The organism is Pseudomonas sp. TMW 2.1634 (assembly GCF_001703595.1).
Classification (GTDB): Bacteria; Pseudomonadota; Gammaproteobacteria; order Pseudomonadales; family Pseudomonadaceae; genus Aquipseudomonas; species Aquipseudomonas fragi.
Genome location: NZ_CP016849.1, coordinates 3488874 through 3546544, shown reverse-complemented (window position 1 = coordinate 3546544; position 57671 = coordinate 3488874). Strand labels below are relative to the sequence as shown.

The window sequence follows — 57671 nt, the reverse complement described above, 5'->3', positions numbered from 1 at the left end:
GTATTCAACAATGGTGTTGAGTGGCGGCACGCTAGAGGAATACCCCATGAAAGCCGATATCCATCCAGCGTACGAAACAATCCTGGTAACTTGCAGCTGCGGCAACAAGTTCGAAACTCGTTCGAACCTGTGCAAGCCACTGGGCACCGACGTATGCAACGAGTGCCACCCGTTCTACACCGGTAAGCAGAAAACTCTGGACGTTGGCGGTCGTGTTGATCGCTTCAAAACTCGTTTCGGTGCTTTCGGCGCTACGAAAAAAGCCGCCGAGTAAGGCGCATGACCTTGGGCAGGCTTTTGGGTCTGGCCAGGTTATTGAAAAAGGCGTCCCTTGCGGGCGCCTTTTTTGTGCCTGCGATTTGGCTGGGCAGTGCTTGGGCCGCGCCGCTGTGCCCGGCACCGGGCGCAGTGACCTACGCCACGGTGGAGCGGGTGACCGATGGCGACACCCTGCGCCTTAAAGATGGCCGCAGCGTGCGCATGATCGGCCTCAATGCCCCGGAAATCGGTAAGCAGGGCCAGTCTGCCGAACCCTTTGCCGACGCGGCGCGCAAGCGCCTGCAAACGCTGGTGGCGCAGAGCAATGGTCGTGTCGGGTTGCTGGCGGGCAAACAGTCCAGGGACCGTTATGGCCGCACGCTGGCCCATGTGTTTGGTGCCGATGGCAGCAACCTTGAGGCCCGCTTGCTGGCTGAAGGCCTGGGGTATCAGGTGGCAATCGCGCCGAATGTGGCGCTGCTTGGCTGTCAGCAGGCTGCTGAGCGCAGTGCGCGCAAGGCTCGCCTGGGGCTTTGGCGACAGTCGCCGGTGCTGGCGCCACAACAGATACGCCGCTCGGGTTTTGCCCTGGTGGGGGATAAGGTCAGTCAGGTCCGGCGCAATCAGGGCGGGCTTTGGATCGATCTGCAGGGCGGCCTGGTTCTGCATATTGGTCCCAGGCAACTGGCCAGCTTCAACCAAAAGCAACTTGCCAGTCTGCAAGGCGCCAAAATCGAGGCCAGAGGCTGGGTGCTGGACCGTTCCCGGCGCGCAGGCGCGAAGGCAGGGCAGGCGCGCTGGATGTTGCCTTTGACTCATCCGGGGATGCTGAAAGTCATTGCGCGCTAAAAATTGTAGACAATTTTAAATGTAGATTGTGGACACTCTAGCCCTTGTGGGGCGCGGCTCTTGGGCCAAAGTCGTAAGGTAAAGGCCTTGACACTGCTGACTGGTCAGTCTTGTCGGGACTTTGCGACACGCGTATGCTCGGCGATTCGTCTGTCCAACAGCAAAAAAAGCGGAATGCCCACATGTCTGATTTGAAAACTGCCGCTCTCGAATACCATGCCCAGCCACGTCCAGGCAAACTGAGTGTCGAGCTTACCAAACCTACCGCTACTGCCCGCGATCTAGCGCTGGCATACAGCCCGGGTGTAGCCGAACCAGTGCGCGAAATCGCCCGCGACCCTGAACTGGCCTACAAGTACACCGGCAAGGGCAACCTGGTAGCCGTGATCTCTGATGGCACCGCTATTCTGGGCCTGGGTAACCTCGGCCCATTGGCCTCCAAACCTGTTATGGAAGGCAAGGGCGTGTTGTTCAAGCGCTTTGCCGGTATCGATGTATTCGACATCGAAGTTGATTCCGAGAGCCCACAGGCTTTCATCGACACCGTAAAACGCATCTCCATCACCTTCGGCGGCATCAACCTCGAAGACATCAAGGCACCCGAGTGCTTTGAGATCGAACGTGCTCTGATCGAGCAGTGCGATATCCCTGTATTCCACGATGACCAGCACGGCACCGCTATCGTGACCGCGGCCGGCATGATCAACGCCCTGGAAATCGCTGGCAAAACCCTGGCTGACGCCAAGATCGTTTGCCTGGGCGCCGGTGCTGCCGCCATCTCCTGCATGAAATTGCTGGTGAGCATGGGCGCAACCATCGAAAACATCTACATGATCGACCGCACCGGTGTGATCCACTCCGGCCGTGACGACCTGAACCAGTACAAGTCGGCATTCGCCCACGCCACCGAGAAGCGCACCCTGGCTGACGCTATGGACGGCGCAGACGTGTTTGTCGGCCTGTCGGGTCCAAACCTGCTGAGCGCTGAAGACCTGCTGCGCATGGCGCCTAACCCGATCGTGTTCGCGTGCTCGAACCCGGACCCGGAAATCTCCCCGGAACTGGCTCACGCCACCCGTAACGACGTGATCATGGCCACTGGCCGTTCGGACTACCCGAACCAGGTCAACAACGTACTGGGCTTCCCGTTCATCTTCCGTGGTGCCCTGGACGTTCGCGCCAAGCGCATCAACGAAGAAATGAAGATCGCTGCAGCCAACGCACTGCGTGAACTGGCCAAGCTGCCAGTGCCACAGGAAGTGTGTGACGCTTACGGCGGCATCAAGCTGGAATTCGGTCGTGAATACATCATCCCGAAACCAATGGATGCACGCCTGATCACCCTGATCTCCGATGCAGTGGCCAAGGCTGCCATCGAGACCGGTGTGGCAACCCTGCCGTACCCGAAAAACTACCCGCTCAAAAGCGTGGATGACGTCTTCAACGGCTAAGTCCGTATAGCGTCACACTAAAACCCCGATGCTGTTGAGGCATCGGGGTTTTTGCTTTTCTGGCAGTGAACCTGAAATCAAGATAAGTCCATTAGCGTAATAGGAATCGTCCTACATTTATTCGGTCAGCCATCCGTTAGCTTCAGTCCTTTGTCCTGGGGGAGACTTTGTTCAGAAGTGTGCCCTCTTTATTTAGGAAGCATGGATGTTCAAACCCTGGCGCCCACACCCTTGTCGCGACACCCGCTTTCAACTGATTGATGAGCATGGCGCAGGCGCGCCCTATGCAGGGTTGGCCTATGAGCTGGTCGACCGGTACGGGCAAGTACACCACGGCTATCTGGATGCCAACGGGGCAGGCAAGGCTGGCAAGCAGATTGCCGAGCCTGTTGCCATTAGGTTTACGCAGGCCCACGACCGCAGTCGTGCAGTGTATTCGCGGTTGATGGACCGCCCGCATTACCCGCTTCACATCACCGAACTTCAGGTCAGGGCCGAACAGACCCGCTGGCTCAACACGGCCGGCGAACGCTCGCAGACCAGGCCGGCATCTGTCGACACTGATGCCGACTACTTTCAGGTTGAAGTCCGGCATCTGGTTGAGCATGTTTCGCACTTGCCCCCTGTGGTCGATAGCGCGTACCTGCCGCGCTGCTGGGCGCCAGGCGTCACCCTGGCCTGTGGCCGTTTAACCGTGCTGGAGGTTCGCCCTTTGCGAGCCTTGTGCCCGTTGCTGTCAACCGACTCGCAGTTCTGTGCGCTTAACCTCTACCAATTGGCGTTGATGGCCACGTTGAGTGATTGCCCCTTTGGTGATTCAAAAGGCAGGCCGCGTAGCTGGGGCTTCGATGAGGAGCGGAGCATGGGGGACTGGCAGGTCAGCCCCGAGCAGGCAAAATCGTATTACCCCTTGTATGACAATGTGGCGTATTCAAGGCGTCTGGAAATTGTGCCCTTCGACCCTGTGCTGTACCCGGCCAATGACCCGCATTCGCAAGCGGCTCAGGAGACTGCGGCCACGGTCCATTTCCGGGATGACATACGCTTGGGGCCAGCAGGCCCTGATGTCCAGGCCTTCGTCACCCATAACCATGACCTTATGCTGGTTGTTGTGCGCGGCACCTGTGCATGGTCGGACTTCGTACGCGATGTTGATGCGCTGCAAGTGCCGTTTGCAGAAGGCGAGGGCAAGGTGCATCGCGGCTTTTACGACGCGGCCAGGCAGGCGTGTACGCTGGTTGAGGCCTATATGGATAAATTCCATGCCGGGCAGCCAGTGCTGATTTGTGGCCATAGCCTGGGCGGTGCCGTTGCCTTGATCCTGGCGCAAATGCTGCGCCTGCGGCGCTCGTGCGAAGTGCAGCTGTATTCCTACGGCGCACCGCGGGCAGCCGACGCGACGTTTGTCAGCGCCGCCCGGGGGCTGGTGCATCAGCGTATGGTCAACCATAACGACCCGGTGCCCAGTGTGCCGGGGAGCTGGATGAGCACGCGGCTGTCTATTTACGGTGCCGGGGCGCTGATGACGTTTACTGGCGTGCCTGCAGGGTTTGGCGTGTTTGTGGCCGGCCTGAGCCGTTTGCTCGGTGAGCCGTACCAGCACCACGGCACCTTGCGTCACTTCATGCCTGTAGAGTTTGCTCAAGGCCAGGTGTCCCATGTGCTGTGGCAGCCGTTAAGCGATACCGTCACCCAGCATGCCTTGAGCCAGGCGGTGCTTGAACAAAAAAGCGCGCTGCCAGAGGTTGACGGGCTTCTTGAGCAACGGGTCGAGATTGGCCAGCAGTTTATGCTCGACAGTTATATCCCCAGCTGTTGGGCGGTCTTGCGCCGCAGCCAGCAAGCACAGCAGGCCCGGCGCTCGCTGGTGACAGAACGCGAAGTGCTGTTTGTGGATCAGGCCCTTGAGCATCTGGCGCAACAGCTACGGGTTAAATACCGTGAGGAAATGGCGCGTACGCGCAGCAGCTTTGAGGCGCAGGTGCACACCATGAACCTGCTGATGCGCGAGATGGGCAATGTCCATCAGACCCGCAAGCAGTTGTACACGCTCAGATTTAAAGTGCCCAGCCAGGCGGATGTGTTTGGCCGGTTTGCGCTGCATCCCGAGGCCCTGGCGCAAAGCCTGGTGCGCTGGGAGGCTCACAGCGAAAGTACGCGTATTGACCCGTTGGCCCTGGCGCCTGTTGATGAGTTGCTCGAAGACAGGTTGCCCCAGGGGCATATGCTTGCTTGAGGTGGCAAGCGGCAAGCTTTTAAGGGCTTGCCGCTCTGTTTATCAGAACAGATCTATTGGAGCTCCATCATCCGCCGGCAGCGGACTGCCCGGTGCCGGGTTGTTGCCCAGTTCACTGTTGGTCGGCGGTGTGTCTTCGCTCTTGAACAGTTCAAAGTAGGCGCCCGGGGTGCCTGGCGAGGCAATACGCCCGCTCGACGGGTCGATGCGCAAGCTGAGGATGCCTTCGGGCTCTGGCTGCGTGTGGGCAGGCTTGCCCTTGAGCGCGCCACCCATGTAAGTCATCCAGATCGGCAAGGCGACGGTGCCCCCGTATTCGCGACGGCCCAGGCTCTCGGGCTGGTCGAAACCGGTCCACACAGTGGTGACGTAATCGGCGTTGTAACCGGAGAACCAGGCATCCTTGGATTCGTTGGTGGTACCGGTTTTACCCGCCAGGTCTGTGCGGCCCAGCGCCAGGGCGCGGCGGCCGGTGCCGAGCTTGATCACGTCCTGCAGCATGCTGGTGAGGATGTAAGTGGTGCGCCCGTCGACAATCCGTTCGGCTACCGCTTGTGTTTCCACTGTTGGCAGGCCGGGAGCGGCATTGATGGTGTCGACGGTCAGCGCTGCAGCTTCGGGCGGTACGTCCTTGCTGGCGTCTTTGGGCACGCTTGGCGGGTTGGCCACAAACAGGGTCTCGCCGTTGCGGCTTTCGATCTTGTCGATCAGGTACGGCGTGATCTTGTAGCCACCGTTGGCGAATGTGCTCCAGCCAGTGGCGATCTCCATTGGCGTCAGGGTTGCAGTCCCCAGCGCCAGCGACAGGTTGCGCGGCAAGTCCTGTTTGTTGAAGCCGAACTTGCTGATGTAGTCGACGGTGCGGTCCACGCCCAGGCTTTGCAGCAGGCGGATCGAGACCAGGTTGCGCGATTTGTACAGTGCTTCACGCACGCGGATCGGGCCGAGGAAGGTGTTGGTGTCGTTCTTCGGGCGCCAGACCTTGTCCAGGTATTCATCGACAAACACGATCGGTGCGTCGTTGACCAGGGTGGCGGCGGTGTAGCCGTTATCCAGGGCGGCGCTGTAAATGAACGGCTTGAAGCTCGAACCTGGTTGACGCTTGGCCTGCATCGCCCGGTTGTAGTTGCTTTGCTCGAAGGCGAAGCCGCCCACCAGTGCGCGAATGGCGCCGTTATCCGGGTCCAGCGATACCAGCGCGCCTTGTACGGTAGGCACCTGGCTGAATTTGTAGCTGCCGTCGGCCTGGGGTTGAACGCGAATCAGGTCACCGACCTGAGCCACATCCGAAGGCTGCTTGGGCATCGGCCCCATGCTGTTGGTATTGAGGAACTTGCGCGCCCATTTCATGGTGTTCCATGAGACGTGGGCTTCACCGGTGCGGGTCAGTACTTGGATGCCGTCCTTGTCGACCTGGGTCACGATGGCCGGCTCAAGGCCGCTGATCGGGCGCTGCTTGGCCAGTTCCTGGGTCCATGCGGCCAGGGTCTTGCCCGGCAGGCGCGATTCGGGGCCGCGGTAGCCGTGGCGCTGGTCATAGGCAATCAGGCCTTCATGCACGGCTGTGTTGGCCAGTTCCTGAAGGTCGCTTGGCACCGTGGTGGTTACGCGGAAACCTTCGGTGTAGGCGTCGCTGCCATAGCGACCGACCATTTCGGCACGGGCCATTTCAGCGATATAGGGCGCGCTCACTTCCGGGGTTGGCACATGGTAGCTGGCGTTTACCGGCTCGGCGATGGCCGCTTCATAGCTGGCCTGATCGATTTTACCCAGCTTGTACATGCGCCCCAGGATCCAGTCGCGGCGCTCTTTGCTGCGCACCGGGTTGGCCAGCGGGTTAAACCGCGAAGGGGCCTTGGGCAGGCCGGCGATCATCGCCATTTGCGCCAGGCTCAGGTCACGGATCGACTTGCCGTAGTAAACCTGGGCCGCGGATTCGATACCGTAGGCGCGGTTGCCCAGGTAAATCTTGTTGACGTACAGCTCAAGGATCTCGTCCTTGGTCAGCTCGCGTTCGATTTCCAGGGCCAGCAGGATTTCGTTGGTCTTGCGCGAAAAGCTGCGCTCGCTGGAGAGGAAATAGTTCTTCGCCACCTGCATGGTGATGGTGCTGCCACCTGATTGTATGTGTCCGCTTTTTACCAACTGCGTGGCGGCACGCATCAGGCTGCTGGGGTCTACCCCGTAGTGATTGGCGAAATTGTCATCTTCTGCAGAAAGCAGGGCGTTGATGAAATTGGGCGGAATGTCGGCGAACTTGATCGGTGAGCGGCGCATTTCGCCAAACTCTGCGATCAACTTTCCGTCGCTGGTGTAGACCCGCAAAGGAATCTGCAACTGGATGCTTCTCAACGACTCTACGGACGGCAAGCCAGGACTAAGATAGAGAAACGCGCCGCTCAACACGAGCAATAGCCCGCAGAACACGGCAACGAAAGACCACCCGAAAAACTTCAGCAGACGAATCAAGGCTTTTGGATTTCCAGATCAAGAAATGGGTTTGCACGTCAGGGTAGTGCGCAGTTGCGCCGGGTCGACGATACGGAAAAAACGCCCGGCATTATAAGCATTTTTCGCTCATGAACGTCATGAGCCGCATGTCAGAACAGGTTTTGCACGGATCTCATTTTTTACCCTCCGTAAGTGACGGATTGCATTAGGGAAAACAAAGGTGCCCGGATTATTTGCTCAAGCACGCCAGTGCTGCATCGGCGTAGATATCAGCCAGCAAGCGATCAAAATCGTCGAGCTGAGCCGTTCACAGGGCCGGTTCAAGCTCCAGGGCTATGCAATGGAGCCCTTGCCAGCCGGGCTTATGGATGATCTGACCGGCGCCGAAGCCAAAAGTGTCGTGCCAGTGCTTGTCAGGGTGCTGGAACAGGCAGCAGTGATGGCCCGTGATGCCATTATCGCGGTGCCTGACGGGCAGGTTATCTGCAAAACCCTGGAGGTGGAGGCAGGCTTGAGCGAGGTCGAGCTTGAGCTGCATGTGCGCCTTGAGGCAGAGCAGCACATCCCTTGTGCGCTGGATGACATGGCGCTGGATTTCGAGGTGCTGGAGCACTTGTCGAGCCAGCCCGGGCGGGTCAACGTACTGATGGGCGCATGTCGCCAGGAGGCGCTGGAGTGGCACCGTTCGGTCTTGACCGGTGCCGGACTGATCCCGCGCGTGGTCGCTGTGCAGAGCCATGCCCTGGGGCGGGGCGTTGGCGCCATGACCGCAGGCCTGGCCCGGGACGTAGCCGTGGCGGTGGTCGACGGTGCAGCCCGTGCGGGCGTATTGAGTATTGTGCAGCAGGGGCGGGTCATCTACTCCCGGGAGCTGGCAGGGGCGCATGCCTTCGAAGTCACACTGGTTGAGCATCTGCAGCACGAACTTGAGCTGTTTGGGCCTGTGGGCCTGATCGTATTGGCCGGCGAGGCGGCCGTGGTTCCGGGGCTGGCACGGCGGGTCGAGTCTCGCCTGGGTACGCCAACCCGCATCGCCAACCCGTTTATACAGATGGACCATACCCCCACACTTACCCCTGAAGCCTTGCTTTGCGATGCACCGCTGTTGTTGACTGCCTGCGGCCTGGCCTTGAGGGGGTTCGATTAATGGCGAGAATCAATTTGTTGCCCTGGCGCGCGTTGTTGCGTGAACAGCGGCGCAGGCGTTTTTTGGTGGTGCTGGGGGTTTTGTCTGTATTGGCCGTGGCGGGGCTGTTTGCTGCCGATCACTTTATTGACACGTTGGTAGAACGCCAGCTGGAGCGCAATGATCTGATCCGCAGTGCCACGTTCCAGCTCGATGGCCGTGCGCAGCAGATCGACCAGTTGAAGGTGCGCCGGGAGCAATTGCTTGAGCGCATGCAAACAATAGGGGCGCTGCAGGCCAGCCGCTCGAGCAGCGGGATCATTCTGGAACAATTGGCGCGCAGCTTGCCGGAGGGGGTGTATTTCACCGACGTAAAAATGACCGAGGGCACCATCGTCATCACGGGGGTTGCCCAGACCAACACCCTTGTCGCCCAGCTGATGCGCAATCTCGATGCTTCGCACTGGCTGGAAACACCGCAACTCAATGACGTCAAGGCAGACCCTGCCCAGGCGGGGGGGCAGGAACGACTGTTCCAGATGACCGTGCGTGAAGCCCGGCATGCCCCTGCCGGGGGCGCGCTGTGATGCCTGCGCATTGGCTCGACAGCCTGCGCAGTATCGACCTGCGGGAACTGGACCCCGCCAACGCGGGAACCTGGTCGCCAGCGCGCAAGGCAAGCGTGGCCCTGGCGTGGCTGGGCCTGCTGCTGATATCGGGCTATGCACTGCTGCTTCAAGTGTCGGTGGCACGCTTGCACCAGCTGCATGAGGCACAAGCCACGCTGAAGGCGACGTTTGAGTCCAGGGCCGCACAGGTGGCCGGCCTGGAGGCCTATGAGCTGCAAGTACACAGGCTGCAAGCCGGGTTCGACGGGTTGCACGCTCAGTTGCCCGCTCAGGCACAAGTACCCGAATTGCTGGATGAGGTTTCGCGGTTGGGCCAGGGCAATGGTCTGCTGGTCGAGCACATTCAGTGGCTCCCCGAAGTCCTGCAAACGTTCTATGCCGAGCTGCCACTGCACATGACCCTTGTGGGTGGCTATCACGAGCTTGGGCTTTTCGTCAGTGCCTTGGCCAGCCTGCCGCGCATTGTCACCGTGCATGACCTCAGCCTTGCGCCGAGCAGCGGTACAGGCGACGGTCAGCTGCGCATGACGCTGCTGGCAAGAGCCTACCGCAGCCATGACCAGGGGCTGACCCCGTGAGTGTGGGTTGGCGGGTGTTTGGCGCCGGATTGCTGGCAGGCCTGGCGGGGTGCGACAGCTCCCAGAGTGCCGCCGAGCTGCACCGCTATTTGCAGGACACGCCGGGGCATGCCAGCGCAACCATTGAGCCGCTCCCCATGATCACGGCTGCGCCTGCGTTTACCTACGATGCAATGGCTTTGCGCAATCCGTTCCAGGCCATCGCGGGGCAAGGGGGCGGCAGTTGGCAGGTCAGCCTGGCTGGCGATGAGCTTGATGCGGACCGGCCCCGGCAGCTTCTGGAAGGCTTTGATCTGGAGCAGTTTGAAATGGTTGGCGTGCTGTCCAGTGAGTCGCAGGCCAGCGCCTTGCTGCGGGTCAATGGGGGTATTCACCGCGTGAAAGTGGGCGATTACCTGGGGCGCAACAATGGTCAGATTGCCTTGATCCAGGCGCAGCAGATTGAAGTATTTGAACTGATTCCCGATGGTCGGGGCGGCTGGCTGGAAAGGTCCCTGACGATCCCTTTAAAACAACAGTCTTAACGGATAAACACATGAAAAGGATTTCACCGGTCTGCGTACTGGCGCTATGGAGTGCGCTGAATTCGCAGGCAACACTGGCGGCCGTGCAGGCCGCGCCTTCATCCGTCGCGAGCTATGTGGGCGAACCCATGTCCCTGAACGTGCAGAACCTTGAAGTACGCACGGTGCTGCAATCGCTGGCGGATTTTAACGGGTTCAACCTGATGGTCAGCGACACCGTGAAAGGCAGTATCACCCTCAGTTTGCAGGACGTGCCCTGGGATCAGGCGCTGGCTCTGGTGCTTGGCAGCAAGGGCCTGGGCAAGCGCCTTGAGGGTAATGTGCTGTGGGTCGCGCCCCTGGACGAGATCGCCGCCCGCGAGCGGCCAGAGCCTGCGCCTTTGCGTCGGGAGCTGGTGCAGGTCAATTACGCCAGGGCGGCAGATATTGTCATGCTGTTTCAGTCAGTGACCGGCGGTCAGGCCGGTCTCGAGGGGCAGGGCACGATCACGGTGGACGAGCGCACCAATAACATCATTGCCTTCGAATCCAGTGAACGGCTGGATGAGCTGCGGCGCATCGTGGCCCAACTGGACGTGCCGGTGCGCCAGGTGATGATTGAGGCCTGGATTGTCGAGGCGGGAGTGGACTTCGAAAAAAGCCTGGGTGTTCGCTGGGGTGGGGCGTCAAGCAACAGCGGCCTGTGGAGTGCCAGCGGCATCACCCAGCCACTGGAGTCAGGGGCTGCGCCCGGCAACGCCAGCGCGCCTTTTGTCGACCTGGGGGTTTCGCGCAACTCATCGGGGTTGGGCATCGCCTTTGTGACCAACAATGTGCTGCTGGACCTGGAGCTGACGGCCATGGAAAAAACCGGTAATGGCGAAATTATCTCGCAGCCCAAAGTGGTTACCGCAGACAAGGAAACCGCCAAAATCCTCAAAGGCACGCAAATTCCCTATCAACAGGCCAGCAAAACCGGCGCTACATCGGTTTCGTTCAAGGAGGCCTCGCTGTCGCTGGAGGTGACGCCGCAAATCACCCCGGACAACAGCGTCATCATGGCCGTCGTGGTGACCAAGGATGAGCCTGATTACATGAGCCGGTTGCAGGATGTACCGCCCATCAAGAAGAACGAGGTCAGGGCCAAGGTGTTGGTCAAGGATGGTGAAACCATCGTGATTGGGGGGTGTTCTCAAAAACTCAAAGCAAAGTGGTAGATAAAGTGCCATTTTTGGGCGATCTGCCGTATGTTGGCCGACTTTTCCATAGAGACGTTGTCCTGGAAAAAAAATCCGAACTGCTGGTGTTCCTGACTCCGCGTATCATGAACAACCAGGCGATTGCTGTGAGTCATTGATTCTGTGCGAAATTTGATTCTTGTTGGGCCAATGGGGGCTGGAAAAAGCACCATCGGACGTTTGCTGGCCAAAGAGCTGCACCTGCCGTTCAAAGATTCCGATAAGGAAATTGAAGTGCGCACGGGTGCCAATATCCCGTGGATCTTCGATAAAGAAGGCGAGCCGGGCTTTCGCGATCGTGAAACAGCCATGATTGTCGAGCTGTGCCATGAGAACGGCATTGTTCTGGCCACCGGTGGTGGCGCGGTCATGCGCCCGGAAAATCGGCAGGCGCTGCGCAATGGCGGGCGTGTGGTGTATTTGCACGCCTCCATCGAACAGCAGGTGGCGCGTACCTCCCGTGACCGCAACCGGCCATTGCTGCGCAATGCCAACCCGGAAAAAATCCTGCGCGACCTGTTGGCCGTGCGCGACCCGCTTTATCGGGAAATCGCCGACCTGGTGGTTGAAACCGATGAACGGCCACCGCGCATGGTGGTGCTCGACATTCTTGAGCGTCTGGCCCAGCTGCCTCCCCGCTAGCACCTGGCGAGGCGAGGGGCGGCGAAGCGCTCGCAAGACCATTAAAGTGCGATACGAAATGCGCTATTCTCGGCGCCGAGCATGCCTTTTTACGGCGTGCCATCACTTGATAATTGCGAAGCAGGGCGCTGGCGCCGTGCTTCAACGCGGGGTTTCATGCAGACAGTGAAGGTTGATCTAGGCGAGCGTAGCTACCCGATTCATATTGGCGAAGGTTTGTTGGATCAGCCGCAGTTGCTGGCTCCGCACATCGCCGGTCGCCAGGTGGCAATTGTGACCAACACCACGGTCGCGCCACTCTATCTTGAACGCTTGACCCGTAGCCTTGCGCAGTTCTCGGTATTGCCGATCATCCTGCCCGATGGCGAGTCGTTCAAAAACTGGGAAACCCTGCAGCTGATTTTCGATGGCCTGCTCACTGCCCGTCATGACCGACGCACTACCGTGATTGCCTTGGGCGGCGGCGTTGTCGGCGATATGGCCGGTTTTGCAGCGGCTTGTTACCAGCGTGGTGTCGACTTTATCCAGGTGCCGACCACTTTGCTGTCCCAGGTCGATTCGTCGGTGGGCGGCAAAACCGGCATCAACCATCCGCTGGGCAAGAACATGATCGGTGCGTTCTACCAGCCCAACCTGGTGCTGATCGACACCCAGACCCTCAACACCCTGCCGGCCCGCGAACTGTCCGCAGGGCTGGCTGAAGTCATCAAGTACGGCCTGATTTGCGACGAGCCGTTCCTGACCTGGCTAGAAGACAACATGGATGCCTTGCGTTCTCTGGACCAGGCTGCCCTGACGGCCGCGATCCAGCGTTCGTGTGCGGCCAAGGCCGAAGTGGTCGGCGCCGATGAGCGCGAGTCGGGCGTGCGTGCCACGCTCAACCTGGGGCATACCTTTGGCCATGCCATCGAGACCCATATGGGCTATGGCGTGTGGCTGCATGGTGAGGCCGTCGCTGCGGGCACCGTGATGGCGCTGGAAATGTCCGCCCGTCTGGGCTGGATCAGCCATGCGGAGCGTGATCGCGGCATCCGTATTTTTCAGCGCGCCGGCCTGCCAGTAGTGCCGCCCAGCGAAATGACCCCGGCCGACTTCATGCAACACATGGCAGTAGATAAAAAAGTGATCGACGGTCGTATGCGGCTGGTGCTGTTGCGCCGCATGGGCGAAGCCACAGTGACTGACGATTATCCACAAGAGGTTCTACAAGCCACGCTGGGTGCGGATTACCGCGCGCTGGCTCAGCTTAAAGGTTAATAAGATCCCGATGACTAGTTTGCATGCCGACGAGGCGTTCCTCGGTCACTTCCAGCTCAACCACGACCCCTTTGCCCCACGGGTTCCGGGTTTCAAGTTTTTCCCGGCCCAGCGCAAGCCGGTGCTGGGGCAGTTGCATCACCTTGCCCGCTACAGCCAGCTGCTGCTGGTGGTCACGGGGCCTGAGGGCAGCGGTAAAACCTTGCTGCGCCAGGCATTGGTGGCGAGCACCAACAAGCAGTCGGTGCAAAGTGTGGTGGTTTCGGCGCGCGGGGCCGGCAATGCTGCTGGCATCCTGCAGCAAGTGGCGCAAACCCTGAACGTTGCCCGTGCAGATGTAGGCTCCATCCTGGCGCAAGTGGTGCAACTGGCTCTGACCGGGCAGGAAGTCTACCTGCTGGTCGATGATGCCGAGCAGCTCGACGAGTCTGCGCTGCAAGCCTTGCTGGCGCTGGCTGCAGGCACGCCGGAAGGCCGTCCGCATGTGTTCCTGTTCGGTGAGCCGTCGATGATTGCCGGTCTTGAGGAACTGAGCGCTGATGAAGAGCGCTTCCATGTCATCGACCTGCAGCCCTATGACCTCGAGGAAACCCGCGAGTACCTGGCCCAGCGTCTTGAAGGTGCCGGGCGCGGGATCGAACTCTTTAGCGCGCAGCAGATCTCAGATATACACGAGAGCTCCGAAGGCTGGCCCGGGATTATCAACCAGGTCGCCCGCGATGCAATGATCGAAGCCATGATTGCCAGCCGCTCAGCGGTCAAGCGTCCAAGTATGGGGTTCAAGATGCCGAAGAAACACGTATTGGCCATTGGTGCAGTAGTGGTAGTGGCCGTCGCTGCTGCCGTTCTGATTCCGGGTCGCAGCAAGGCGCCAACGGCGCCGGGTACTGAACAGACACAATTGGGTCAGGCCGCGCCGAACAGCGGTGCCCAGCCGTCGGTTGATTTCGCCGGCTCTTCGCAGCCGATGCCGTTGCCGCTGGTTGGGCAATCGCAGCCGGTCATGCGTGGCCCGCTGGCTGAAGCCGCCGGTGGTATCGCTGAGGGCGACGACGGCGGTGTGCCTGCGGTCGACGGCGGTGTTGCTTCGCCACCGACCGTCACCACCACTGCGCCACCGGTCGGCGTACCTGCCGGCCCGGCGCCTGTAGCCACGCCGCGCCCGACACCGGCGCCGACCGTAGCTACGGCCAAACCTGCTCCAGCACCAGTTGCCAAGCCTGCTCCAGCCCCGGCAGCCAAGCCTGTGGCCAAGCCGGCCGAGAAACCGGTCACCCTGGCCAAGGCCGCACCGGGTGGCAGTTGGTACAGCAGCCAGCCTGCCAACAACTATGTCGTGCAGATCGTCGGCACCAGCTCTGAAGCGTCTGCGCAAAATGTCGCCAAAGAACTGGGCGGCGACGCTCGTTACTTCAAGAAAACCTTGAATGGCAAGCCGTTGTACGTCGTCACCTATGGCAACTTCCCAAGCCATGCTGCGGCCACTGCAGCAATCAAGAACTTGCCAGCGAAGACGCAGGCTGGTAAACCTTGGCCTCGCACTGTCGCCAGCGTCCAAAAAGAGCTGGCTACAGCTCGCTGATGATCCGGCGACCTTACCCAGGTCGCCGTTCTAGCACATCAAATCCCTGCTTGTGCATACGTGCTTTCCAAGACGTGTGCCTTGTGGTGTCTGCGCCGCGCTGCAGTCGACATCAAAAATGTTTTGACTAGCACGAGCAATCGCTTTAAACCTTTCATAAATGCGACACGAACTTACGGTTAATCGCCGCTAAATTTGTGGGTCTTTATGACGGTGTGTAGAATGACCACCCTTTTGCCCCTGCCAAGCTGGCGTACGTTCAGCGCGGGAAGCAAGTGGTTGAATTAAAAGAAATTTGCCCCTTTTTGGGGCAGCCTGGTGAGAAAGTGTCTATGAAAGCAGGTCTGTACCACCCCGATGAATTCAAGGATAACTGTGGTTTCGGCCTGATTGCCCATATGCAGGGCGAGCCCAGTCATACTCTTCTGCAAACCGCCATTGAAGCCCTGACCTGCATGACCCACCGCGGTGGGATCAACGCAGACGGCAAGACCGGTGACGGTTGTGGCCTGCTGATTCAAAAGCCTGACCTGTTCCTGCGTGCAACCGCCAAGGAACAGTTCGGTACCGATTTGCCCAAGCAATACGCGGTCGGCATGGTGTTTTTCAACCAGGACCCGATCAAGGCCGAAGCGGCCCGCAGCAACATGAATCGCGAAATCCTCGCCGCCGGCCTGCAACTGGTGGGCTGGCGCAAGGTGCCGATCGATACCAGCGTGCTGGGTCGCCTGGCGCTGGAGCGTTTGCCGCAGATCGAGCAAGTGTTTATCGCCGGTGACGGCCTGAGCGATCAGGACATGGCGATCAAGTTGTTCAGCGCCCGCCGCCGCTCGTCGGTGAGCAACGCCGCTGACAGCGATCACTACATCTGCAGCTTTTCCCACAAGACCATCATTTATAAAGGCCTGATGATGCCGGCGGACCTCACCGCCTTCTATCCGGACCTGAGTGATGAGCGCCTGCAAACCGCGATCTGCGTGTTCCACCAGCGCTTCTCGACCAATACCCTGCCGAAATGGCCGCTGGCCCAGCCATTTCGCTTTCTCGCCCACAACGGCGAGATCAACACCATTACCGGCAACCGCAACTGGGCCCAGGCCCGTCGTACCAAGTTTGCCAACGATCTGATCGGCGACCTCGACGAACTCGGCCCGCTGGTCAACCGCGTGGGTTCCGACTCCTCCAGCATGGACAACATGCTCGAGCTGATGGTCACCGGTGGCATCGACCTGTTCCGTGGCGTGCGCATGCTGATTCCACCGGCATGGCAAAACGTTGAAACAATGGACCCCGACCTGCGGGCGTTCTATGAGTACAACTCCATGCACATGGAGCCGTGGGACGGCCCGGCGGGCGTGGTCATGACCGACGGTCGCTACGCGGTCTGCCTGCTCGACCGCAACGGCCTGCGCCCGGCGCGCTGGGTCACGACCACCAACGGCTATATCACCATTGCCTCGGAAATCGGCGTATGGGACTACAAGCCTGAGGACGTGATCGCCAAAGGCCGTGTCGGCCCGGGTCAGATCCTGGCCGTGGACACCGAAACCGGCCAGGTGCTGGACACCGACTCCATCGACAACCGCCTCAAGTCGCGCCATCCGTACAAACAGTGGCTGCGCAAGAATGCCCTGCGCATTCAGGCGACGATGGAAGACAACGACCACGGTTCGGCGTTTTACGACGTCGATCAGCTCAAGCAATACATGAAGATGTACCAGGTCACGTTCGAAGAGCGCGACCAGGTGCTGCGCCCGTTGGGCGAGCAAGGCTACGAAGCCGTAGGTTCGATGGGTGATGACACGCCAATGGCCGTGCTGTCGCAACGTGTTCGCACGCCATACGACTACTTCCGCCAGCAGTTCGCGCAGGTCACCAACCCGCCGATCGACCCGCTGCGTGAAGCCATCGTCATGTCCCTGGAAATCTGCCTCGGTGCCGAGCGCAACATCTTCCAGGAATCCCCTGAGCACGCTTCCCGTGTGATCCTCAGTTCGCCGGTGATTTCGCCTGCCAAGTGGCGTTCGCTGATGAACCTCGACCTGCCGGGCTTTGAGCGTCAGATCATCGACCTCAACTACGACGAGAGCGTCGGCCTGGAGGCGGCCGTGCGCAATATCGCCGATCAGGCCGAAGAAGCCGCACGCGCCGGTCGCACCCAGATCGTGCTGAGCGACCGTCATATCGCGCCGGGCAAGTTGCCGGTTCACGCCTCGTTGGCTGTGGGCGCCGTGCATCACCGCCTGACCGAAAAAGGCCTGCGTTGCGACAGCAACATCCTGGTCGAAACCGCGACTGCCCGTGACCCGCATCACTTTGCGGTGCTGATCGGCTTCGGTGCCTCGGCGGTCTACCCGTTCCTGGCCTACGAAGTGCTGGGCGACCTGATCCGTACCGGTGAAGTACTGGGCGACCTCTATGAGGTGTTCAAGAACTACCGCAAAGGCATCACCAAGGGCCTGCTCAAGATCCTCTCGAAAATGGGTATCTCGACCATCGCTTCGTACCGTGGTGCGCAGCTGTTCGAAGCCATCGGCTTGTCCGAAGAAATTTGTGAACTGAGCTTCCGTGGCGTGCCAAGCCGCATCAAGGGCGCGCGTTTCGTCGACCTTGAAGCCGAGCAAAAGCTGCTGGCAGCCGAAGCCTGGAGTGCGCGCAAGCCGATTCAGCAAGGCGGCCTGCTCAAGTACGTACACGGTGGCGAGTATCACGCCTACAACCCGGATGTAGTGGCCACCCTGCAAGCCGCCGTGCAACAGGGCGACTACAGCAAGTTCAAGGAATACACCGCGCTGGTGGACAAGCGCCCGGTATCGATGATCCGCGACCTGTTCAAGGTCAAGACCCTCGACACGCCGCTGTCGATCGACGATATCGAACCGCTGGACTCGATCCTCAAGCGTTTTGACTCGGCCGGTATTTCCCTGGGTGCCTTGTCGCCCGAGGCTCACGAAGCCCTGGCCGAAGCCATGAACCGCTTGGGCGCACGCTCCAACTCCGGTGAGGGCGGTGAAGACCCGGCGCGCTACGGCACTATCCGCAGCTCGAAGATCAAGCAAGTGGCCACGGGCCGTTTCGGTGTGACACCGGAATACCTGGTCAACGCCGAAGTGCTGCAAATCAAGGTTGCGCAAGGCGCCAAGCCGGGCGAGGGCGGGCAACTGCCGGGCGGCAAGGTCAACGGCCTGATCGCCAAACTGCGCTACGCCGTGCCGGGTGTGACCCTGATTTCGCCACCGCCGCACCACGACATCTATTCCATCGAAGACTTGTCGCAGCTGATCTTTGACCTGAAACAAGTCAACCCGAAAGCGCTGGTATCGGTGAAGCTGGTAGCAGAAGCGGGCGTAGGCACCATTGCCGCAGGCGTGGCCAAGGCCTATGCCGACCTGATCACCATCTCCGGCTATGACGGCGGCACCGGTGCATCACCGTTGACCTCCATCAAGTACGCGGGCGCACCCTGGGAGCTGGGCCTGGCTGAAACCCACCAGACCCTGCGCGGCAATGACCTGCGTGGCAAAGTGCGGGTGCAAACCGACGGTGGCCTGAAAACCGGCCTCGACGTGATCAAGGCGGCGATCCTGGGCGCTGAAAGCTTCGGCTTCGGCACCGCGCCAATGATCGCCCTGGGCTGCAAATACCTGCGTATTTGCCACCTCAACAACTGCGCCACCGGCGTTGCGACGCAAAACGAATCGCTGCGTAAAAACCATTACATCGGCACTGTCGACATGGTGGTCAACTTCTTCACCTATGTGGCCGAAGAAACCCGTGAATGGCTGGCCAAGCTGGGCGTGCGCACCCTGGAAGAGCTGATCGGGCGTACCGACCTGCTGGAAATCCTCCAGGGCGAAACCGCCAAGCAGCACCACCTGGACCTGACGCCACTGCTGGGCAGCGACCATATCCCGGCCGACAAGCCGCAATTCTGCCAGGTCGACCGCAACCCGCCGTTCGACAAGGGCCTGCTGGCCGAGCAGATGCTCGACATGGCGCGCCCGGCGATCAACGACATGAGCGGTGCCGAGTTCGACCTCGACATCTGCAACTGCGACCGTTCGATCGGTGCCCGTATCTCGGGTGAAATCGCCCGTACCCACGGTAACCAGGGCATGGCCAAGGCACCGATCACCTTCCGCTTCAAAGGCACTGCCGGTCAGAGCTTTGGTGTGTGGAACGCCGGTGGTTTGCACATGTACCTGCAAGGCGACGCCAACGATTACGTAGGCAAAGGCATGACCGGCGGCAAGCTGGTGATTGTTCCGCCTGCAGGCAGCGTCTACAAAACCCAGGACAGCGCGATTGTCGGCAACACCTGCCTGTATGGCGCCACCGGCGGCAAGCTGTTCGCAGCGGGCACGGCGGGCGAGCGTTTCGCCGTGCGTAACTCCGGTGCCCACACCGTGGTGGAAGGCACAGGCGATCACTGCTGCGAATATATGACAGGCGGTTTTGTCTGCGTGCTGGGTAAAACCGGTTACAACTTCGGCTCAGGCATGACCGGCGGTTTCGCCTACGTGCTGGATCAGGACAACACGTTCGTCGACAAGGTTAACCACGAGCTGGTGGAAATCCAGCGGATCAGTGGCGAAGCGATGGAGGCTTACCGTAATCACCTGCAACACGTGCTGGACGAATACGTTGAGGAAACCAACAGCGAGTGGGGTCGCAACCTCTCGGAAAACCTCGATGATTACCTGCGTCGTTTCTGGATGGTCAAGCCCAAGGCTGCCAGCTTGAAATCGTTGCTCTCCAGCATCCGTGCCAACCCGCAGTGATATGCGCCTGAAAAGTTTGATGAGGTTTTAACCATGGCTGAACGTCTGAGTAACGACTTCCAGTTCATCGATGTCGGGCGCAAAGATCCGAAGAAGAAACTGTTACGTCAACGCAAAAAAGAGTTCGTGGAAATCTACGAACCCTTCAAACCCCAGCAGTCGGCCGAGCAGGCCCACCGCTGCCTGGGTTGCGGCAACCCGTACTGTGAATGGAAATGCCCTGTGCATAACTTCATTCCCAACTGGCTCAAGCTGGTGGCCGAGGGCAACATCCTCGCCGCCGCCGAGCTGTCGCACCAGACCAACACCCTGCCTGAGGTATGCGGGCGGGTGTGCCCGCAAGACCGCCTGTGCGAGGGTGCCTGCACCCTCAACGACGGTTTTGGCGCAGTGACCATCGGTTCGGTGGAGAAGTACATCACCGACACGGCGTTCGCGATGGGCTGGCGCCCGGACATGTCCAAGGTCGTGCCCACCGGCAAGCGCGTGGCCATTATCGGTGCCGGGCCTGCGGGCCTGGGTTGTGCCGATGTGCTGGTGCGTGGCGGTGTGACCCCGGTGGTGTTCGACAAGAACCCGGAAATCGGCGGTCTGCTGACCTTCGGCATCCCCGAGTTCAAGCTGGAAAAAACCGTACTGAGCCACCGTCGCGAAGTGTTTACCGGCATGGGTATCGAGTTCCGCCTCAATACCGAAATCGGCAAGGACATCAGCATGGAACAGCTGCTGGCCGAATACGACGCCGTGTTCATGGGCATGGGCACCTACACCTACATGAAAGGTGGTTTTGCCGGTGAAGACCTGCCGGGCGTACACGACGCCCTGGATTTCCTGATCGCCAACGTCAACCGCAACCTGGGCTTTGAAAAGTCGCCGGAAGACTTCGTCGACATGAAAGGCAAGAAAGTCGTGGTACTGGGCGGTGGCGACACGGCGATGGACTGCAACCGTACCTCGATTCGCCAGGGCGCCAAGTCGGTGACCTGTGCCTATCGTCGTGACGAGGCCAACATGCCGGGTTCGCGCAAAGAGGTGAAGAACGCCAAGGAAGAAGGCGTGAAATTCCTCTACAACCGTCAGCCGATTGCCATTGTCGGTGAAGGCAAGGTTGAGGGCGTGAAAGTGGTCGAGACCCGTCTTGGCGAACCGGATGCCCGTGGCCGCCGTAGCCCCGAGCCGATTCCGGGTTCAGAAGAGATCATCCCGGCAGACGCCGTGATCATCGCCTTTGGTTTCCGTCCAAGCCCGGCGTCGTGGTTCGAGCAGTTTGAGATCCAGACTGACAGCCAGGGCCGTGTGATTGCCCCCGAGCAATCGCAGTACAAGCACCAGACCAGCCATCCGAAGATTTTTGCCGGTGGTGACATGGTGCGCGGTTCTGACCTGGTAGTGACCGCGATCTTCGAAGGCCGCACAGCGGCGGAAGGGATCATGGATTACCTGGGCGTCTGATCACTTTCCCGAATGGGAATGAGATCAAAATGTGGGAGCGGGCTTGCTCGCGATAGCGACAGATCATCCAGTGCAGATGCTGAATGTGAAGCCCTTATCGCGAGCAAGCCCGCTCCCACAGTTGTTTCGTGGTGTTGCCAAATAAGCCGTTAAACCGCTGCAAATCGACCCGATAGATAAAAGGCACGGCACTTGCCGTGCCTTTTGCGTCCGTCTCTGAGAAAATGCCCCCACTTTTTTTCCGGATGCTGACATGACTGTTCTCAAGAATGACCGTTTCCTTCGCGCTTTGCTCAAGCAACCTGTAGACGTAACGCCTGTGTGGATGATGCGTCAGGCCGGTCGCTACCTGCCGGAATACCGCGCCAGCCGTGCCAAGGCCGGCGATTTCATGAGCCTGTGCAAGAACGCCGAATTCGCATGTGAAGTCACCATGCAGCCTCTGGACCGCTTCCCGCAGCTGGATGCGGCGATCCTGTTTTCCGATATCCTGACCATCCCCGATGCGATGGGCCAGGGCCTGTATTTCGAAACCGGTGAAGGCCCCCGTTTCAAAAAGGTTGTCAGCACCCTGGCCGACATCGAAGCGTTGCCGATTCCCGATCCGCAAAAAGACCTCGGCTACGTGATGAATGCTGTCAGCACCATCCGCAAGGAGCTAAATGGCCGCGTGCCATTGATCGGCTTCTCCGGCAGCCCGTGGACGCTGGCCACTTATATGGTTGAAGGCGGCTCGTCCAAGGACTTCCGCAAAACCAAGGCCATGCTCTACGACACCCCGCAGGCCATGCACCTGCTGCTCGACAAGCTGGCGCAGTCGGTCACTTCTTACCTCAACGGGCAGATCCTGGCCGGTGCGCAAGCTGTGCAGATCTTCGACACCTGGGGTGGCAACCTGTCGGCTGCGGCGTATCAGGAGTTTTCCCTGGCCTATATGCGCAAAATCGTTAGCGGCCTGATCCGCGAACATGAAGGCCGCAAGGTACCGGTCATCCTGTTCACCAAAAATGGTGGCCTGTGGCTGGAAAGCATCGCCGATGCTGGCGCAGACGCACTGGGCCTGGACTGGACCTGCGACCTGGGCGAAGCCCGTCGCCGTGTCGGCAGCAAGGTTGCGCTGCAAGGCAACATGGACCCGACGGTGCTGTACGCCAACCCGGAGGCCATCCGCACTGAGGTCAAGCGCATCCTGGCCAGCTACGGCAACGGTTCGGGCCATGTGTTCAACCTGGGTCACGGCATTACCCCGGAAGTGAAACCGGAGCACGCCGGCGCCTTTATCAGCGCGGTGCACGAGTTCTCGGGGCAGTATCACCAGTAACCTTGCCGCATTAAAAAAGCCCGGTTCTCTCACGAGTACCGGGCTTTTTTGTGCCTGTTACAGGGCTCAGGCGTTTTTCGCATTCCCCGGCAGCACCGGCAAGCGGGCCAGGTGCAACGCCACCAACAGGGCAATCACCAGCATGGCGGTGATAAACCCGCCGATACCGTTCCAGCCCGCCAGATGCCAGAACACGCCACCCAGGGTGCCGGCCACGCTCGACCCGGCGTAGTAACTGAACAGGTACAGCGATGACGCCTGCCCCTTGGCCCTGGTGGCCCGGCGGCCGATCCAGCTGCTGGCCACCGAGTGCGCGCCGAAGAAGCCGAACGTAAACATCAGCATGCCGATCATCACAAACGCGATGGGCGTGAGCAGGGTCAGCGCGATCCCGGCCAGCATCAGCACAATGACGGCCCACAACACGCGACGACGGCCCAGCTTGTCGGCCAGCGCGCCAATCTGCGCCGAGCTGTAGATACCCGACAGATAAACAATCGACAGCAAGCCCACCACGGCCTGATTCATGTTGTACGGGTCAGCCAGCAGGCGATAACCGATGTAGTTGAACAGGGTGACAAAGCTGCCCATCAGCAGGAAGGCTTCCAGGAACAACCACGGCAAACCGGCATCGCGAAAGTGCATGGTGAACCCGTCGAGCAGGCTGCGCGGGTTCATGGCGCGCGGGCGGAAGTTGCGCGATTCAGGCAGGATTTTCACAAACACCACTGCGGCCACCAGCGCCAGCACGCCAATTACCAGCATGGCGGTGTGCCAACTGACAAAGTCGATCAATACACCGCTGATCAAGCGCCCGCTCATGCCGCCAATGGCGTTGCCGCCGATATACAGGCCCATCGCCAGGCCAATGTGCTGCGGATGGATTTCTTCACTCAAATAGGTCATGGCTACTGCAGCCAGTCCGCTCAGGGACAAGCCCACCAGCGCGCGGGTTACCAGCACGCCTTCCCAGGTAGGCATCAGGGCGCTGAGCACGGTAAACAGCGCCGCAGAAAACAGCGCAAACACCATCACCGGCTTGCGCCCGAAAGCATCGGAAATGGGCCCGGTAATCAGTAGACCAATGGCTAGCATTGCCGTGGCTACGGACAAAATCAGACTGCTTTGCGCGGCATTGATCCCGTACTCATGGCTCAATACCGGCATCATCGGCTGCACGCAATACAACAGGGCGAAGGTCGCGAACCCACCCGAGAACAGGGCCAGCACCGTGCGCATAAACATCGGCGTGCCTTTCTCGATAAACACATCATTGAGTTGGGAGACAACATCATCCAGCGCGGACGGCGGGATTTCGTGGGCCAGGGGTGCAGCGGCAGTTTTCACGGGGACCTCAAAGTGCGGTAAAGCCGAACGGCAATGGCAAAAGAATATAGGCGGCTAACGATTCTTTCCAATATATTATTCGACCTGTTTAAGAGGTTTTACGACTTAATGGAGGTTGTATGGAACTGCGCCATTTGCGCTATTTCATTGCCGTGGCCGAAGAGCTGCATTTTGGCCGGGCGGCGCAGGTGCTGGGCATTTCCCAGCCACCGCTGAGCCAGCAGATCCAGGCGCTGGAGCAGGAGTTGGGGGCGCGCCTGTTCGAGCGCACCAATCGTCGGGTAGCGCTTAGCGAAGCCGGGCGGCTATTCCTGGAAGAAGCGCGCAGGGTGCTGGCCCAGGTCGACAAGGCTGCCGACGTGGCCCGGCGGGCGCAGTTGGGTGAGCTGGGCGAACTGAAGATTGGCTTCACCTCGTCGGCGCCGTTCAATTCCAGCATCCCCCAGGCCATTTTTGCCTTTCGCCAGGCATTCCCGGCGGTGCATCTGGACCTCAAGGAAATGAGCAGCCGCGAGGTGGCCGAGGGGCTGGTGGATGAGTCCATTGAAGTCGGCATCATGCGCCCGCTGGCGCTGCCGGAGTCGCTGCTGGCCGTGGAGCTGTTTCGCGAGCCGCTGGTGGCCGTGATCCGCGCCGACCACCCCCTGGCCGAAGGCAGTGAGGACGGTTTGCAACTGGCGGCGTTGGCGGACGAGCCGTTTGTGTTCTTCCCGCGCAGCTACGGCAGCGGCTTGTACGCACAATTGCTCAGCCTGGCGCGGGTAGCGGGGTTCAGCCCGCATATCTCCCAGGAAGCGGGGGAGGCCATGACCATCATTGGCCTGGTGTCGGCGGGGTTGGGGGTGTCGGTGCTGCCGGCATCGTTCCAGCATATGCGCATCAAGGGTGTGGTCTATCGGCCGCTGCTGGACCCGGACGCCAATACCGCCGTGTGGCTGGTGCAGCGCAAGGGCAACAACTCGCCGATGGCGAATGCGTTTGCGCAGTTGCTGACGCGCAAGACCGTGCACCCTTGAACCTCTCCCTCAGGAGGCAAAAAAGCAGGACATTCGCAGTCATATAACAGGCTTGGAATCTTCCAAATAAAGCTGCGCAAAATTGCTTTTTTTGTTCCGGGCCCGACGAATGTCTCTCCTTTATCAACCGAAAGAAGGCAGCGTGCTTATTTGTGATTTCAGGGGCTATGAAGTACCTGAAATGATCAAGGTGCGCCCCGTTGTGGTTGTGCGCAAACACCGAACCAATAAACAGTTGGTGACGGTCATTCCTTTGAGCACGACAGAGCCGCAGTCCTTGCTGGGTCATCATCTTGAACTGCAGAGCCACCTACAGGGAGCACGTCCGCTGTGTTGGGCCAAATGTGACATGTTGGCGACGGTCAGTCTTGCCAGGCTCGATCGAATAAAGACCCGGGACAGGCAAGGCCGGCGTATTTATGTGGTTTCACAACTTGAAACAGAAGAGTTTATCGCCATCAAAGCTGCAGTGCGCTGCGCTTTGGGGCTGTAAGGCACTTGCATGAGGTGACGGACGGGCAAGGGCGGGGTTGCCTTAATTTGGAGTGAGCGTAATACTCACTCCGTTCCCGAAAGGGGCTTGCGAGACTCTGAGGATCCTGGGCAACCAGCCATCGCAGAGCCGAACAGACACCGTGCGATGACAAGCCCGTCTGTTTGTGAATAAGGCGCCGAAAGGCGCCTTTGTCATGTCTGGGGTCAAGCCATTACTGCGGCTTTCAATTCACCTTCGACAAATCGCCCTTCAAGGCAACACCTGCGATCACGGCACCCGCGTGGCACTCGTAGGTTTTCGGGTCTTTGCGTTCGTTGCGCTTGTAGAAGCTGGCGATATCGGTCACCGCATTGGCGCCGACTTTTTTGGCCGCTTCATGCAGGGTAATCAACGCCGATTGCAGCGCCCAGGAACAGGCCTGGTAATCGGTCTTGTTAAACGCATTGGTTTTCTTGTTGGTCACGGCACCGGGGCTGAGCACCGTGACTTTACCGCCCGGGGTGTTGCCCGCCAGGTAGAACTTGACGCTGCCATCGATCTTGCCGGAACTGATGGCTTCGTTCACGACCTGTTCAAACGGCAGGTACAACGCGCTGTCGCGGGCCTGACTTACGGCGGGCAGGGCGCAGAGCAGCATCGCGGTGGCAGCAGCCAGGGTTTTGAAGTGCATCGGGGTAGTCTCCTTGACGATTAAAAATGCAGGGTTACAACGGTTTTACCAGCGCTGACTCCGACAATTGCCTGGCCGTGCGCTCGTTCTGGTTGTCCTTGAGATCGCGCACGATGTCGCGATCGAGCAGGCGCACCCAGCGAATATAGTTTTTGTGGATCTTGCCGTCCTTGTAGTCCAGGCCGCTGCTGTTGCGGTACTGGATGCGGTAGTGGTCGGCGCTGTAGGGGATGTCGATTTCGGCGTGGTATTGCTCGCGCACGGTGATCTGCGCCTGCACCCGCTGCGGGGTGATTTCTTGCACAGTCCAGCCGCGCCCGACCAGCGCCTTGACGATGGCTTGTTGCATCTGCGCCCGGTCACTGTGGATCGAGGCATGCAACGTGCGGTCCGGGGTGAGCATGCGTTTGCTGGTGCAGGACACGGTGGTCAGCAGGGCCAGGGCAATCAGGGTGATGCGCAGCAGGTAAGTCATTGCGTGGGTTCCAGAAATATCAGGACCAACGACGGAAGATCAACGATGTGTTGACCCCGCCAAAGGCAAAGTTGTTGTTCATGACGTAGTCGTTATGCATGACGCGAAACTCGCCGCGCAGGTAATCCAGTTCGCCGCAGCGGGGGTCGACTTCATCGAGGTTGAGCGTGGGGACATAGCGGTCGCGGTTCATCATCTCGATGCTGAACCAGGATTCCAGCGCCCCGCAGGCACCCAGGGTGTGGCCCAGGAAACTCTTCTGCGAGCTGATCGGCATGTGCTTGCCGAACAACTCGCTGGTGGCCAGGGTCTCGGCAATGTCGCCCTGTTCGGTGGCGGTGCCGTGGCCGTTTACATAGCCGATGGCATCCGCGCCAATGCCTGCATCTTCCAGTGCCAGCTCCATCGCCCGGCGCATGGTGCCGACTTCCGGGCGGGTGGTGTGCTGGCCGTCGGCATTGCTGCCAAAACCAACGATCTCCGCATGGATATGGGCGCCACGGGCCAGGGCGTGCTCCAGTTCTTCAAGCACCAGCATGCCGCCGCCTTCACCTATCACCAGCCCGTCACGACCGCTGTCGTAGGGCCGGGGGCTGGTGTGCGGGGCGTCGTTTTTCAGGCTGGTGGCGTACAGCGCGTCGAACACCATCGCTTCGGTGGGGCACAGCTCCTCGGCGCCACCTGCAAGCATCAGCGGCAGGCGCCCGAACTTGATCGATTCATAGGCATAGCCGATGCCCTGGCTGCCGCTGGTGCAGGCGCTGGAGGTGGGGATCAGGCGCCCGGTCAGGCCAAAGAAGATGCTGATATTGGCCGCCGTGGTGTGCGGCATCATGCGCACATAACTGTTGGCGTTGAGGCCGTCTGCCACGGAGTTGAGCAGCATGTTGCCGAATGCCTTGATCTCGTCGGTGCTGCCGGTGGACGAGCCGCAGGCCACGCCCATGCGGCCATCGCGGATGATCGGGTTGCCGAGCAGGCCGGCGTCCTGCAAGGCCTGTTCTGCAGCGCCGACGGCCAGGCGCGAGACGCGGCCCATGCTGCGCAGTTGTTTGCGGGTCCAGTGGGCGGGCACTGCAAAATCATCGACAGGGCCAGCCAGACGGGTGTTGAGTTCGGTAAACCGGTCCCACTCGTCCATGCGCCGGATGCCGCTGCGTCCAGCCACAAAATTGGCCTCGATGCTGGCCCAGTCACTGCCCAGTGAAGTAATGCCGGCCATGCCGGTGACGACAACGCGCTTCATCAGCACAACCCTCCGTTGACGGCCAGCACCTGGCGGGTGATATAGCCTGCTTCGGCCGACATCAGGAAGTTGACCGCCCCCGCGACTTCTTCCGGGGTACCCATGCGTTGGGCGGGGATCATTTTCATCAGTTCTTCTACCGGTACGTTTTCGTCGAGCATGGCGGTGTCGATCAGACCCGGCGCGACGCAGTTGACGGTGATTTTGCGTTTGCCCAGCTCGATGGCCAGGGCCTTGGCTGCGCCGATAAGGCCGGCCTTGGAGGCGCTGTAGTTGACCTGCCCGCGATTGCCGATCAGCCCCGAAACCGACGTGATGCACACGATGCGCCCGGCCGCGCGGCGGCGGATCATCGGCATCATCACCGGGTGCAGCACGTTGTAAAAACCGTCGAGGTTGGTACGCATGACCACGTCCCAGTCGTCTTCGCTCAGCGCCGGGAAGGCACCGTCACGGGTCAGGCCGGCGTTGAGCACGACGCCGTAATAGGCCCCGTGCGTTTCAACGTCGGCTTCCAGGATGGCCTTGCATTGGGCGCGCTCCGATACGTCGAATTGCAACACCCGGGCATTGCGGCCCAAGGCGTGGACCTCGGCCATGACGGCATCGGCTTCGCTGCGGCCGCTACGGCAATGCAGCACCAGATCAAAACCGGCCTGGGCCAGGCGCAAGGCAATGGCGCGGCCAATGCCACGGCTGGAACCTGTGACCAAAATAGACTCAGTCATGGCGGGTCTCCTGGGGTGTCTGGGCAAGGTAGTTTTCGGCCCGGGGCGGGCGGAACACGTTCAGGCGGGCGCTGGCATGGATGCCGGGGCCGGTGAGGTGGCACTCGAACACGCCCATGCCGTTGTCGTCTTCCAGCGAGCGCAGGGCGTGGATGTGCAGCTCGGTGCCCGCAGGGAAGTGTTCGACGTTGCATTCAAATTTACGCGTGCCGAGCAAAAAACCCAGGGCCACGGGGTTGCCCTGCACGCGGGCGCGGCAGCCGGCGTAGGCGGCGACGCTTTGCGCCATCAACTCAACGCCCACCCAGGCGGGCAGGCTGCCGTCTTCGCGGTTGAACAAACCGCCGGCGCGCACGGTGAGGCGGGTTTGAATCTGTTCTTCGTCGAACGCCAGCACCTGATCGATGAGGATCATGTCGCCAGCGTGGGGCAGCAGTTCGGCGAGCGGCCAATCGATCATGGGGCGTCTCCGATAATCAGGCTGACGTTATTGCCGCCGAAGGCAAACGAGTTGCTCATCAGGCAGCGTTGTGGGGTCGGGACGAGGGCCTGGCCGGGGGTTACCCAGTTCAGCGCGGGCAGCGCCGGGTCGCCGTGGCCGTCCCAGACGTGGGGCGCCAAGGCACCGTCGTGGTTCAGGCTCAGCCAGCAGAAGGCGGCTTCCAGTGCTCCAGCCGCGCCCAGGGTGTGGCCGGTCATGGGTTTGGTCGACGAGCACGGTACCCCTTCGGGGAATACCTGGGCCACGGCGTGGCTTTCCATCGCATCGTTGTGCTGGGTGGCGGTGCCGTGCAGGTTCAGATAGCCGATGTGGTCCGCCTGCAGGCCCGCGCGCTTCAAGGCTTGTTGCATGGCTTGAACGGCGCCGCGCCCGCCAGGCTCAGGGGCGGAAATATGGTGCGCATCACTGCTGGCCCCCGCGCCGAGCAAGGCGATGGCGTGGTCGGCGGCAGGTTGCCGGCTCATTACAAAGAGCACCGCTGCTTCGCCGATATTGATGCCGTGGCGGTTTACCGAAAACGGATTGCAGCGCTCATCCGACACGGCTTCCAGTGCCGAAAAGCCGTTGAGCGTCAATTTGCACAGTGTGTCGACGCCGCCGCACAGCACCGCGTCGCACAGGTTCATGTCCAGCAGCCGCTGTGCGCTCATCAGGGCGCGGGCGCTGGAGGTGCAAGCGGTGGAAATCACATAGGCCGGGCCGCTGATGCCCAGCCAGTCAGCCAGGAAGGTGGCCGGCGCGCTCAGCTCCTGTTGCTGATAGGTGTAGTCAGCGGGGAACTGCTGGTTTTGCAGGTAGTGGGCAATGCCCTGGCTGGCTTCATCAATGCCCGAGGTGCTGGTGCCCAGCACAATGGCGATGCGCTCGCGGCCGAAGGTTGCGATGGCCTGGTCGATAGCGTCGCGGATCTGCAAGGCGGCTTCGAGCAGCAACTGGTTGTTGCGGCTGTTTTGCGCCTGGAGTTCGGCCGGGATTGCCGCCAGCTCACCGTTCACCGCACCGATGGTCAGCGCGCTCTCGGGCACCCAGCCGCTGGCGCGCTGCATGCCCGAGCAGTCACCGGCAAACAGCTTGCCTGCCACTTCATCGGCGCCACGGCCAAGGGCGCAGACCACGCCCAGAGCATTGAGGTAAGCCGTCATGGGGCGGTCTCCAGGGGGCTTACGGTGTAATGCAGATCGCCCTTCATGTCGATGCGAAACACCTCGGGTTGCGGGTAGTGCACTTGCCAGCGTTGTTCGATGAAGCGCAGGTCAGGCGCCGTTTTGGCCTGTGGATAATTATCCGCAAGCTGCGTTGCTGGTGTGAGTGCAAACAGCAGCGCGGCAAACAGCTCGCGGGCTTCGGGGTTGGGCGGCAGCAACCCGTCGGCGTGCCAGCTGCCGTCTTGCAGCAGTTGGCGCGCCAGTGGAATGCCCAGCGGGTCCATCAGTGACCAGCGCAGCGCGGTACCTTGTTGCTGGATGACCAGCAACCAGTCCTGACGCTGATCGGCCTGCTGGCGCTGGATATGCAATTGCATGGGCAAGGCCAGGGTTGGCGTGTGCCGTGGCAGTGGCAGGCTGGTGCAGGCGCTGAGCAAAAGGCATGTGATCAGCCATGCCCACAACCTTGTGGGAGCGGGCTTGCTCGCGATGCAGGCGCTGCGGTTTGACAGGTTCACGGTGTGCATACCTTCGCGGGCAAGCCCGCTCCCACAGGAGTCAGGGGCTTGCGTGCCACCACGTTGACCAGGGTTTCTTCACGCTGGCCCACCGGCTTTGGCTTAAGCAAACCAACCCGCTCCAGCAGGCCGAAGTCTTTCGAGCGGCTCCACCACAGGTAGGGGTAAGAGACGTTTTGCGCCTCGAATTCAAAGCCCTGGTCGCGGATCATCTCCAGGTACTGCGCCGCGCTTTTCTGCACATGCATGGGGTGACGGAACAGCCAGCGGATTACCCAGGTGTCGATATAGGCTTCGGTAGACTCGGCAAACAGCAAGTAACCGCCGGGCTTGAGCACCCGGTAAAACTCGGCCAGCGCACGGTCCTGTTGCACCAGATGGTGGAAGGTCTGGTGGCAGAACAGGATGTCGACGCTGGCGTCGGGCACGTCCAGTTCGGCGCAGTCGCTGCCGATCAGTTCCACATCAAAGCCCTGGCGCTGTGCTTCTTCGCCGCTCAGCTGCAGGCTCAGTGGGTCGGCATCCAGGCCGATCAGGCGCTGGGGGGCGAAGGTCTTGTACAGGTACTGGAACGATTTGCCCTGGCCGCAGCCTGCATCGAGGATGACCGGCGCGGCGGGCAGCGGTTCGCTGAACAGGCTGCGCAGGTCGTTGATGGCCACCCGCAGCACATGGTGCTGCCAGGTGTGGCTGCGCAAGAACCAGAACCCGATACGGGTTTCTTCAACGTAGGTATCGCTTAGAGGTTTCATGCGGGCTCCGTGGCGCAGATATCCGACAGCATGCGCAATCGGCGCTTGGGTTCGCTGACAAACGGGTTGGTTTCATCCCAGGCATAGCCGGCCAGGATCGAACTGATCATGCGGCGGATGTGCGGCGAGCTCTCGGGGTGGTAGATCACGTCCTGGAAGGTGCCGGCGTACCAGCCTTCGACGTAGCAACGGAAGGTGTCGACCCCGCGCTTGAGCGGTTCGGCAAATTCGCTTTGCCAGTCCACCGCTTCGCCTTGCAACTGGCGGTGCAGTACACCGGCGGCCATGCTCGCCGAACGCATGGCAATGGTCACGCCCGAGGAGAACACCGGGTCAAGGAACTCGGCGGCGTTGCCCAACAGTGCAAAGCCCGGGCCGTGCAAGGTTTTGACGTTGGCCGAGTAACCGCCCAGGGTGCGCGCCGGGGTGTCCCATACGGCATTGGCCAGCACCTGTTGCAGGCTTGGGGTTTCATCGATAAAGCTGCGCAGGCATTCGTCGAGGTTTTCACTGCGCCCTTTGAAATGTTCTGCTGCGGCCACCACGCCCACCGACGTACGGCCATTGCTGAACGGGATGCTCCAGAACCAGATATCCCGTTGGGTAGGGTGGGTGGTGATGAGGATTTTGTCGCGATCGAAACCCGGGTGGTCGATGCGGTCTTCAATGTGGGTGAACACCGCCTGACGCAGCGGGAAGTTCGACGGTGCTTCAAGGTCGAGCAAGCGTGGCAGGACACGGCCGTAGCCGCTGGCGTCGAGAATGAAATCGGCTTCGAGCTGATAGCAGCTGCCATCTTCGCGTTCAACCTGCAGCAGCGGTTTTTCCCGTTCAACGTCAACCGCCATCACGGTTTCGCCGTAGCGGATTTCAACGCCCTGCAAGGCGGCCTGATCGGCCAGCAGCTTGTCGAAATCGGCGCGCTGCACCTGAAAGGTAGTGGGTTTGCCGTTGCTGAAGGTGTCGCCAAAATCGAAGGCACTGTAGTGCTCGCCCCAGGCGAAGGCCGCGCCGTTTTTCAGCTGGAAGCCGGCGGCTTGCACGGCCTCCAGCATGCCTGCCTCCTCGATAAAGTCGATGCAGTGGGACAGCAGGCTCTCGCCAATGGAAAAGCGCGGGAAGTGCTGGCGCTCGATGATCAGCACATCGTGGCCCTTGCGTTTGAGCAACGCCGAGGCGATGGCCCCGGAAGGCCCGGCACCAATGACCACAACCTGACGACGTTCCATTTCTACTACTGACACAGAGGCTCCTTGCCGGGGACTACAGCCGACTTCAAAGGGGGTTTGTTCATGCCCGCCAGCGCCGGTAACAGCGTGGCGATCAGGCCCATCAGCATCAGCGCAAAGTACAGCGCCGGGCTGATAAGCTGTTGTTGCAGCAGCAGGTTGAGAAACACGATCTCACTCAACCCGCGAATATTGAGTAACAGGCTTTCACGCCATTTGCTGGCGCCGGCAAACGACGGCGTGGCCCAGCTCAAACCGAGCCAGTTGCCCAGCACTTTGCTGAGCATGGGCAACAGCAACAGAGCCGCCAATTGCAGCATGTTGATGTCGCTCAGGGCACTGTGCACATCGATCTGCACAATCCCGAAGGCCAGGATCAACGGCACCGCTAGGTGGCTTTGCAAGCGCCCAAGCCACAGGGTGTTTAGCGGCATCACCCACGCGACCTTGAGCCACGCCATGCACAGCAGGTAGCCGACACCGAAAATCAGCGCATTGAGGCGGTAATGCTCGGCCACCACCAGCAGGGCGAAAAAACTCAGGCTGTAGCACAGCGGCTGGCGAATCCGCAGGGCGCGCAACAGTAATGGCAGCAAGGCTGCGGCGATGGGCAGCAGCAGGCTGTTGAAATCCAGGCTGCCCTGGGCCAGGCCAAACAGGCTCCAGCAGGTCAGGTCGATGAGGATCGCGCTTTGCACCAGGCGCCGGGTTGCCGCAGGCGGGTAGTGGATATGGCGCAAGTACAGGTACAACACCGGGATCGCGGTGATGGCAAACACCAGCCCGATGGCCAGTGAGCTAAGCCAGGGTTGTTCCGGCAGCAGCCAGACTGCGCAGGCCAGCCCGCAGGCAAACGGCACGGCGAAACTGGGCAGGGCGATTTTCAGGCTCTGGCGATCAAGGCGCAGGTCGATCACATCACTCAAAATGGTCCCCAGCAACAGGGCAAAACCCAGGCTGTACAGGCTTTTTAGCCAGACCGGCGCGACCAGTTGTGCGCCACTGAGCTGCCAGTGCGGTTCGATCCACAGCAGCATCAGCAACGGCAGGCCGATGGATGCCAGCAGCAACTGGCTGACGATCGGGATCACGCCAAAGTGGCGGCCCACGCGGGTCGCCACGGCAAACAGGGCCAGGGCCAGCAGCCAGAATACGGCGATCATCATTGGCGGTGCGCCTGCTTGCTGGCCCAGGGCGCCAGGATAAAGCTGAACGCCAGGCCCAGGCTGACCGCCAGGCCGAAGTTGCTGACTGCTGGGGTGCTGGACACCGCCAGCAGGCCGAACGACAGCCAGGTGGTGAGTGCCGCCAGCAGGGTGCCCAGCAGGCTGACGGCGGCGCCGCCGATTTGCTCGCGCATCAGGATCGCGTAATCGACGCTGATGGCCGTCACCAGCAGCAAGCCGAAGAGGCTGAACAGAGTCAGGGGCTGGCCCAGCCAGCCGAGGCTGGCAAGGCTGCACAAGGCCGCCAGCAATGGCAGCGCAACGATACGCAGTGCGCCGCCGAAGCCGAACGGAGCGATCAACAGCAGCACGATCAGCACGCAGGACAGCAGCTTCAATTCGGCGGCGCTGATTTGTGTGGCGGCAAATACGTTGTTCAAATCGCCCAGGCGATCCACCAGCTTCACGCCGGGCAAGTCCAGTGCTTGTATGCGCAACAGGCTGGCGCTGTTCAAACCTTGCAGGCTGACCATTGCCGCCACGCCTTCGGCGTTCTTGCCCAGCCACAGTGCCCGCCACGGCTCGGCCAGCGGGCCGCTCAACGCATCGTCAATCGACTGCCCGGGCAAGGCTTGCAGTTGCGCCAGTTCGGCTTGCAGGGCGCTTTCGGGCACGCCCAGTGCCAGCAGCGGTTGCCAGTGCTGTGGCAATTGCGCCAGGGCGGCGCGTACCTGCTGTTGCTCGACGGGCAGGCTGACCAGTTGGTTGAGGGCCATATAACCTTGCAGCTTGCCCAGGCCGACCAACTGGTCAAGTCGCTCGCTGAGGGCGCGTTGACGCTCCAGCAACTGTTGCTCGCTATCGGCGCGCACCAGGAAAAACTGGCTGGTGGGTTGATAACCGGTGATGCGGGCAATCGCCTGGGCTTCAGTCAGCAGCTGGGGCGGCGCGCTGACCCATTGGCGGATGTCGTTCTTGCTGGTCAGTTGCCACACGCCGGCGGCACAGAACGCCAGCAGCAACACCAGCAGCGCCGGGGTGGGGATTTTGTTCAGGAGTGCTTCGCGCATGTTGAGCAGGGTTTGCGCGATACGCAGCGGCCATTGCGCAGGGCGCAAATCCACGCCTTTGAGCAACGCGGGCAACAGGCACACCGCGCTCAGGTAGGCACCGACAAGGCCCGCGGCGGAGAAAATGGCGATCTGGGTCAGCGCCGGGAACGGCGTAAAGGCCAGCGCCAGATAACCGATGCAGCTGGTGGCTAGGCTCAGGCTCAGCCCCGGCAGGGTCAGACGCAGAGCGGGCCAGCTGCGCCAGGGTTTCAGGCTCCAGCTTTTGGACAGGTAATGCAGCGGGTAATCCACCGCCACGCCGATCAGGCTTGAGCCCAACACCAGCGTCATTACATGCATGCTGCCAAAGAACGCGACGCAGGCTACGGCGCCAAACAGCATGCCCACCAGCACTGGCACAAAGGCCAGCAGCACCCGCCAGCGCCGGAACGCCAGCAGCAACAGCAGCAGAATACCCACGGTGGCGCCGCCACCGACCCAGGTGATTTCACGGCTGGCTTGCTGTTGGCCGCTGGCGGCGTAAAGCAGGCCGCTGGCGGCCAGCAGCTGCACATCATGGTTGGCTGCTTGGGTGCGGCTGTCTTCGAGTAGTTGCGCGACCCGCACGGGCAGTTTCATGTCGAAGGCATTGCCCTGGGTACGGGCGCGCAGCAGCACCCAGTGTTTGCCATCGGCCTCGGCGATCAAGGCACCGCTGCCGATGTCCAGTTGCACCGTGCCGCGTTGCGGCTGGCTGTTCTGGATACGCCCGGTGAGGCCCAGCCAGTCGTCCTGGCTGGGCACCAGGCTGAACCCGCTAAAAGGGTCGAACAACGCTTGCACACGTTGCTGGATAAAAGCTTCGGGGTGTTCGATCAACTGGGTGCGGTCGGCGGCCGAGAGCATGGCCACACGCCCGCGCAGCAGCTGTTCGCGCAGGGCCGGGAGGTCGGCCTGCAGGTCCCACTGGACCTTTTCAAACAGGCCGCTGGCCTGCCATTGCGTGCCCAGTTGCCGGGCCGTGGCGATGGCTTGCTGACGGTCGCTGCTGCCCACCAGCACCAGCATTTCGCGGTTGAGCGGCTCCTGCATGCGTTGTTCGGCGCTCAGCTCCAGCGCGTCGGGCGCGTCGCCGGGCACCAGGTCCATCAAATTGGCCGACAGCGGTGCACCGTGACGCCACTGCCAGCCGGCGAGTGCGAGCACGGCCAGCAGCAGGATCAGAAAGCCACGGGGCAACCAGCGTTCACTGCGCAAAATCGTGCTGCTCCGCTTCGCTCAACGGTTGGTTGCTGACGCTGTTGCGCATCAACAGCTGCGTGCTGTCGCCCTGGGTTTCCTGCAGTTCGATGCGTTGCACCAACTCGCCGCCATCAATATTGATCTGCTTGAACACTTGCTTGAGCAGCAGGGAGCGTGGAGTCAGCGTTAGCGTCCAGTGATCGGGTGTGCCTTGCAGTTGCAGGTCGAAATCCCGTTGCAGGCCACTGCTGTCGCCTTGCAGCACGGCGAGAAACAAACGGTTTTGCTCGGCACCGGCGCTTTTGCCGGGCAGCATTTGCCAGCTTGTGCCGTCGCGGCGGGCGATGCCCTGGGCGGTGATGCGGTAGTCCTGCTGCAACGGGGTCTTGAGTTGCCAAAGCAGCCCGTGGTCCTTGGCCAGGACAAAGGTGCCGGTGCTGGTCAGGGGCTTGGGCAGGGCGCGCAGGTGTTTTTCCTGGATGAAATCACCGTGGATCACCTGGGGTTTGGCCAACTGGTCGCTCAGTTGTTGCAGGTCGAAGGCGTGGGCCAGGGGCGTGAATCCGAGCAACAGCACACACCCCAATGTGGGAGCGGGCTTGCTCGCGATGCAGGCGCTGCGCAGCTTCTGCCACACCGCGGTGATGCAATCGCGAGCAAGCCCGCTCCCACAGATGATTGCGCTCATGAAAGTACCCTCTCAACCGCCTCGGTAAAACACCTGGGCGACACCAGTTGCATCTCCTTGCTGGCAATCTCGACTGCCACTTGCACCGTCACGGCCCGGGTCAGGCGTTCGCCGGTGGCCAGGTCGGTAATCAGGTAATTGACCTTCAAGCGGTTCTCCCACTCCACCAGGCTGGCGCGCACGTTGATCCGCTGGCCAAACGTGGCCCCGCGTACATAGCGCAACTGCATGTCGATCACCGGCCACGCATAGCCCGCATCGAGCATCTGCGTGTAGTTGTGGCCGATATGGTCGAGCAGCGCGCAGCGGGCCACCTCGAGGTATTTGACGTAGTGGCCGTGCCATACGACATGCATGGTGTCGATGTCGAAAAACGGCACCAGCACCTCGGTATCAACGTGCAAAACCCCTTTGCTACGCATGCAGCCTCCAGTGTTGTTGGGCGATCCGGCTCAGGCACAGGCGCAGCTCGGCTTCCAGTGCGCGGTCTTCAACCACCGGGGGGAAGTCCCTGGCCAGTTCGGCATGCATCTGCGCCAGCGCTGGCGGCAGCGGGCGGGCGTCTTCGGCACGGCTGCGCAGCCATACGCCCTGATTGGCCGCCAGCAGGGTGGCGGCGGCGACTTGCTCGGTCAGCTCCAGCACGCGAATCGCATCGCGGGCAGCGATGGTGCCCATGCTGACCTTGTCCTGGTTATGGCATTCGGTGGAGCGCGAGAACACGCTGGCCGGCATGGTGTTTTTCAACGCCTCGGCAGTCCAGGCGCTGGTGCCGATCTGCACGGCTTTAAAACCGTGGTTGAGCATCGCCCGTTCTGCGCTGGCGCCCGACAGGTTGCTCGGCAAACCGTGGTTGTAGCGCACGTCCACCAGCAATGCGAGCTGGCGGTCGAGCAGGTCGGCGACGTTGGCTACCAGGGTCTTGAGGCTGTCCATCGCAAAGGCGATATGGCCGCCGTAGAAGTGCCCGCCGTGCAGCACTCGCTCTTCTTCAGCGTCGATTATCGGGTTGTCGTTGGCGCTGTTGAGTTCGATCTCGATAAACCCGCGCAGCCAGTTCAGGCTGTCGGCCAGCACGCCCAGTACATGGGGCGCGCAACGCAGCGAGTAGCGGTCTTGCAGGCGATGCAGCGGCGCAGTCGGGGCATCGATGGCCAGGTCCTGGCGGATCCACGCGGCAACCTGCATCTGCCCCGGGTGCGGCTTGGCGGCAAACAGGCGCTCGTCAAAGTGCTCGGGGTTGCCTTGCAGCGCCACCACGTTGAGGGCAGTGATGCGGGTGGCGAGCTTGAGCAGGTAGTCGGCACGGGCATAGGCCAGGCAGGCGAGGCCAGTCATCACCGCAGTGCCGTTCATCAATGCCAGCGCTTCCTTGGGCCGCAGTACCAGCGGCGTCCAGCCCAGTTCGCGGTGTACGTCTGCTGCCAGGCGGCGCTCGCCCTTGAACAGCACTTCGCGCTCGCCTGACAGGGTTGCGGCCACGTAAGACAGTGGCGTCAGGTCACCACTGGCGCCCACCGAGCCTTCTTCGGGGATCAGGGGCAGGATGTCGTGGGCGATAAAGGCCTGCAACCGCTCCAGCAGTTCGATGCGCACACCCGACACGCCGTGGCACAACGACTGCAAGCGTGCCGCCAGTACGGCGCGGGTGGCCTGGGCGTCGAGCAGTTTGCCCAGCCCGCAACCGTGGAAGGTGTAGAGGTGGCGCGGCAAGGCCTCGACGTGCTCCAGCGGCACGGCCACCACGCAGGAATCGCCGTAGCCGGTGGTCACACCATAGATCACGCCTTCCTTGTCCAGCAGCGAGTCGAGAAAGCGCGCGCCCTTGGCGATGCGCTCGCGGTAGTCGGCGTCGTCCTGCAAACGGGTCGGCGCCTGACGATTGGCCAGGGCCAGTACGTCTTCAATGCGCAACGGGGTTTGGCCGAAGGTTACTGGCTCATGCGGGTGCGTCGTCATCGGTCTTCCAGAATGGGTAAAAATTGAACCATTGTTGCGGTGCTTCGAGGCAGTAGTGCCCCAGGCGTTCGGCGTAGCGCGTGGCCCAGTGGGCGATCACCTGCTCGCGGTCGCTGCGCCGCCAGAGTACGGCGTCGGTAAAGGGCTCGAGGATCACCCGGTAACGCCCTTGGTGCTTGAGGCAAAACATCAGGTTGACCGGGCATTTGAGCAGCCCGGCCAATAGCCACGGGCCTTGTGGAAAGAGCGCCGGATGGCCAAGGAAGTCGACCTCGACATTGCGCCCGCCATGCAGCGGCACACGGTCACCGGCAATCGCCAGCCATTCGCCGTTTTCCAGGCGCTGGCTGAGTTGCAGCATGACCGCCGGGTTGAGTTCGCTGACCTGGATCAGGCGCAAGTGGCTGGCCCCGGCTTCGCCCAGCAATCGGTTGAATTGCTCGGCGTGGCGGGTGTGCACCAGCACGTTCATGGTCACCTGCTCGCCCAGCTCGGCGAGGGCGCGGCACACTTCGAGGTTGCCCAGGTGCGCGCCCACCAGCATCTGCCCGCGCGCGCCGCGCAGCTGATTGCGCAGCAGGGCGGGGTCGACGATTTCGATGTCTTCGATCTTCAGGCGCCCGTTCCATACGTCGAGCTTGTCGAGCAGGGCATCGGCGAACGCCATGTACTGCCCGAACACCCGCCAGTGGGTAGGGCGCAGTTCGTTGCGCCCGCTCCAGTCGGCCAGCCGTTGCTGGTAGAGCCAGCTGCTGCGCCGGGCGCGGGTGCCGAACAAAAAGAAGTACAGCACGATGGCGTATAGCACCGGGCTGAGCACGCGCCGGCCCAGCAGCTTGATGCCGAAGGCGGTGAGCTGCATCAGCCGGAAACTGCCGCGCTCCTTGTGGTCGGCCCAATGCTCACGAGATTCGCTCATGCTTTGCAGCGCCTCCAGAGGATGCTCGGCAAGCGCAGCAACATGCCGAAAAACAGCTTGGTGTGCATGCCGGAAATCAGCGCATTGTCATGGAACAGGCGAAAGTGCGACAGGCCGTCCCGGGGGTAATGCACCTGGGTCGGCAGCCAGCGCATGGGCTGGTTGCGCCACGCCAGGCGCACCAGGATCTCGGGGTCGAAGTCCATGCGCTTGCCCAGTTTGACCGAGTTGATCAGTGCCAGGGTCGGCGCCAGCGGGTAGACACGAAAGCCGCACATCGAGTCGGGAATCTGCAGCGACAGGCTGTTGATCCACACCCAGACATGGGTCAGGTAGCGCGCATACAGGCGGCCCTTGGGCACGCTGGCGTCGTACTGTGGATAACCGCAGATCAGCGCTTCAGGGTTTTGCTGCGACACCTGCATGAATGTGGCGACGTCACGCAGGTCGTGCTGGCCATCGGCGTCCACTTGCAGGGCGTGGGTGAAGCCCAGGTGCGAGGCTTCGCGCAGCCCCGCCATCACCGCCCCGCCCTTGCCCTGGTTCACGGCCAGGCGGATCAGGAAGATGTTTTCGCCCTGGGCCAGGTGCTCGAGCACGGCGGCGCAAGCGGGGCTGCTGGCGTCGTCGACCAGCACACAGGGCAGGCCGGCGGCGAGCAGGGCGTCGATCACTGCGGGCACGGCGGTTTCGTGGTTGTACACCGGGATCACGGCGCAGGGATTATGCATGGGCAGATATCTCCAGGCCGATGCAGGCGCTTCGTAGCCGCTGCCGAAGGCTGCGTCCGGTGGCGCAGCCGCCGTAAAGTCTGGTGCCTTGGTTTTTCAGGATCATCGTGCAAGCCGGTTTACGATTGCTGCGCAACCGGACGCCGCCTTCGGCAGCTGCTACGGGATTATCCACAGTCGGCCTCCAGGACGATGCGGCCACTGGAGCAGGGCGCCGTGGCGTTGCGGTAGGCGAAGTGCAACTTGCTGCGTTCAGGGTCAAAGCACAGGGTCAGTTCAAGGGTGTCACCGGGGCGCACCAGTTGCTGGAACTTGAGCACTTCCATGCCGGCAAAACGCGGCGGCAGGGCGAGCAGTTGCTGGCCCAGGCTGATCGCCCAATCCACTTGCACCACGCCTGGCAGCACCGGGCTCGTGGGGAAGTGGCCGCTGAAATACGCCAGGTCCGGCGGGATAGACAGGCTCACGGTCCATTGGCCGTCACGTTCGACCTGGCTCAATATTTCGGGGGATTTCGGGCGCGGGGCCAGCAGTAATGCATCGACCTGCGTCTGGGGCAGCTTGCCCTGACTGGTGAGCGGCAGCTGACGCAACAAACGCCAGCGGCGCGGCAAGGCCAACGCTTCGCAGTGTTGGCTCAGGTGCTGGCGCAGGGTTTGAGTCAGGGCACGGCGGCCGTGCTCGCGCAGGGCAAACAGGCCGCTGGCACTAAGCACCAGCAGGGCGCCCAGTGAGGCGCGGTTGTCATGGACCACGCCCAGACGGGCTTCCGCGACCCAGTCATGCTTGACCAGGGCCTGTTCCAGCATGGGCAGCGAGATGCGTTTTTCTTCGAGTTTGACGATGCGGTCCAGCCGCCCCAGCAGCTCAAAACGCCCGTCGGCTTCAAGGCGGGCCGCATCAGCCGTGTGTTCCACATGGCCTGTGGGCAAGTAGGCAGAGGCGATGATCAGGGCGCCGTCTTCGCTTTGGCTCAGTTGCACATCGGCAAAGGGCTGCCACAGGTTTTGCCCCTGACGCCAGGCGATGCCGCCGGTTTCAGAGCTGCCGAGGATCTCGGTCGGCCACTGGCCCAGGCGTTCGTGCAGGGCTTGTGCCGCCTCTTGCGGCAGGGCGCCCCCTGAGGAAAACACCCGGCGAACCGGGCTTAGCGCTGGCCAGTCGAGGTTGTCGGCCATGCGCTTGAGCAAGGCCGGGCTGGCGACCCAGGCAAAAGCAGGGTGCTCGCGGCTGGCGCGTTGCATGTCTTCAGGGAAGGCCAGTTGTGTGCGCACAAAGCTGCGACCTGCGCACAATGGCCACAGCACACGGAACAACAGCCCGTAGATATGCTGCGCCGCCACACTGGCGATAATGCACGCATCACCCAGGTCCGCGCCCCACAGTTGCTCCAGTGCCTGAACTTCGTTGGCCATCTGGCGCAGGCTTTTGTCGATGCGCTTGGGCTCGCCGCTGGAACCGGAGGTACACAGGCTCAGCCGGCACAGGTCCAGATCCAGTTCGGCCGCAGGCAGGGCCTCGGCGTACAAGGCTTGCAGTGCGTCGCCTTGAGTTATCCACAGGTCGACCTGGCTGTCCCAGCGCAACCGGGTTTGCGCCTGCAGGTCGGCGGGCAGCAGCACGCTGACCCCGGCCCGCCACGCGCCCAGCAAGGCCACGGCCAGTTCGGCAGCGTCTTCCAGGTGTACGGCAATGTGCTGCACGCCGCGTTGGCGCAGGCCACCCGCCAGGCGCAGGGCCTGTTCACGCAACGTGGCGTGGTTCAACTCAGGGTCAACCGTGACCCGGCGATCCGTGTACCCCTTGAGCAACAGCTGCTCAAGTTTTATCCAATTCATGCCCGGCCTCTTACCTTTTGTCGTATCAGCCATTCAATGGCAAACAGCAGCCCCATCAGCGCGTAGGCGATCAGGCCGTTGTACAACGTCCACCAGCTCAGCGGCGCCCACAGCGTCAGGCTCGCTGCGACCAACCCGTTGAGCATGAAAAACAGGCACCAGACCTTGGTGACCTGTCGCGTATAAACAATTGCAATGTCGGGCAGCACCGGCTCGTGCAAGCGCGCCAGGCGCTCGATCATCGGTGGCCCGAATTTCAGGCTCAGGCCAAACAGGCCGAGCATGAAGGTGCTGATCAGCACCGGGTACCAGCGCAACAATGCCGGGCTGTTGAACAACGCCAGCAGGGCGCAGAACACCAGTGCAACCACCGCCATCCACACTCCGCCGGGGCGTCGCTCGCCGGTCAGGGCGCGGGCCAGCCACAGGCTGCCCAGCAGCAGGGCGAACTGCCACGGCGCGAAATGGGCCATGCCGAAATGCACCGCAAAGGGGTACAGCAGGCCAGCCAGCAGCAGGCCAAGGCCAATCAGCCGACTCATGCGTCAGCGTGAACCAGACGGTAAACCGCCTCGACCACGTCATTGACGGTGCGCACCGACTTGAACTCTTCTGCGGCGATACGCTTGCCGGTTTTGCGCTTGATATGGTCGATCAGGTCGACGGCGTCGATGCTGTCGATTTCCAGGTCCTGGTACAGGTTGGCATCCAGGGTGACGCGCTCGGGTTCCAGTTCAAAGAGTTCGACCAGTGCGTCGCGCAGGGTGTTGAAAATGTCGTCACGGTTTTGCATGGTTCGGTCTCAGGCTGCCTGTTTGGCGGTGACAAAAGCCGCAAGGCTGGCCACGTTGGAAAAGTGATTGCGCGTATCTTTGGCGTCGGCATCTATCTTGATGCCGTAGGTTTTTTGAATCGCTAGGCCGAGCTCAAGCGCATCGACCGAATCCAGCCCCAGGCCGTCGCCAAACAGGGTCTGCTCGTCGCCAATGTCGCTGACGCTGATGTCTTCCAGGCCCAGGGCATCGATGATCAGCTGTTTAATGTCGTTTTTCAGATCGCTCATCTGTGGCGAGCTCCTTAATAAAATAGTCATGCACGAAGTCATTGAGCAGGCGCGAAGCTTTGGGCGGCGGGCCTAGCGCGCTAAAGGTCTGTGGATCTATATCGGCACCTACCCGAAAACTGAAGTGCACGCGCCGATCGGGTATGCGGTACCAGGGTTCGGCCTTGGTCAGCGTGGTGGGGCTGACCTTGATCACCACCGGGGTGAGGATCTTCGCACCCCGCAGGGCAATCGCGGCGGCCCCGCGATGAAAGGCGGGTGCCTGGCCCGGCTGGGTACGCGTGCCTTCCGGGAAAATGACCAGGGTCTGGCCTTGCTGCAATGCGCCTGCGGCGTTGTCGAGCATGTCGACGCTGCCATCATTGCTGATGTATTGCGCGGCACGCACGGGGCTGCGGGTGAACGGGTTTTGCCAAAGGCTTTGTTTGACCACGCAATTGGCATTTCTCACCAGGCCAATCAGGAAAACCACGTCGATAAGCGACGGGTGGTTGGCGATGATCATCTGGCCGGGGCGTCCGAGCCGTTCGGCACCTTGTACGTCGTAGGTCAGCACGCCCATGCGCGTCATGGTCCGAATAAACAGCCAGAACAGACGGCTGATGGTAAAACGGGCGCGCTCGCGCTGACGCATGGCGTCGCCCGGCAGGCAACTGAGCAGCGGGAAAATCACCAGGCGCAAGCACAGGCAACCGATGCCGAACAGGGCAAAGCTGATGGCTGTGGCGATCAAACGCCAGGCGTAAGCATCCCGTCGGGCGCTCACAGGCTGCGTTGCCAGTTCCACACGCGGTTTTTCCAGGTGTGTTGGAATGACGTCTGCTCATCGAACAGATGGCACAACAGGTTCAGGGCATGGGGCCACCGGGCCTTGTCGGTGCTTGCATCGCCGCTGGCCAGTGAAACCTGCCATTGCTCGCCCGGCGTCAGCAGCAGGCCTACGGCATAAGCGAAGGGCACGTCATCGATCCAGTGGGCATAGGCGTCGGGCGGCTGTTCTTCGGTGACGATCAGCAATACGGCAGGCGCACCTTCATTGAGCAAGGCACAGGCCTCGATCAGGCCATGCTCCAGGCCGTCCCCGGCGGCGGCAATTGCGGTCATTTCGCTGGTTTCGCCGCGCATGATCGACCACAGGCCGATCACGGCGTTATGCACCGAGAGGCTGAACTGCGTGGGAGACAAGGGCTGGTCGGCCGCCAGGTCGCTAAGGATGTCAAACGTGCGCGGGGTTTCACCGTGACGCGAGGCAAAGACCAGTGGCAGCGCTTCATGGCCTTCGGCCAGTGGCCAGCCGACGCTGAATGCCATGCGCGCCAGGCGGCTGAGGCGGCGGCGTTGCATGGCGGGCAAAAACGAGACGTCGGGGGCTGCGTTGCTGGGCGCGAGTACGCCGGGTCGCTGGCTCCAGGCCTGCCAATCGGCCACGCTGTCGAGGCCCGGTGCCCAGGCACGCCACGCGGCGATATTGAAATTGATCACTGGAGTTTCATCCCGCCCTTGCGGGCTTCCTTGATGCGACAGTGGGCACCGATCGGCGCCACACTTGATACAGAATGGCGACATTATCCCGGTGCAGTTGGTTCGTAGCAAATTTTGCTTACACTTGGAGTATGTTTTGTTTGTGATTTGGAAAAAATAAGACCAGCGCCCTTTGTGTGTGAGGGGCGTTTATTTGTTTTCTCGGATAAGGGCTCAATGGCTGTAGTTCATTTCGTTGCAAGGTAGCTAAGCCGCGTAAAGGCCATCTACACTCGGGTACTCATTGGTACACGGAGGTTTTGAAATGCGTCGCGTGGTGTTTAACCAGAAAGGCGGTGTGGGCAAGTCCAGCATCGCGTGTAACCTGGCTGCGGTCAGTGCCAGCGAAGGGTATCGCACGTTGTTGGTGGACCTGGATGCCCAGGCCAACTCCACTCAATACCTGACCGGCCTGACGGGCGACGATATCCCGATGGGGATTGCCGATTTCTTCAAGCACAGCTTGTCTGCCGGCGTTGGTTCGAAGAAGAACCGGGTCGATATTTACGAAACGCCCTTTGAAAACTTGCACGTCATTACCGCAACCGGCGAACTGGCCGATCTGCAGCCCAAACTTGAGGCAAAACACAAGATCAACAAGCTGCGCAAGTTGCTTGATGAGCTGTCTGAAGACTACGATCGGATTTACGTCGATACCCCGCCTGCCTTGAACTTTTACGCCGTTTCGGCGCTGATCGCCTGTGATCGTGTGCTAATCCCGTTTGATTGCGACAGTTTCTCCCGGCAGGCGCTGTATGGCCTGTTGTCCGAGATCGCTGACCTGAAAGAAGACCACAACGAAGACCTGCTGGTTGAAGGCATTGTGGTCAATCAGTTCCAGGCCCGGGCCAGTTTGCCCCAGCAAATGCTCGATGAGCTGGTCGCGGAGGGGCTGCCGGTGCTGCCGATGTACCTGAGCAGCTCGGTGCGTATGCGTGAGTCGCACCAGGCTTCACAGCCCCTGATCCACTTCGACCCGCGGCACAAGCTGACCCGGCAGTTCGTGGACTTGCACGATTACCTTGACCAGAACGCTTAAGCGCTGATCCCTTGGCTGCGCAGCCAGGCGGTCAGTTGCTGCAAAGGCAGCGCACCGCTCTGGCGGGCCACTTCGCGGCCATTTTTAAACAGGATCAGGCTGGGGATCGAGCGGATGCCCAGTTGCCCGGCCAGTTGCTGATTGGCCTCACTGTCGAGCTTGGCCAGCCGGCACTTGCCCAGCAGTTGGCTGGCAGCCTGTTCGAACACTGGCGCAAAGGCCTTGCACGGCCCGCACCACTCGGCCCATACATCCACCAATAGCGGCAGGTCGCCCTTGATCTGGCTGGCGTAGTCGGTTTGCTGCAGCTCAAAGGGCCTGGCTTGCAGCACTTCATTTTTGCAGCGCCCGCACTTGGGGTGCTCGCCCAGGCGATCGCCGGGGATACGGTTAAGGCCATTGCAGTGGGGGCAGGGAATCAGCAGCGGTTCGGTCATGGAAAATTCCTCGAAAAGGGTCGTGGGTGCCGCCTGTCGCAGCGACTCCAGATTGATGGCGTGCAGTTCAGCAGATGAACACCCGGGCCGCCACCCGTCATGACGTATCTGCTCACAATGTGCCGAAACCGGTTCGCAGGTCTCTATCTAGTCTGTAAATACCCCCCGGGTTTTGTGCCACTGGTCAGGTGGTCAGTATCGCAAGTTGCGATAGAGAACGCCCGGGTTTAGCCTTCATAGCAAGATGCGATAGGGACATTGCATGCGAGTGATTACAGCAAAACGAATTTGGCAAGCCAAAGCACAATGGCCGCAATCGGCGAGCGCCCTGGATGAGTGGTATCGCAAGATCAAGGTTCTCAGCCCTGAAGACTTCGCCGCATTAAGGTCGTTTTTCCCTGCCACCGACAAGGTGGGTTCGTTTCACGTTTTCAACATAGGCGGTAACAAACTGCGGCTGATCGCTGTGGTGCGTTATCGGGTACAGCGCCTCTACATCCGTCATGTGCTGGATCACCGTGACTATGACAAGGGCAAATGGAAGGAATAAGCATCATGAACCCATTGATCGAACAGGCAGCGCAGCACTGGCAATTCGTGGCGCCGCTGTTGCGAAAACCGAAGAACGAAGCCGATTACGACGAGTTGGTCGCCGCCCTTGATGAGCTGACCGACTTGATTGGCGATGATGAGAGCAACCCCCTGATGAGCCTGGTGGACATCCTCGGTGACTGGGTTGAGGCTTACGACCTTGAGCATCGGCCGATGCCCAAGGTCAGTGGCGTCGATGTGCTGCGCTCGGTAATGCAGGAGCACGGGCTGACGCAAAGCGATTTGCCGGGTGTGGGCACCCAGTCTGTGGTGTCTGAAATCCTCAGCGGCAAACGCCAGCTCAACGTTCGGCAGATTCGTTGGCTGGCCGATTACTTCAAAGTGCCTGTGGATATGTTTATCTGAGACTGGCCTCGGTTCTGTGGGAGCGGGCTTGCCCGCGATTGAATCGACGCGATTCAACTGAAACACCGCGGCGCTTGCATCGCGAGCAAGCCCGCTCCCACAGGAGGCATATTTACCGGTTGTGCATCACGACGAACAGCTGATTTCCAGGTGCTTGCCCCACTCCGGCGGGCGTTCGGCGTAGCCTTCCATGCCCGGCTGTTCGGTGAACGGTTGGGTCAATACGGTGTGCAAGCGTTGCACTTCGCTGTAATCCCCGGCCTGCGCCGCATCGATGGCCTTTTGTGCCAGGTAGTTGCGCAAGATATACAGCGGATTGACCGCGTGCATGCGCTCACGCCGTGCCTGTTCATCACTTGCGCCGTCCCGGGCGACGCGGGCCACGTACTGCGCAGCCCAGTCATCAAAACCCTTGAGGTCGACAAATTCTTCCCGCAAGCGGGCGACTGCCTGCTCGGCGGGTTCGTCGCCCAAACGACGGAAAAACAGGGTGTAGTCGATGCTGCTGCCTTGCATCTTTTGCAGCAGGGTTTCGACCAGTTGCTGATCGGCGTCTTCGCCACGGGTCAGGCCCAAGCGGCGGCGCATCAGGTCCAGGTAGTGGGCCTGGTACAGCGGTAAAAACAGCCCGAGGGTCTCGCGCAAGGCTTCAACACTGATAAACGGCGTCAATGCCTGGGCCAGCGCGCTGAGGTTCCACTGCCCGATCGGCACCTGGTTGCTGAAGGAGTAACGCCCTTCGTGATCGGAATGGTTACAGATGAACTGGGCGTCAAAGTCATCGAGGAAGGCGAACGGGCCAAAGTCGAAGGTAATGCCCAGGATCGACATGTTGTCGGTGTTCATCACCCCGTGGCAAAAGCCGTAGGCCTGCCACTTGGCGATCAGTGCGGCGTTGCGCTCGACAATTTCGCGGAACATGGCCAGGTACGGCTCGGGTTGCTCCAGGCACTCGGGGAAGTGCAGCGCCAGCACATGCTCGCCCAGCAGCTTTTGTTGCTCGGGGCGTTTGGTGTAGTAGAAGTATTCGAAATGGCCGAAACGCACATGGCTGGGCGCCAGGCGTAGCACCATTGCTGCGCTCTCCCGGGTTTCACGCCACACCGGAGTGTCGGAGCCGATCACGCACAGGGCGCGGCTGCTGGGAATGCCCAAGGCATGCAGGGCCTCGCTGGCGAGAAACTCGCGGATCGAGGAGCGCAGTACTGCGCGGCCATCGCCCATGCGCGAGTAAGGGGTCATGCCGGCGCCCTTGAGGTGCAAGTCCCAATGCTCGCCCGCATCGTTATACACCTCGCCCAGCAGTAACCCGCGGCCATCGCCCAGTTGCGGGTTGTAGGAGCCGAACTGATGACCGGAGTAGACCATCGCCCGGGGTTCGGCGTCGGCCCACAGGGTATGGCCGCCAAACAGTTGGGCAAAGACCGGGTCCTGGGCGACAGCCGGGTCGAGATCGAGTAGTGCCATAGCGGCGTCGCTGGTCACCACCACGCGGGGTGCGTCGATGGGCTCGGGCAGTACGTGAGTTGAAAACGCGTCACCCAGCCGAGCGAAGCGGTTATCAAAAGTCAGTTCGTCGAGGGCTTTCAATGACCGTCTCCAGTAAATGCATGTCTAAGGTGGGAGCGGGCTTGGCCAGTTAAACCGATTCGTCTGCATCGCAGGCAAGCCAGCTCCCACAGAGGTTGCATCAGCCTTGAGTCAGTCGAGCTTGCCCAACTGCGGCTTTTGCGGTGGTGGTGTCGGCTCGGGCGGGACTTCCGGCCCTACGGGCACCAGCTTGTATTCTTGCCCCTGCAGGTTCTTGAGGTACACCTCCATCTGCTGGAACGAGATGTTGATGTTGTGGTTCTTGAACTCGCGGTTGATAAAGCGGTTGACCTCGTCGATCACCGGGTTGCGGTCGCCCAGGTCGCGCACATGCATGCGCAGTTCGTGGTCGAGGGTGCTTTGCCCGAAGTTGAGAAAGTACACGTGCGGCTCCGGGTCTTTGAGCACGCGCGGGTTCTCTTGTGCGGCCTTGAGCAGCAATTGCTTGACCAGGTCCAGGTCGGAGCCGTAATCGACCCCCAGCTTGAGCGTCACGCGGGTGATGGTGTCGGTCAGCGACCAGTTGATCAGTTGCCCGGTGATAAACGTCTTGTTCGGGACGATGATGTCCTTGCGGTCGAAGTCGGTGATGGTGGTGGCCCGAATGCGGATCTTGCTCACGGTGCCCGACAGGTTGCCGATGGTAATGGTGTCGCCGATACGCACCGGGCGCTCGAACAGAATCATGATCCCTGAAATAAAGTTGGCGAAGATTTCCTGCATGCCGAAGCCCAGGCCCACCGACAGCGCGGCCACCAGCCATTGCAGCTTGTCCCAGCTCACGCCCAGGGTGGACAGGGTGGAGACAAAGCCGATACCGATAATCACATAGGTCAGCAGCGTGGTGGTGGCGTAGGCGCTGCCCTGGCCCAGATCGAGGCGCGACAGCACCAGTACTTCAAGCAGGCCGGGGAGGTTGCGCGCCAGCGCAATACTGATGCCGATGATGACCAGCGCCCCGATCACGTCGCCAATACTGATGGGCACCATGCTCATGTTGGCGCCGGTGCCGCTGGTGTATTCGTACAGGGTGATGTTGTCGAGGTAGGCAAACACCGAGATCAGGTCGGCCCACACCCAATACAGCACGCCGATAAAACCCGCCAGCAGGGCCAGGCGGATCAGGCGCAGGGATTGCTGGTTGACCTGTTCGATATCCAGGGTCGGCTCTTCGATGATGGCATCGTTGCCTTCGCCGGCTTCCTTGGCGGCCTGGCGCTTGGCCAGTGCGCGCTGGTAGGCCAGGCGCCGTGCCGCCACGGCCAGGCCGCGCACAAAGGCTGCCTCGACCACCAGCCAGAACATCAGCAGGTAGAGGGTGTTGATCAGGCGGTCGCTGAGCTTGAGCGCGGTGTAGTAATAGCCAAAACACACTGCCACGAACAGCGCCAGCGGTAGCAGGGCAAAAGCAAAGCCGAGCAACTTGCGCAGGCGATAGGCTTTTGTCGCGGTCTCGAAGTCATTGAGCAGCAAGCGGCAGAGCAGCCAGGCCATCGCGGCATAGCAGCTCAACACGACGAGGATGCCCAGCACGTCGTCGGCCAGCGCCGCCGGTTGTTGTTCGGCAAAGGCGACCACGGCCACCAGGGCCAGTACCACAAAACCGAGCTTGCGAATCCAGTTTTGCAGGAACGCGACCAGGGGTTTTTCCCAGCGGAAATGCAGTTCGGCCACGCCACCCGGGGCCAGAATCCGGTAGGCGGTGTAGAACACCAGCCAGGCCTCGGCCATCTGGATCAAGGCCGCGCCAGTATTGGCGTTCATGCCCCGGGCATCGGTTTGCAGGGCGTAGCCGCACAGGGCCAGGGCCAGTGAAATGGGCATCGCCAGCAGGATGTTGATCAGAATCGCCAGCGGCGTGTGCCATTGGCTGTCGCGTTTGAAGTGACCGATGTCCTGGTGGATTTTGTTCAATTTGCTGTAGAGGTAGCGGCGTTTCCACAGCAGGGCCACCACCACCAGCAGAAACGGCAGAAACAGCAGCGGCCGCTGCACCAGGCCTTCTGCCAGCTCGCTAACGCTGGAGCCCCACGGCAGGGTGGTGACTTGCTGTTCAAGCTGGCGCGGTGCGGTTTCCAGCCATTCCAGATCCAGCGGCTTGTTGCTGGGGATCCAGAACATCTGCTCGTCCAGCGTTGCGCGCAGGCTCTGGGCGGTGCTGAGCAATTGCTTCTGGTTCAGTTGCAGGGTGATGGATTCGTTAAGCAGCGAGCTGAGTTCGCGGTTCAGGCGGTCCAGCAGGTCGCTGCGGGTGTTTACCAGGTCGATAAGGGTTTTGCGCAGTTGCGGGGTGACCTGGTCGGCGGGCTGGGTCGACAGCAGGTTATCGACGTAGGTCGTCGGGTTGCTGATCAGCTCGCGCTGCTGATTGATTTCAAACTGATACAGGCGAATATCGGCGATTTCGTCCGCCAGGTTCTTGTCCATTTTTTGCAGGCGCGGCAGGGCCTGTTTTTGCTTGTACAGGATTTTCGACAGCAACAGGCTGCCCTTGAGCACATTGATCTGCTCATCCAGCGCCTGGTCGCTCTGGGTCACGTTGTCCAGTTGCTGCTTGGTTTCGAGGTTCTGCTGGGTGACTTCGTTGAGGCGGTCGGTGCTGCGCAGCAGGTAGTCGGAGAGCTTGAGGTTTATGGCACTTTCGGTCGCCAGCAGGCTGCTGCTGCCGGACTTTTTCGCCTCGATGGATTGCTCGGTCACGGTCTGCTGCGATTGAGCCAAACGCTTCTGGTTGATCAGGGTTTGCAGGTCCTGGATTTCCTGGTCCTGGCGCGTGGTCTTCTCCAGCAGCAGGTCGTGCTGGCTGCCGCTCAGGTCTTGCAGCAGGCTGTTGCCAGCCAGCTCCTGGCGGCGCAGGGCGATCAGCGCGGTAAGCGAGGCGGCCTCGGCATTGAGCTGGTTGCGCTGGTCGGGGGTTAGCAATTTGCCATTGTCGCGACCGGTTTTCAGGATATTGCCGATCTGCTGGATGCGCGTCTGGCTGTTACTGATTTCGGCCTGGGCCCGCTCCGGGCGGGTCTGTGCGGCAATGCTCTGACTGTTGGCAATGGCCAGGGCTTTTTGCAACTCACCTTGTTGCGTGGTGCGCTCGGCCAGCATCTGCTCCAGCTGCGGCACAGACAGGTCTTTATAGCGCTGTGCCACCGGGATGGGCGTGCTGGCCTTGAGCCGGGCCAGTTCGCGCTGGTTTTCGCCGGTCTGGCGCGGGGCATCATTGAGCTGCTGCTTGACGTCGTTCAGGCGCTGTTCGTAATCAGCCTTGTTTTCCAGCAGGGTCAGGGTCTGCTGGAGTACCGCCTGCAGGGCTTTTTGATCCGCATCCGGCAGCTTGCGGTCGGCAATTTTGTCCAGGCTTTGCTGCACCGCCTCGGCGGTAGGTGGCTCGGCCGCGTGAAGCGTGCCGACACAAAGGCTCAGACCGAGCAGGACGGTTGCGATGAACGTGCGCAGAGTTGGCATAGATACCGGTCAGACAAGGGGCAGAAAGTTGCAGTTTAGAGGAACAGCCCGGGGCCCGGTGCACTTCCTTCGGGGAATCTGACGCCCACTTTGGCGATCTTGTTCCCTTCCATCATCGCGACCGTCCAGATGGTGTTGTTCCACTCCACCTGGTCGCCGACCACTGGCGCGCCGCCGACCTTGTGGGCAATGAAGCTGCTCAGCGAGGTGTCCGGGTTGATGCCGTCGAGCTTGAGGCCGTACAAGGCGGCTACAGCGCCCAGCTGGGCGTCGCCTTCGAGCACGAAGTCGCCAAAAAAGCGCAGGTCCAGGCCACGGCTCGGAGGCTGGCTGAACAGTTTGCCCAGGGCTGGCAAGTCATGTTCATGGCCGATGACACAGAGCAGATCACCCACTTCCAGGGTGGTGCTGCCCGACGGGTGGAGCAGTTTTTTGTCGCGAAACAGGGCTGCAATGCGGGTGCCGTCAGGCATTTTCAGCTCGCGCAGGGCGGCGCCGATGCACCAGTTTTGTGCGTCGAGACGATAAACAAAGAGTTCCCACTCGCTGGTGACATGCACTTCAAGGGCTGAGCGGGACACGGGGGCGAGGTCTGGCGGCACGGTCACCTTGAGCAGCTTGGCAACCCACGGCAGGCTGGTGCCTTGCACCAACAGGGAGACCAGCACGATAAAGAACGCCAGGTTGAAATACAGCTGCGCATTGGGCAGCCCGGCCATCAGCGGGAACACCGCGAGAATGATCGGCACCGCGCCGCGCAGGCCTACCCAGGAGATAAAGGCTTTTTCGCGGCCGTGGAAGGCCTTGAAGGGCAGCAGGCCGACCATCACCGACAAGGGGCGGGCGAACAGAATCATCCACAGGGCCAGGGCCAGCGCGGGAATGGCGATGGGCAGCAGGTCATGGGGGGTGACCAGCAAGCCCAGCACCAGGAACATGCCGATCTGGGCCAGCCAGGCCATGCCGTCGAGCATATGCAAAATGCCATGACGGCTGCGAATCGGGCTGTTGCCGATCACCAGGCCGCACAGGTACACCGCGAGGAAGCCGCTGCCGTGCAGGGCGTTGGTCAGGGAGAACACGACCAGGCCGCCGGCGATCACCAGGATCGGGTACAGGCCGTTGGCCAGGTTGATCCGGTTGACCATCTGCAGCATCAGCCAGCCGCCTGCCAGGCCAACTGCGCCACCGATGGCAAATTCGCGCACCAGATTGAACAGCAGGCTCCAGTGCAGGCCGGTTTCGCCGCTGGCGAGCATGTCGATCAGGGTGACGGTAAGGAACACCGCCATCGGGTCGTTGCTGCCTGATTCGATCTCAAGGCTGGCGGAAACCCGCTCGTTCAGGCCCTTGCCGCCCAGCAGCGAGAACACCGCCGCGGCATCGGTGGAGCCGACAATGGCGCCGACCAGCAGACCCTGGATCAAGTTGAGGTTGAACAGCCAGGCGGCCATCAGCCCGGTCAGCCCGGTGGTGATCATCACCCCCACCGTGGCCAGCGATAACGCGGGCCATAAGGCCACGCGAAAACTGGAAACCCGGGTGCGCAAGCCGCCATCGAGCAGAATCACCGCCAGGGCGAGGTTACCCACCAGGTAGGCCGTGGGGTAGTTGTCAAAAATAATGCCGCCGCCATCGACACCCGCCGTCATGCCCACCGCAAGGATGATGACCAGGATCGGGATGCCCAGGCGCGAAGACAGGGAACTCACCAGGATGCTTGCACCTACCAGCAACGCGCCGATCAAGAACAGGCTGTTGATGGTCGTCGCATTCAAAGGCAGTACTCCAGAAAGCTCAAAAGACAGGGCGCAGACTCAACATGCAGCCTGCGTGCCATCGATTCTAACCTGCGCGATTGGCGGGCTGTCAAAAAGGTTTTGAATGAATTTCACCCTGAGCGTATTTGGGCCTGTTAAGTAGGGTTGAAAGGTCTTTCTTACAAAAAAAACAGATTTTCACTGCATTTTTATATTGGGCAATTTGTGTCTACTGCAGCCTCCCACTTATGCATGGACAGGCTATGAACCCTGCAACCGAGGCTGGCAACAGGCTAACGAACACCCCATCGCAGTGCGACGACCAGCGGATCAACCTCTATGTCGTGTCTGTCAGCAAGTTTCTGTTGCTGTATGGGTTCACGGCAGGCGGGTACATGGTCTATTGGTCATATCGCAACTGGGCGTCCTACAAGGCAGTGACGGGGGCGTCGATTACGCCGGTGGTGCGCGGGGTGCTTTGGCCATTTTTCATCCTGCCGTTGTTTGAAGTGGTGCAAAACGGTCTGGACCGGTCTGGGCGCTACTATTTCTGGCAGCCCGAAACCAGGGGGCTGGTCATCATGGGGTTGGTCATGTTCTCGGTGCTGGTGTCCACGTTCTTTACCCGGCCCTCGGATGAGGCCTACGTGTTGTTTGCCAATGTGGCGCTGATAACCGTTTGCTGCGCCATGCTGGTGGCGGCCCAGCGTGCAATCAACACCCTGGCGGGTGACCCGCAGGGCAGCCTTAACAAGGCCTTGAACGGCATCAATATTGCCTGGATGGTGGTCGGTGCGCTGTTGATGGTCGCCGTTGTCTATGCAGCGCTCACGAGCCAGCGCTGAAGTCGAGTCGTAAAAAAACCGGGCAACCCTTTCGGGAGCCCGGTTTTTCAGTGCCCGATCACACCATCAACCGATGGTCATCAGGCTCGCGTTGCCACCTGCAGCAGCGGTGTTGACGCTCAGGGCGCGTTCGATCACCAGGCGTTCCAGGGCGATATTGGTTTCACCCTGGGACAGGCCCTGTACGCCAACGATGGCGCCAGCCCGTTGTGCCACTTGCTGGCACACGTCACGCAGCTGGTCGCAATCACCGTGGTGCAGGACGGCGTCGAAGATCACGTCGTCCTTGGTCCAGTCGGCCACCAGCGTGATGCGTGCCTGCACCTCTTTTGGCAGGCGGGCCAGCAGGGCCTTGGCCAGTTCGCTTTGCGGCAGGACGGCCGAGCTGCCCACTGCCAGAACGGCAGCCAGTTGGGTCAGCAGGTCGCTTTCAACCTCGGCCAGGCACAGCACATGTTCACGCGGCAGGATGGCGTAGCTGTTGCGCTCGCCAGTCGGGCCGTTGAGCAGGCGCGTGATGCCGCTTTGCGAGTGTGCGGCATATTCGCTGCACAGTTCGGCCAGCGCTGGTTGCTGGTTGCTGCTGGCCCAGGCTTGCAGGGCACTGAGCGGTTTGCTCATGGCTTCGCGGGCCTGGGTATCAGGTGCCGTTACGGCATCGACCTTGGCGAACGATTGCTCGATCGCATTGCCCGGGCGGGTCGACAGCAGGCGGTACAGGTACAGCGGGCCACCGGCTTTCGGGCCGGTGCCCGACAGACCTTCACCGCCGAACGGCTGCACGCCGACCACGGCACCCACGATGTTGCGGTTGACGTAGACGTTACCGGCGTTGACGTTATTGACCACCTTGGCAATGGTTTCGTCGATGCGGGTATGCACGCCCAGTGTCAGGCCATAACCCGAAGCGTTGATCTGTGCGATCAACTGGTCGATGTCCTTGCGCTTGTAGCGCACCACGTGCAGCACCGGCCCGAAGATTTCCCGTTCCAGCTCGTCGAAGCTTTCCAGTTCGATCAGGGTCGGCATGACGAAGGTGCCGCGTTTGCATTCTTCGATATCGGCAATGGCCATCTGGTAAACGGTACGGCCCTTGTCGCGCATGCCCTGGATATGTTGCTCGATCCCGGCCTTGGCTTCGGCGTCGATCACCGGGCCAATGTCCACGTTCAGGCGCTCGGGGTTGCCCATGCGCGATTCGGCCATTGCACCCTTGAGCATTTCGATGACGCGGTCTGCCGAATCTTCCTGCAGGCACAGGACGCGCAGCGCCGAGCAGCGTTGACCGGCGCTGTCGAACGCCGACGACACCACGTCGATAACCACTTGTTCGGTCAGGGCCGAAGAGTCGACGATCATGGCGTTCTGGCCGCCAGTTTCGGCGATCAGCGGGATCGGGCGGCCCTGGGCATCCAGGCGGCCGGCAATGTTGCGTTGCAACAGGCGGGCAACTTCGGTGGAACCGGTGAACATCACGCCTTTGACGCGATCATCGCCCACCAGGCGCGCGCCGACGGTTTCGCCACGGCCCGGCAGCAATTGCAGCACGCCCTGTGGGATGCCGGCTTCGAGCAGAATGCGTACGGCTTGTGCAGCGACCAGCGGCGTTTGTTCCGCAGGCTTGGCCAGTACCGGGTTGCCGGCTGCCAGTGCTGCAGCCACCTGGCCGCTGAAGATGGCCAGCGGGAAGTTCCACGGGCTGATGCAGACCACCGGGCCCAATGGGCGGTGGGCATCGTTGGTGAAGTCGTTGCGCGCCTGTACCGCGTAGTAACGCAGGAAATCCACGGCTTCGCGCACTTCGGCGATGGCGTTGGCGAAGGTCTTGCCGGCTTCGCGGGCCAGCAGGCCCATCAGTGGCTGGATCTCGCCTTCCATCAGGTCGGCGGCGCGTTCCAGGATCGCAGCACGCTCGGCGGGCGGGGTGGCCTGCCAGATCGGTGCGGCGCTCAGGGCGCACTGGATGGCGTTGTCGGCGTCTTCAACGGTGGCTTCTTGTACATGACCGACCACATCACGCAGGTCGGCCGGGTTGAGCACCGCTGCCGGGGTTTCGCTGCTGGAATCGCAACCGAGCATCGGCGCGGCTTTCCAGTCGTTGTGGGCCGTGGCCAGCAAGGCGCAGGACAGCGATGCCAGACGGTGTTCGTTGGACATGTCGATGCCGCTGGAGTTGGCGCGTTCACTGCCATACAGGTCACGCGGCAGCGGGATGCGCGGATGCGGCAAGCCGAAGCCGCCTTCGGCCGTGGCCATTTGTTCGATCTGACTCACCGGATCGGCCACCAGCTCGTGAATCGCGATGGTGTGGTCGGCGATGCGGTTGACGAACGAGGTGTTCGCGCCGTTTTCCAGCAGGCGACGCACCAGGTAAGCCAGCAGTGTTTCGTGGGTGCCGACCGGAGCGTACACGCGGCACGGACGGTTCAGCTTGCCTTCAGATACTTTGCCCACAACCTGCTCGTAGAGGGGTTCGCCCATGCCGTGCAGGCACTGGAACTCGTACTGGCCCGGGTAGTAGTTCTGACCGGCAATGTGGTAAATCGCCGACAACGTTTGGGCGTTGTGGGTGGCGAATTGCGGGTAGATGGCTTCCGGCACGGCCAGCAGCTTTTTCGCACAAGCGAGGTAGGATACGTCGGTGTACACCTTGCGGGTGTAGACCGGGTAGCCTTCCAGGCCTTCGACCTGGGCGCGCTTGATTTCGCTGTCCCAGTACGCGCCCTTCACCAGGCGGATCATCAGGCGATGACGGCTGCGGCGCGCCAGATCGATCACATAGTCGATCACATAAGGGCAACGCTTCTGGTAGGCCTGGATCACGAAACCGATGCCGTTCCAGCCCGCCAGCTGCGGTTCGAAGCACAGGCGCTCAAGCAGGTCGAGGGAGATTTCCAGGCGGTCGGCTTCTTCGGCGTCAATGTTGA

The 57671-nt window shown here is 61.2% G+C and carries 49 protein-coding genes and 1 pseudogene (1 of these 50 only partly in view); 21 read left to right on the top strand and 29 right to left on the bottom strand.

Translation table 11 applies throughout. The features are described from left to right. Positions 1-46 precede the first annotated feature (46 nt). From rpmE to BFC21_RS16690, 4 genes are all read left to right on the top strand, one after another. Positions 47-274, top strand: coding sequence for a 50S ribosomal protein L31 (rpmE, locus tag BFC21_RS16705; RefSeq protein ID WP_016783180.1), 228 nt, complete (start codon positions 47-49; stop codon positions 272-274). A gap of 5 nt (positions 275-279) precedes the next feature. Next, on the top strand, positions 280-1107 hold the full coding sequence (locus BFC21_RS16700) for a thermonuclease family protein (RefSeq protein WP_088378426.1): 828 nt from the start codon (positions 280-282) through the stop codon (positions 1105-1107). Positions 1108-1289: 182 nt separating this feature from the next. Further along, positions 1290-2558: a malic enzyme-like NAD(P)-binding protein gene (locus tag BFC21_RS16695; RefSeq protein ID WP_088378425.1), complete on the top strand. Its 1269-nt coding sequence runs from the start codon at positions 1290-1292 to the stop codon at positions 2556-2558. A 205-nt stretch (positions 2559-2763) separates the two neighbouring features. After that, positions 2764-4794, top strand: a complete 2031-nt coding sequence (locus BFC21_RS16690) for a lipase family protein (protein WP_120266381.1) — start codon at positions 2764-2766, stop codon at positions 4792-4794. A gap of 42 nt (positions 4795-4836) precedes the next feature. Here the strand turns inward: BFC21_RS16690 and BFC21_RS16685 are convergent, their stop codons facing one another. Further along, on the bottom strand, positions 4837-7260 hold the full coding sequence (locus BFC21_RS16685) for a penicillin-binding protein 1A (RefSeq protein WP_371914963.1): 2424 nt from the start codon (positions 7258-7260) through the stop codon (positions 4837-4839). Between the two features lie 205 nt (positions 7261-7465). On the opposite strand from BFC21_RS16685, the gene pilM reads away from it, so the two are divergent. The 11 genes and pseudogenes from pilM (at position 7466) to hemE (ending at position 22354) form a co-directional block, all read left to right on the top strand. Then, the gene (gene pilM, locus BFC21_RS16680) at positions 7466-8392 is read left to right on the top strand and encodes a type IV pilus assembly protein PilM (protein WP_120266380.1); all 927 of its coding nucleotides are present in this window, start codon (positions 7466-7468) and stop codon (positions 8390-8392) included. After that, positions 8392-8958, top strand: coding sequence for a PilN domain-containing protein (locus BFC21_RS16675; RefSeq protein ID WP_088378421.1), 567 nt, complete (start codon positions 8392-8394; stop codon positions 8956-8958). The genes pilM and BFC21_RS16675 overlap by 1 nt, the downstream gene beginning before the upstream one ends. Further along, positions 8958-9578 carry a type 4a pilus biogenesis protein PilO gene (locus tag BFC21_RS16670; protein WP_088378420.1) on the top strand — a complete coding sequence of 207 codons (621 nt, stop codon included), beginning with the start codon at positions 8958-8960 and terminating at the stop codon, positions 9576-9578. The genes BFC21_RS16675 and BFC21_RS16670 overlap by 1 nt, the downstream gene beginning before the upstream one ends. After that, positions 9575-10102 carry a pilus assembly protein PilP gene (locus BFC21_RS16665; RefSeq protein WP_088378419.1) on the top strand — a complete coding sequence of 176 codons (528 nt, stop codon included), beginning with the start codon at positions 9575-9577 and terminating at the stop codon, positions 10100-10102. The genes BFC21_RS16670 and BFC21_RS16665 overlap by 4 nt, the downstream gene beginning before the upstream one ends. Before the next feature lie 110 nt (positions 10103-10212). Then, a pseudogene (locus BFC21_RS16660) lies at positions 10213-11438 on the top strand (type IV pilus secretin PilQ); the annotation flags it as partial. Between the two features lie 4 nt (positions 11439-11442). Further along, on the top strand, positions 11443-11961 hold the full coding sequence (gene aroK, locus BFC21_RS16655; RefSeq protein WP_029611693.1) for a shikimate kinase AroK: 519 nt from the start codon (positions 11443-11445) through the stop codon (positions 11959-11961). A gap of 156 nt (positions 11962-12117) precedes the next feature. Further along, positions 12118-13218, top strand: a complete 1101-nt coding sequence (gene aroB / locus BFC21_RS16650) for a 3-dehydroquinate synthase (RefSeq protein ID WP_088378417.1) — start codon at positions 12118-12120, stop codon at positions 13216-13218. A 10-nt stretch (positions 13219-13228) separates the two neighbouring features. Further along, a complete protein-coding gene (locus BFC21_RS16645; protein WP_016783192.1) occupies positions 13229-14800 on the top strand; it encodes an AAA family ATPase in 1572 nt (523 codons plus the stop codon). A gap of 332 nt (positions 14801-15132) precedes the next feature. After that, on the top strand, positions 15133-19581 hold the full coding sequence (gltB, locus tag BFC21_RS16635; protein ID WP_088378416.1) for a glutamate synthase large subunit: 4449 nt from the start codon (positions 15133-15135) through the stop codon (positions 19579-19581). Between the two features lie 33 nt (positions 19582-19614). Next, entirely contained in the window at positions 19615-21033 is a 1419-nt protein-coding gene (locus BFC21_RS16630) for an FAD-dependent oxidoreductase (protein WP_095004333.1), read from the top strand. A gap of 253 nt (positions 21034-21286) precedes the next feature. Then, on the top strand, positions 21287-22354 hold the full coding sequence (gene hemE / locus BFC21_RS16625; protein WP_095004332.1) for a uroporphyrinogen decarboxylase: 1068 nt from the start codon (positions 21287-21289) through the stop codon (positions 22352-22354). A 66-nt stretch (positions 22355-22420) separates the two neighbouring features. Here hemE and BFC21_RS16620 read toward each other — a convergent pair whose 3' ends face one another. Next, positions 22421-23599 (bottom strand): MFS transporter, encoded by a 1179-nt coding sequence (locus tag BFC21_RS16620; protein WP_371914962.1) that lies wholly within the window; start codon positions 23597-23599, stop codon positions 22421-22423. 221 nt (positions 23600-23820) lie between these two features. Between BFC21_RS16620 and BFC21_RS16615 the strand changes: the two genes are divergently transcribed. Both BFC21_RS16615 and BFC21_RS16610 read left to right on the top strand, forming a co-directional pair. Beyond that, on the top strand, positions 23821-24717 hold the full coding sequence (locus BFC21_RS16615; RefSeq protein WP_095004330.1) for a LysR family transcriptional regulator: 897 nt from the start codon (positions 23821-23823) through the stop codon (positions 24715-24717). Between the two features lie 109 nt (positions 24718-24826). Then, complete coding sequence (locus BFC21_RS16610) at positions 24827-25210, top strand: type II toxin-antitoxin system PemK/MazF family toxin (RefSeq protein WP_086799203.1); 384 nt, start codon at positions 24827-24829, stop codon at positions 25208-25210. Between the two features lie 226 nt (positions 25211-25436). Here BFC21_RS16610 and BFC21_RS16600 read toward each other — a convergent pair whose 3' ends face one another. From BFC21_RS16600 to BFC21_RS16495, 22 genes are all read right to left on the bottom strand, one after another. Continuing rightward, on the bottom strand, positions 25437-25883 hold the full coding sequence (locus BFC21_RS16600) for an excinuclease (RefSeq protein ID WP_088378412.1): 447 nt from the start codon (positions 25881-25883) through the stop codon (positions 25437-25439). Positions 25884-25917: 34 nt separating this feature from the next. Continuing rightward, positions 25918-26358, bottom strand: coding sequence for a hypothetical protein (locus BFC21_RS16595; protein ID WP_016783210.1), 441 nt, complete (start codon positions 26356-26358; stop codon positions 25918-25920). A 19-nt stretch (positions 26359-26377) separates the two neighbouring features. Next, a complete protein-coding gene (locus BFC21_RS16590; RefSeq protein ID WP_088378411.1) occupies positions 26378-27604 on the bottom strand; it encodes a beta-ketoacyl-ACP synthase in 1227 nt (408 codons plus the stop codon). Continuing rightward, positions 27604-28332, bottom strand: a complete 729-nt coding sequence (gene fabG, locus BFC21_RS16585; protein ID WP_016783212.1) for a 3-oxoacyl-ACP reductase FabG — start codon at positions 28330-28332, stop codon at positions 27604-27606. The genes BFC21_RS16590 and fabG overlap by 1 nt, the downstream gene beginning before the upstream one ends. Further along, positions 28325-28792 carry a hotdog family protein gene (locus tag BFC21_RS16580; protein ID WP_016783213.1) on the bottom strand — a complete coding sequence of 156 codons (468 nt, stop codon included), beginning with the start codon at positions 28790-28792 and terminating at the stop codon, positions 28325-28327. The genes fabG and BFC21_RS16580 overlap by 8 nt, the downstream gene beginning before the upstream one ends. Further along, positions 28789-29976, bottom strand: a complete 1188-nt coding sequence (locus tag BFC21_RS16575; RefSeq protein ID WP_120266378.1) for a beta-ketoacyl-[acyl-carrier-protein] synthase family protein — start codon at positions 29974-29976, stop codon at positions 28789-28791. Before BFC21_RS16575 ends, BFC21_RS16580 begins: the two co-directional genes overlap by 4 nt. Then, a complete protein-coding gene (locus BFC21_RS16570) occupies positions 29973-30506 on the bottom strand; it encodes a DUF3261 domain-containing protein (protein ID WP_162939357.1) in 534 nt (177 codons plus the stop codon). The genes BFC21_RS16575 and BFC21_RS16570 overlap by 4 nt, the downstream gene beginning before the upstream one ends. Next, entirely contained in the window at positions 30494-31249 is a 756-nt protein-coding gene (locus tag BFC21_RS16565) for a class I SAM-dependent methyltransferase (protein WP_120266377.1), read from the bottom strand. Before BFC21_RS16565 ends, BFC21_RS16570 begins: the two co-directional genes overlap by 13 nt. After that, positions 31246-32493, bottom strand: a complete 1248-nt coding sequence (locus BFC21_RS16560; protein WP_120266376.1) for an NAD(P)/FAD-dependent oxidoreductase — start codon at positions 32491-32493, stop codon at positions 31246-31248. The genes BFC21_RS16565 and BFC21_RS16560 overlap by 4 nt, the downstream gene beginning before the upstream one ends. Next, the gene (locus BFC21_RS16555; protein WP_088378406.1) at positions 32484-33644 is read right to left on the bottom strand and encodes a sodium:proton antiporter; all 1161 of its coding nucleotides are present in this window, start codon (positions 33642-33644) and stop codon (positions 32484-32486) included. Before BFC21_RS16555 ends, BFC21_RS16560 begins: the two co-directional genes overlap by 10 nt. Then, the gene (locus tag BFC21_RS16550; protein WP_120266375.1) at positions 33641-35953 is read right to left on the bottom strand and encodes an MMPL family transporter; all 2313 of its coding nucleotides are present in this window, start codon (positions 35951-35953) and stop codon (positions 33641-33643) included. The genes BFC21_RS16555 and BFC21_RS16550 overlap by 4 nt, the downstream gene beginning before the upstream one ends. Further along, entirely contained in the window at positions 35943-36626 is a 684-nt protein-coding gene (locus BFC21_RS16545) for an outer membrane lipoprotein carrier protein LolA (RefSeq protein WP_088378404.1), read from the bottom strand. Before BFC21_RS16545 ends, BFC21_RS16550 begins: the two co-directional genes overlap by 11 nt. Continuing rightward, positions 36623-37048, bottom strand: a complete 426-nt coding sequence (locus BFC21_RS16540; RefSeq protein WP_088378403.1) for a thioesterase family protein — start codon at positions 37046-37048, stop codon at positions 36623-36625. Before BFC21_RS16540 ends, BFC21_RS16545 begins: the two co-directional genes overlap by 4 nt. Continuing rightward, positions 37041-38585, bottom strand: coding sequence for a histidine ammonia-lyase (gene hutH, locus BFC21_RS16535; protein ID WP_016783221.1), 1545 nt, complete (start codon positions 38583-38585; stop codon positions 37041-37043). Before hutH ends, BFC21_RS16540 begins: the two co-directional genes overlap by 8 nt. Next, positions 38566-39504 carry a glycosyl transferase gene (locus BFC21_RS16530; protein WP_088378402.1) on the bottom strand — a complete coding sequence of 313 codons (939 nt, stop codon included), beginning with the start codon at positions 39502-39504 and terminating at the stop codon, positions 38566-38568. Before BFC21_RS16530 ends, hutH begins: the two co-directional genes overlap by 20 nt. Next, a complete protein-coding gene (locus BFC21_RS16525) occupies positions 39501-40235 on the bottom strand; it encodes a glycosyltransferase family 2 protein (protein WP_088378401.1) in 735 nt (244 codons plus the stop codon). Before BFC21_RS16525 ends, BFC21_RS16530 begins: the two co-directional genes overlap by 4 nt. A gap of 167 nt (positions 40236-40402) precedes the next feature. After that, positions 40403-42073 (bottom strand): AMP-binding protein, encoded by a 1671-nt coding sequence (locus tag BFC21_RS16520; protein ID WP_120266374.1) that lies wholly within the window; start codon positions 42071-42073, stop codon positions 40403-40405. Then, the gene (locus BFC21_RS16515) at positions 42070-42615 is read right to left on the bottom strand and encodes a hypothetical protein (protein WP_088378399.1); all 546 of its coding nucleotides are present in this window, start codon (positions 42613-42615) and stop codon (positions 42070-42072) included. Before BFC21_RS16515 ends, BFC21_RS16520 begins: the two co-directional genes overlap by 4 nt. After that, positions 42612-42866 carry an acyl carrier protein gene (locus tag BFC21_RS16510; RefSeq protein ID WP_086799180.1) on the bottom strand — a complete coding sequence of 85 codons (255 nt, stop codon included), beginning with the start codon at positions 42864-42866 and terminating at the stop codon, positions 42612-42614. Before BFC21_RS16510 ends, BFC21_RS16515 begins: the two co-directional genes overlap by 4 nt. 9 nt (positions 42867-42875) lie before the next feature. Beyond that, positions 42876-43136, bottom strand: a complete 261-nt coding sequence (locus tag BFC21_RS16505; protein WP_016783227.1) for a phosphopantetheine-binding protein — start codon at positions 43134-43136, stop codon at positions 42876-42878. Then, positions 43111-43923, bottom strand: coding sequence for a 1-acyl-sn-glycerol-3-phosphate acyltransferase (locus BFC21_RS16500; protein WP_088378398.1), 813 nt, complete (start codon positions 43921-43923; stop codon positions 43111-43113). The genes BFC21_RS16505 and BFC21_RS16500 overlap by 26 nt, the downstream gene beginning before the upstream one ends. After that, a complete protein-coding gene (locus tag BFC21_RS16495; protein ID WP_088378397.1) occupies positions 43899-44618 on the bottom strand; it encodes a beta-ketoacyl synthase chain length factor in 720 nt (239 codons plus the stop codon). Before BFC21_RS16495 ends, BFC21_RS16500 begins: the two co-directional genes overlap by 25 nt. A 304-nt stretch (positions 44619-44922) precedes the next feature. Between BFC21_RS16495 and BFC21_RS16490 the strand changes: the two genes are divergently transcribed. Then, positions 44923-45696 (top strand): ParA family protein, encoded by a 774-nt coding sequence (locus BFC21_RS16490; protein ID WP_016783230.1) that lies wholly within the window; start codon positions 44923-44925, stop codon positions 45694-45696. Here the strand turns inward: BFC21_RS16490 and trxC are convergent. Continuing rightward, on the bottom strand, positions 45693-46133 hold the full coding sequence (trxC, locus tag BFC21_RS16485; protein WP_016783231.1) for a thioredoxin TrxC: 441 nt from the start codon (positions 46131-46133) through the stop codon (positions 45693-45695). The genes BFC21_RS16490 and trxC overlap by 4 nt on opposite strands. A gap of 262 nt (positions 46134-46395) precedes the next feature. On the opposite strand from trxC, the gene BFC21_RS16480 reads away from it, so the two are divergent. Then, the gene (locus tag BFC21_RS16480; protein ID WP_086799173.1) at positions 46396-46683 is read left to right on the top strand and encodes a type II toxin-antitoxin system HigB family toxin; all 288 of its coding nucleotides are present in this window, start codon (positions 46396-46398) and stop codon (positions 46681-46683) included. Between the two features lie 5 nt (positions 46684-46688). Continuing rightward, on the top strand, positions 46689-47090 hold the full coding sequence (locus BFC21_RS16475; protein ID WP_016783233.1) for a type II toxin-antitoxin system HigA family antitoxin: 402 nt from the start codon (positions 46689-46691) through the stop codon (positions 47088-47090). A gap of 126 nt (positions 47091-47216) precedes the next feature. Here BFC21_RS16475 and selO read toward each other — a convergent pair whose 3' ends face one another. The 3 genes from selO to BFC21_RS16460 all read right to left on the bottom strand — a co-directional run bounded on the left by selO (position 47217) and on the right by BFC21_RS16460 (position 53917). Continuing rightward, the gene (gene selO, locus BFC21_RS16470) at positions 47217-48680 is read right to left on the bottom strand and encodes a protein adenylyltransferase SelO (protein WP_120266373.1); all 1464 of its coding nucleotides are present in this window, start codon (positions 48678-48680) and stop codon (positions 47217-47219) included. A gap of 111 nt (positions 48681-48791) precedes the next feature. Next, complete coding sequence (gene mscK / locus BFC21_RS16465) at positions 48792-52139, bottom strand: mechanosensitive channel MscK (protein WP_095004316.1); 3348 nt, start codon at positions 52137-52139, stop codon at positions 48792-48794. A 35-nt stretch (positions 52140-52174) separates the two neighbouring features. Further along, on the bottom strand, positions 52175-53917 hold the full coding sequence (locus tag BFC21_RS16460) for a potassium/proton antiporter (RefSeq protein ID WP_016783236.1): 1743 nt from the start codon (positions 53915-53917) through the stop codon (positions 52175-52177). Positions 53918-54162: 245 nt separating this feature from the next. Between BFC21_RS16460 and BFC21_RS16455 the strand changes: the two genes are divergently transcribed. Further along, positions 54163-54744, top strand: a complete 582-nt coding sequence (locus BFC21_RS16455; RefSeq protein WP_120266372.1) for a hypothetical protein — start codon at positions 54163-54165, stop codon at positions 54742-54744. Between the two features lie 66 nt (positions 54745-54810). Here the strand turns inward: BFC21_RS16455 and putA are convergent, their stop codons facing one another. After that, positions 54811-57671 carry the 3' portion of a trifunctional transcriptional regulator/proline dehydrogenase/L-glutamate gamma-semialdehyde dehydrogenase gene (gene putA / locus BFC21_RS16450; RefSeq protein ID WP_086799168.1) on the bottom strand. The gene runs 1093 nt beyond the window's last position, so only the last 2861 of its 3954 coding nucleotides appear in the window; its start codon lies off the right edge, out of view; its stop codon occupies positions 54811-54813.

Excerpts from the sequence above, each read along its gene's own strand:
- fabG (WP_016783212.1), bottom strand. The coding sequence starts at position 28,332 with ATGACTGAGTCTATTTTGGTCACAGGTTCCAGCCGTGGCATTGGCCGC.
- BFC21_RS16590 (WP_088378411.1), bottom strand. The coding sequence starts at position 27,604 with ATGAAGCGCGTTGTCGTCACCGGCATGGCCGGCATTACTTCACTGGGC.
- BFC21_RS16570 (WP_162939357.1), bottom strand. The coding sequence starts at position 30,506 with ATGCACACCGTGAACCTGTCAAACCGCAGCGCCTGCATCGCGAGCAAG.
- BFC21_RS16575 (WP_120266378.1), bottom strand. The coding sequence starts at position 29,976 with ATGACGGCTTACCTCAATGCTCTGGGCGTGGTCTGCGCCCTTGGCCGT.
- BFC21_RS16620 (WP_371914962.1), bottom strand. The coding sequence starts at position 23,599 with ATGTTTATGCGCACGGTGCTGGCCCTGTTCTCGGGTGGGTTCGCGACC.
- BFC21_RS16695 (WP_088378425.1), top strand. The coding sequence starts at position 1,290 with ATGTCTGATTTGAAAACTGCCGCTCTCGAATACCATGCCCAGCCACGT.
- BFC21_RS16615 (WP_095004330.1), top strand. The coding sequence starts at position 23,821 with ATGGAACTGCGCCATTTGCGCTATTTCATTGCCGTGGCCGAAGAGCTG.
- BFC21_RS16610 (WP_086799203.1), top strand. The coding sequence starts at position 24,827 with ATGTCTCTCCTTTATCAACCGAAAGAAGGCAGCGTGCTTATTTGTGAT.
- BFC21_RS16555 (WP_088378406.1), bottom strand. The coding sequence starts at position 33,644 with ATGATGATCGCCGTATTCTGGCTGCTGGCCCTGGCCCTGTTTGCCGTG.
- BFC21_RS16510 (WP_086799180.1), bottom strand. The coding sequence starts at position 42,866 with ATGCAAAACCGTGACGACATTTTCAACACCCTGCGCGACGCACTGGTC.
- mscK (WP_095004316.1), bottom strand. The coding sequence starts at position 52,139 with ATGCCAACTCTGCGCACGTTCATCGCAACCGTCCTGCTCGGTCTGAGC.
- BFC21_RS16525 (WP_088378401.1), bottom strand. The coding sequence starts at position 40,235 with ATGCATAATCCCTGCGCCGTGATCCCGGTGTACAACCACGAAACCGCC.
- BFC21_RS16480 (WP_086799173.1), top strand. The coding sequence starts at position 46,396 with ATGCGAGTGATTACAGCAAAACGAATTTGGCAAGCCAAAGCACAATGG.
- BFC21_RS16580 (WP_016783213.1), bottom strand. The coding sequence starts at position 28,792 with ATGATCGATTGGCCGCTCGCCGAACTGCTGCCCCACGCTGGCGACATG.
- BFC21_RS16675 (WP_088378421.1), top strand. The coding sequence starts at position 8,392 with ATGGCGAGAATCAATTTGTTGCCCTGGCGCGCGTTGTTGCGTGAACAG.
- BFC21_RS16520 (WP_120266374.1), bottom strand. The coding sequence starts at position 42,073 with ATGAATTGGATAAAACTTGAGCAGCTGTTGCTCAAGGGGTACACGGAT.
- BFC21_RS16670 (WP_088378420.1), top strand. The coding sequence starts at position 8,958 with ATGCCTGCGCATTGGCTCGACAGCCTGCGCAGTATCGACCTGCGGGAA.
- BFC21_RS16645 (WP_016783192.1), top strand. The coding sequence starts at position 13,229 with ATGACTAGTTTGCATGCCGACGAGGCGTTCCTCGGTCACTTCCAGCTC.
- BFC21_RS16475 (WP_016783233.1), top strand. The coding sequence starts at position 46,689 with ATGAACCCATTGATCGAACAGGCAGCGCAGCACTGGCAATTCGTGGCG.
- BFC21_RS16565 (WP_120266377.1), bottom strand. The coding sequence starts at position 31,249 with ATGAAACCTCTAAGCGATACCTACGTTGAAGAAACCCGTATCGGGTTC.
- rpmE (WP_016783180.1), top strand. The coding sequence starts at position 47 with ATGAAAGCCGATATCCATCCAGCGTACGAAACAATCCTGGTAACTTGC.
- trxC (WP_016783231.1), bottom strand. The coding sequence starts at position 46,133 with ATGACCGAACCGCTGCTGATTCCCTGCCCCCACTGCAATGGCCTTAAC.
- BFC21_RS16690 (WP_120266381.1), top strand. The coding sequence starts at position 2,764 with ATGTTCAAACCCTGGCGCCCACACCCTTGTCGCGACACCCGCTTTCAA.
- BFC21_RS16600 (WP_088378412.1), bottom strand. The coding sequence starts at position 25,883 with ATGCACTTCAAAACCCTGGCTGCTGCCACCGCGATGCTGCTCTGCGCC.
- BFC21_RS16595 (WP_016783210.1), bottom strand. The coding sequence starts at position 26,358 with ATGACTTACCTGCTGCGCATCACCCTGATTGCCCTGGCCCTGCTGACC.
- hutH (WP_016783221.1), bottom strand. The coding sequence starts at position 38,585 with ATGACGACGCACCCGCATGAGCCAGTAACCTTCGGCCAAACCCCGTTG.
- hemE (WP_095004332.1), top strand. The coding sequence starts at position 21,287 with ATGACTGTTCTCAAGAATGACCGTTTCCTTCGCGCTTTGCTCAAGCAA.
- BFC21_RS16490 (WP_016783230.1), top strand. The coding sequence starts at position 44,923 with ATGCGTCGCGTGGTGTTTAACCAGAAAGGCGGTGTGGGCAAGTCCAGC.
- gltB (WP_088378416.1), top strand. The coding sequence starts at position 15,133 with ATGAAAGCAGGTCTGTACCACCCCGATGAATTCAAGGATAACTGTGGT.
- BFC21_RS16505 (WP_016783227.1), bottom strand. The coding sequence starts at position 43,136 with ATGAGCGATCTGAAAAACGACATTAAACAGCTGATCATCGATGCCCTG.
- BFC21_RS16700 (WP_088378426.1), top strand. The coding sequence starts at position 280 with ATGACCTTGGGCAGGCTTTTGGGTCTGGCCAGGTTATTGAAAAAGGCG.
- BFC21_RS16630 (WP_095004333.1), top strand. The coding sequence starts at position 19,615 with ATGGCTGAACGTCTGAGTAACGACTTCCAGTTCATCGATGTCGGGCGC.
- BFC21_RS16455 (WP_120266372.1), top strand. The coding sequence starts at position 54,163 with ATGAACCCTGCAACCGAGGCTGGCAACAGGCTAACGAACACCCCATCG.
- aroB (WP_088378417.1), top strand. The coding sequence starts at position 12,118 with ATGCAGACAGTGAAGGTTGATCTAGGCGAGCGTAGCTACCCGATTCAT.
- BFC21_RS16515 (WP_088378399.1), bottom strand. The coding sequence starts at position 42,615 with ATGAGTCGGCTGATTGGCCTTGGCCTGCTGCTGGCTGGCCTGCTGTAC.
- BFC21_RS16545 (WP_088378404.1), bottom strand. The coding sequence starts at position 36,626 with ATGAGCGCAATCATCTGTGGGAGCGGGCTTGCTCGCGATTGCATCACC.
- BFC21_RS16540 (WP_088378403.1), bottom strand. The coding sequence starts at position 37,048 with ATGCGTAGCAAAGGGGTTTTGCACGTTGATACCGAGGTGCTGGTGCCG.
- BFC21_RS16530 (WP_088378402.1), bottom strand. The coding sequence starts at position 39,504 with ATGAGCGAATCTCGTGAGCATTGGGCCGACCACAAGGAGCGCGGCAGT.